The sequence below is a fragment of the Pseudomonas kitaguniensis genome (assembly GCF_049199985.1).
Classification (GTDB): Bacteria; Pseudomonadota; Gammaproteobacteria; order Pseudomonadales; family Pseudomonadaceae; genus Aquipseudomonas; species Aquipseudomonas kitaguniensis.
This window is the reverse complement of the sequence record NZ_JBLZPT010000031.1, coordinates 1-48,034: the sequence shown is the minus strand read 5'-3', so window position 1 is coordinate 48,034 and position 48,034 is coordinate 1. Positions and strand designations below refer to the sequence as shown.

General features: G+C 52.3%; 46 protein-coding genes and 1 pseudogene. 13 read left to right on the top strand and 34 right to left on the bottom strand.

Annotated features, from left to right (window positions below):
• Positions 1-230 precede the first annotated feature (230 nt).
• Entirely contained in the window at positions 231-671 is a 441-nt protein-coding gene (locus ACOZK9_RS25075; RefSeq protein WP_050587201.1) for a DUF6957 family protein, read from the bottom strand.
• 322 nt (positions 672-993) lie between these two features.
• Positions 994-1,632, bottom strand: a complete 639-nt coding sequence (locus tag ACOZK9_RS25070; protein WP_236530376.1) for an antitoxin Xre/MbcA/ParS toxin-binding domain-containing protein — start codon at positions 1,630-1,632, stop codon at positions 994-996.
• 228 nt (positions 1,633-1,860) lie between these two features.
• Between ACOZK9_RS25070 and ACOZK9_RS25065 the strand changes: the two genes are divergently transcribed.
• Positions 1,861-2,409, top strand: a complete 549-nt coding sequence (locus ACOZK9_RS25065; RefSeq protein ID WP_032901853.1) for a 3'-5' exonuclease — start codon at positions 1,861-1,863, stop codon at positions 2,407-2,409.
• Between the two features lie 28 nt (positions 2,410-2,437).
• Here the strand turns inward: ACOZK9_RS25065 and ACOZK9_RS25060 are convergent, their stop codons facing one another.
• The 12 genes from ACOZK9_RS25060 to ACOZK9_RS25005 form a co-directional block, all read right to left on the bottom strand.
• Entirely contained in the window at positions 2,438-2,920 is a 483-nt protein-coding gene (locus tag ACOZK9_RS25060) for a Mov34/MPN/PAD-1 family protein (protein WP_138725967.1), read from the bottom strand.
• The gene (locus ACOZK9_RS25055; protein ID WP_169868554.1) at positions 2,917-4,701 is read right to left on the bottom strand and encodes a ThiF family adenylyltransferase; all 1,785 of its coding nucleotides are present in this window, start codon (positions 4,699-4,701) and stop codon (positions 2,917-2,919) included. The genes ACOZK9_RS25060 and ACOZK9_RS25055 overlap by 4 nt, the downstream gene beginning before the upstream one ends.
• Positions 4,685-5,935, bottom strand: a complete 1,251-nt coding sequence (locus ACOZK9_RS25050) for a nucleotidyltransferase domain-containing protein (protein ID WP_421556820.1) — start codon at positions 5,933-5,935, stop codon at positions 4,685-4,687. Before ACOZK9_RS25050 ends, ACOZK9_RS25055 begins: the two co-directional genes overlap by 17 nt.
• Entirely contained in the window at positions 5,936-7,102 is a 1,167-nt protein-coding gene (locus ACOZK9_RS25045) for an SAVED domain-containing protein (protein WP_421556819.1), read from the bottom strand. It lies immediately after the preceding gene.
• Between the two features lie 355 nt (positions 7,103-7,457).
• The gene (locus ACOZK9_RS25040) at positions 7,458-10,601 is read right to left on the bottom strand and encodes an efflux RND transporter permease subunit (protein WP_421556818.1); all 3,144 of its coding nucleotides are present in this window, start codon (positions 10,599-10,601) and stop codon (positions 7,458-7,460) included.
• Complete coding sequence (locus ACOZK9_RS25035) at positions 10,598-12,082, bottom strand: efflux RND transporter periplasmic adaptor subunit (RefSeq protein WP_020302972.1); 1,485 nt, start codon at positions 12,080-12,082, stop codon at positions 10,598-10,600. Before ACOZK9_RS25035 ends, ACOZK9_RS25040 begins: the two co-directional genes overlap by 4 nt.
• The gene (locus ACOZK9_RS25030) at positions 12,079-13,335 is read right to left on the bottom strand and encodes a TolC family protein (RefSeq protein WP_020302971.1); all 1,257 of its coding nucleotides are present in this window, start codon (positions 13,333-13,335) and stop codon (positions 12,079-12,081) included. Before ACOZK9_RS25030 ends, ACOZK9_RS25035 begins: the two co-directional genes overlap by 4 nt.
• Before the next feature lie 99 nt (positions 13,336-13,434).
• On the bottom strand, positions 13,435-13,776 hold the full coding sequence (locus tag ACOZK9_RS25025) for a hypothetical protein (RefSeq protein ID WP_421556817.1): 342 nt from the start codon (positions 13,774-13,776) through the stop codon (positions 13,435-13,437).
• Positions 13,777-13,850: 74 nt separating this feature from the next.
• Positions 13,851-14,789: a copper homeostasis membrane protein CopD gene (gene copD, locus ACOZK9_RS25020; RefSeq protein ID WP_016963494.1), complete on the bottom strand. Its 939-nt coding sequence runs from the start codon at positions 14,787-14,789 to the stop codon at positions 13,851-13,853.
• 3 nt (positions 14,790-14,792) lie between these two features.
• Positions 14,793-15,176, bottom strand: a complete 384-nt coding sequence (gene copC, locus ACOZK9_RS25015) for a copper homeostasis periplasmic binding protein CopC (RefSeq protein WP_008437424.1) — start codon at positions 15,174-15,176, stop codon at positions 14,793-14,795.
• A gap of 359 nt (positions 15,177-15,535) precedes the next feature.
• Positions 15,536-16,924, bottom strand: a complete 1,389-nt coding sequence (copS, locus tag ACOZK9_RS25010) for a copper resistance membrane spanning protein CopS (protein ID WP_032905000.1) — start codon at positions 16,922-16,924, stop codon at positions 15,536-15,538.
• Entirely contained in the window at positions 16,921-17,616 is a 696-nt protein-coding gene (locus ACOZK9_RS25005; protein ID WP_008437429.1) for a heavy metal response regulator transcription factor, read from the bottom strand. Before ACOZK9_RS25005 ends, copS begins: the two co-directional genes overlap by 4 nt.
• Before the next feature lie 204 nt (positions 17,617-17,820).
• On the opposite strand from ACOZK9_RS25005, the gene ACOZK9_RS25000 reads away from it, so the two are divergent.
• The 5 genes from ACOZK9_RS25000 (at position 17,821) to ACOZK9_RS24980 (ending at position 21,889) form a co-directional block, all read left to right on the top strand.
• Positions 17,821-18,174 (top strand): co-regulatory protein PtrA N-terminal domain-containing protein, encoded by a 354-nt coding sequence (locus ACOZK9_RS25000; protein ID WP_016963496.1) that lies wholly within the window; start codon positions 17,821-17,823, stop codon positions 18,172-18,174.
• Positions 18,175-18,340: 166 nt separating this feature from the next.
• Complete coding sequence (locus ACOZK9_RS24995; RefSeq protein WP_016963497.1) at positions 18,341-18,877, top strand: cupredoxin domain-containing protein; 537 nt, start codon at positions 18,341-18,343, stop codon at positions 18,875-18,877.
• A 94-nt stretch (positions 18,878-18,971) separates the two neighbouring features.
• Positions 18,972-19,217, top strand: coding sequence for a DUF2933 domain-containing protein (locus ACOZK9_RS24990; protein WP_085057430.1), 246 nt, complete (start codon positions 18,972-18,974; stop codon positions 19,215-19,217).
• Between the two features lie 2 nt (positions 19,218-19,219).
• On the top strand, positions 19,220-21,577 hold the full coding sequence (locus ACOZK9_RS24985; RefSeq protein WP_421556816.1) for a heavy metal translocating P-type ATPase: 2,358 nt from the start codon (positions 19,220-19,222) through the stop codon (positions 21,575-21,577).
• Positions 21,578-21,688: 111 nt separating this feature from the next.
• Complete coding sequence (locus tag ACOZK9_RS24980; RefSeq protein WP_034139896.1) at positions 21,689-21,889, top strand: heavy-metal-associated domain-containing protein; 201 nt, start codon at positions 21,689-21,691, stop codon at positions 21,887-21,889.
• Positions 21,890-21,919: 30 nt separating this feature from the next.
• On the opposite strand, the gene flgB is transcribed toward ACOZK9_RS24980, so the two are convergent.
• Complete coding sequence (gene flgB, locus ACOZK9_RS24975; protein WP_080761504.1) at positions 21,920-22,333, bottom strand: flagellar basal body rod protein FlgB; 414 nt, start codon at positions 22,331-22,333, stop codon at positions 21,920-21,922.
• 385 nt (positions 22,334-22,718) lie between these two features.
• Here flgB and ACOZK9_RS24970 point away from each other — a divergent pair, with 385 nt between their 5' ends.
• From ACOZK9_RS24970 to ACOZK9_RS24950, 5 genes are all read left to right on the top strand, one after another.
• Complete coding sequence (locus tag ACOZK9_RS24970) at positions 22,719-22,925, top strand: co-regulatory protein PtrA N-terminal domain-containing protein (protein WP_010565102.1); 207 nt, start codon at positions 22,719-22,721, stop codon at positions 22,923-22,925.
• Positions 22,926-23,103: 178 nt separating this feature from the next.
• A complete protein-coding gene (locus tag ACOZK9_RS24965) occupies positions 23,104-25,032 on the top strand; it encodes a copper resistance system multicopper oxidase (protein WP_421556815.1) in 1,929 nt (642 codons plus the stop codon).
• Positions 25,033-25,044: 12 nt separating this feature from the next.
• The gene (locus ACOZK9_RS24960) at positions 25,045-25,290 is read left to right on the top strand and encodes a hypothetical protein (protein WP_130205476.1); all 246 of its coding nucleotides are present in this window, start codon (positions 25,045-25,047) and stop codon (positions 25,288-25,290) included.
• On the top strand, positions 25,262-26,326 hold the full coding sequence (locus tag ACOZK9_RS24955; RefSeq protein ID WP_421556814.1) for a copper resistance protein B: 1,065 nt from the start codon (positions 25,262-25,264) through the stop codon (positions 26,324-26,326). The genes ACOZK9_RS24960 and ACOZK9_RS24955 overlap by 29 nt, the downstream gene beginning before the upstream one ends.
• Positions 26,327-26,488: 162 nt before the next feature.
• Positions 26,489-26,956, top strand: coding sequence for a DUF411 domain-containing protein (locus tag ACOZK9_RS24950; protein ID WP_019334904.1), 468 nt, complete (start codon positions 26,489-26,491; stop codon positions 26,954-26,956).
• 325 nt (positions 26,957-27,281) lie between these two features.
• Here ACOZK9_RS24950 and ACOZK9_RS24945 read toward each other — a convergent pair whose 3' ends face one another.
• The 13 genes from ACOZK9_RS24945 to ACOZK9_RS24885 form a co-directional block, all read right to left on the bottom strand.
• Entirely contained in the window at positions 27,282-27,464 is a 183-nt protein-coding gene (locus ACOZK9_RS24945) for a DUF1289 domain-containing protein (RefSeq protein WP_017341650.1), read from the bottom strand.
• 43 nt (positions 27,465-27,507) lie between these two features.
• Positions 27,508-28,473, bottom strand: a complete 966-nt coding sequence (gene dmeF / locus ACOZK9_RS24940) for a CDF family Co(II)/Ni(II) efflux transporter DmeF (protein WP_034139898.1) — start codon at positions 28,471-28,473, stop codon at positions 27,508-27,510.
• A gap of 11 nt (positions 28,474-28,484) precedes the next feature.
• Complete coding sequence (locus tag ACOZK9_RS24935; RefSeq protein ID WP_421556813.1) at positions 28,485-28,760, bottom strand: metal/formaldehyde-sensitive transcriptional repressor; 276 nt, start codon at positions 28,758-28,760, stop codon at positions 28,485-28,487.
• Positions 28,761-29,053: 293 nt separating this feature from the next.
• A complete protein-coding gene (locus ACOZK9_RS24930; protein WP_034139900.1) occupies positions 29,054-30,379 on the bottom strand; it encodes an OprD family porin in 1,326 nt (441 codons plus the stop codon).
• A 216-nt stretch (positions 30,380-30,595) separates the two neighbouring features.
• Positions 30,596-30,928 (bottom strand): DUF2790 domain-containing protein, encoded by a 333-nt coding sequence (locus ACOZK9_RS24925; protein ID WP_033902856.1) that lies wholly within the window; start codon positions 30,926-30,928, stop codon positions 30,596-30,598.
• 317 nt (positions 30,929-31,245) lie between these two features.
• Positions 31,246-32,508 (bottom strand): hypothetical protein, encoded by a 1,263-nt coding sequence (locus tag ACOZK9_RS24920; protein WP_017341663.1) that lies wholly within the window; start codon positions 32,506-32,508, stop codon positions 31,246-31,248.
• Between the two features lie 2 nt (positions 32,509-32,510).
• Entirely contained in the window at positions 32,511-33,644 is a 1,134-nt protein-coding gene (locus ACOZK9_RS24915; RefSeq protein WP_032901562.1) for a nucleoid-associated protein, read from the bottom strand.
• 302 nt (positions 33,645-33,946) lie between these two features.
• Positions 33,947-34,369: an arsenate reductase (glutaredoxin) gene (gene arsC, locus ACOZK9_RS24910; protein WP_032901560.1), complete on the bottom strand. Its 423-nt coding sequence runs from the start codon at positions 34,367-34,369 to the stop codon at positions 33,947-33,949.
• A 25-nt stretch (positions 34,370-34,394) separates the two neighbouring features.
• Positions 34,395-35,108 carry an arsenical resistance protein ArsH gene (arsH, locus tag ACOZK9_RS24905; protein WP_421556812.1) on the bottom strand — a complete coding sequence of 238 codons (714 nt, stop codon included), beginning with the start codon at positions 35,106-35,108 and terminating at the stop codon, positions 34,395-34,397.
• Between the two features lie 46 nt (positions 35,109-35,154).
• Positions 35,155-35,625: an arsenate reductase ArsC gene (locus ACOZK9_RS24900; protein ID WP_032901558.1), complete on the bottom strand. Its 471-nt coding sequence runs from the start codon at positions 35,623-35,625 to the stop codon at positions 35,155-35,157.
• 16 nt (positions 35,626-35,641) lie between these two features.
• Entirely contained in the window at positions 35,642-36,925 is a 1,284-nt protein-coding gene (locus ACOZK9_RS24895; RefSeq protein WP_032901557.1) for an arsenic transporter, read from the bottom strand.
• A 25-nt stretch (positions 36,926-36,950) separates the two neighbouring features.
• Positions 36,951-37,307, bottom strand: coding sequence for a metalloregulator ArsR/SmtB family transcription factor (locus ACOZK9_RS24890; protein ID WP_032901556.1), 357 nt, complete (start codon positions 37,305-37,307; stop codon positions 36,951-36,953).
• The gene (locus tag ACOZK9_RS24885; protein ID WP_080761505.1) at positions 37,304-37,726 is read right to left on the bottom strand and encodes an arsenate reductase ArsC; all 423 of its coding nucleotides are present in this window, start codon (positions 37,724-37,726) and stop codon (positions 37,304-37,306) included. The genes ACOZK9_RS24890 and ACOZK9_RS24885 overlap by 4 nt, the downstream gene beginning before the upstream one ends.
• A 379-nt stretch (positions 37,727-38,105) precedes the next feature.
• Here ACOZK9_RS24885 and ACOZK9_RS24880 point away from each other — a divergent pair, with 379 nt between their 5' ends.
• Together ACOZK9_RS24880 and ACOZK9_RS24875 are read left to right on the top strand one after the other, a co-directional pair.
• Positions 38,106-38,603, top strand: a complete 498-nt coding sequence (locus ACOZK9_RS24880) for a MarR family winged helix-turn-helix transcriptional regulator (protein WP_032901576.1) — start codon at positions 38,106-38,108, stop codon at positions 38,601-38,603.
• 53 nt (positions 38,604-38,656) lie between these two features.
• Entirely contained in the window at positions 38,657-39,214 is a 558-nt protein-coding gene (locus tag ACOZK9_RS24875; protein WP_019334872.1) for an arsinothricin resistance N-acetyltransferase ArsN1 family A, read from the top strand.
• A 385-nt stretch (positions 39,215-39,599) separates the two neighbouring features.
• Here the strand turns inward: ACOZK9_RS24875 and ACOZK9_RS24870 are convergent, their stop codons facing one another.
• The 6 genes and pseudogenes from ACOZK9_RS24870 to ACOZK9_RS24845 form a co-directional block, all read right to left on the bottom strand.
• Positions 39,600-41,273 carry a TniQ family protein gene (locus ACOZK9_RS24870; RefSeq protein ID WP_080761506.1) on the bottom strand — a complete coding sequence of 558 codons (1,674 nt, stop codon included), beginning with the start codon at positions 41,271-41,273 and terminating at the stop codon, positions 39,600-39,602.
• A gap of 316 nt (positions 41,274-41,589) precedes the next feature.
• Positions 41,590-42,792, bottom strand: a complete 1,203-nt coding sequence (locus ACOZK9_RS24865) for a TnsD family Tn7-like transposition protein (protein WP_229999804.1) — start codon at positions 42,790-42,792, stop codon at positions 41,590-41,592.
• Between the two features lie 9 nt (positions 42,793-42,801).
• A pseudogene (locus tag ACOZK9_RS24860) lies at positions 42,802-43,275 on the bottom strand (TniQ family protein); the annotation flags it as partial.
• Between the two features lie 15 nt (positions 43,276-43,290).
• Entirely contained in the window at positions 43,291-44,760 is a 1,470-nt protein-coding gene (locus tag ACOZK9_RS24855; protein ID WP_034139926.1) for an ATP-binding protein, read from the bottom strand.
• Entirely contained in the window at positions 44,757-46,925 is a 2,169-nt protein-coding gene (locus ACOZK9_RS24850; RefSeq protein WP_421556811.1) for a Mu transposase C-terminal domain-containing protein, read from the bottom strand. The genes ACOZK9_RS24855 and ACOZK9_RS24850 overlap by 4 nt, the downstream gene beginning before the upstream one ends.
• Entirely contained in the window at positions 46,922-47,779 is an 858-nt protein-coding gene (locus ACOZK9_RS24845) for a TnsA endonuclease N-terminal domain-containing protein (protein WP_034139928.1), read from the bottom strand. Before ACOZK9_RS24845 ends, ACOZK9_RS24850 begins: the two co-directional genes overlap by 4 nt.
• Positions 47,780-48,034: the final 255 nt, after the last annotated feature.

The window sequence follows — 48,034 nt, the reverse complement described above, 5'->3', positions numbered from 1 at the left end:
CTGGTGGTTATCAACAACATAGTTTGACACAGCCCCTCCCGTAAATCGGGGTCTGTAGGATGATTCGGGGTAAAGGCAACAACAACATAGATTGACACAGATGGGTCGCACTTCAAATACGGGGCTCGATTGGTAACAACATAGATTGACACTACATCGAGAGCGTTCATTCAGGCCGAAATATTATGTGAGCGCGACCGGTAACTCACCTGTGCGGAAATAGTCTTTTTTCAGCACAGGCTCAGTGCGATGTCTAAATGCGTGCGCAACCTTCGACCGGTCCCCATCAGCACATAAACTGTGTTTTTTGTTCGAAATAAGCAGTCATGGGTGAAGGAAGCACCCAGCGTTGTTCGGACCCAATCACCAGGCAGGAAGCGGCCTTTACTGTCTTGGATAACGGTCAAAGCGTAAACGAGAGCAGGTATTAGCTGTCTATCCGTAATGGCTTTTCGCTGACGTAGTGTAATGTCGAGATCCAATATTGCCCAATCAGCAACAAGACAATAGGCACTGGAAGGAAAATGCAGACTGGCGAGGTCCACAGCATCTGAGGTGGTAAGTTGGCAACCATCTATTTTCTCACCCGCAGAAAGCACTGAAACATAATCTGCCAAATTCATTTGTACCTCCTGCCGATCAAAAAAACCGATTCGAACGAGAAGCATCATTCAGCTTAGCTCCTAGCGGATCACCAGGTTCCGATGCCGACGGATAGCAGCAGGGTGATCTCATGGCTGTTCCGTCTTCTCCCTTCATCTCACTGAACGGGATGATTTCTATCGAGCTGTCACCGGATAAAGTGGTTTGCGCCAGTACCCAGCTATGCCATTGCCGCGCGTGATCCCTACCTAGCGGTAGGTGCCAATGTGGGTGAAACCTAGTGCTTCATGGATGCCCGTGCATGCCGTATTCGGCAAGGCGACGCCGGTATTAGGCGCATGAAATCCATGTTACTCAAGGAGCGGTAGAAGCCGTTTGGCTGCGACTGAATCAAAATGACATGCCCTCAGACACTTGAATCAGCATTTCTTCGACTAGATGTGTGCCAAAGGTTGTAGTGACCATCGCCGATGGGCTTTCTCCCAAAAAACGGGCTTTGGGTTTGGAAAGCCATTGTTTGGCCTTCCCTTTGTCACCGAAGATCACCTCGGCCATGGCGGTAATATGTGCAAACCGGAACAGGCGATCGCTCTCATGCAAAGTTAAAAGCTGATTGGCTGACAGTTTTGTTTTGAGCGTTTTGGGTTGAATGATTCTGTCGCGTTCTTCGTCGCTGAGGGTTCCATCATCACAAAGCATTTTGATCAGGCTGACCGAGAAGCCAGCTACTATCATGTCGTGAATGTCCAGATCCGAAGCATTGACAGCGATATGAAGAAGCGTCTCCAGCCGCATGCGGTAAGCATGATAGGCATCCTGACGCAGGACGCCTGCAAACATGGGCCGCACTGATGTTGCGTTGCGCACGGGCGTCAGGACTAATGTGCCATTCAATACCGTTAGCTCCAGGTCGTCCCCAACACCTAACCTCATTTGGTCAAGCAACTCTTGAGGCAGATCAATGATGATGTCGCCAGTACCGTCCTCAGTTTTCTGGCATTTGACTATCCAGCGCTCAGTTTCACTCATGATCGTCCGGCCCTCATCCGCCATCAGAGAATGACACACATCATTATGCTTGGGCCCAGAGCTGACCAAAGGAACGCGCAATCCGCTGGTAGACAGGCACTGCCGCTGCTCGAACGCCGGCTAGCGAGTGAAACAGCAAAAAATGTGGCAATGGCTATACCTGCCTTTCCACCTTCACATGGTTAAGAGCCTGAGCGTGATCAGGTAACTACACGAAAAGGATATGACATGCACCCTGATGAGCTTTATGTTTCCGTCGACGTCGAGACTTCTGGGCCTATACCCGGCGAATACAGCCTGCTTTCCATTGGAGCTTGTCTTGTAGCCCAACCTGAAACGTCCATCTATCTTGAACTGCGGCCTGACAGTCCGAAACACGACCCCGAAGCGCTCGCAGTATCGGGGCTGAGTCTGGAGAAGCTGGAGAGCGAGGGCCTCGCTCCGCAACAGGCGATGCTGACATTTGATCAGTGGCTGAAATCGTCCTGCCAAACGGGGCAAAAAGTCATTTTCGTAGGACTCAATGCACCGTTTGACTGGTCATTCGTCAATTACTACTTCCACAAATACCTGGAAACCAACCCCTTTGGTTTTACAGCTATCGACATGAAGGCCTACTTCATGGGAGCTGTAGGGTGCAGCTGGCAGGAAACAAAATCATCCAAGATGACCGCTGCGCTGAAGCCACTCAGCGAACCGAACCATAACGCATTGGATGATGCCCGCTTTCAGGCAGAGCTCTTCGCACTAATGCTAGCGGGTAAAGGTAAACGCTGACCTGCGTTCCACCGCACGGACTTGAAGCTCATCTGACCCAGGTTGCCTCAACATATCTGCCGTCCCTGAACGACCACGCCTTGATACCTTCTGGTTTTTCGGACTTGCCGACAATAATGGCTATTGGGTGCGGCAGATCCTGCGTGTAACGTGCAGCAAATTTGGAGAAGCTTCCGATGTCTGCTGGAGAGATCACCGGAACGGATTGGGGGTGCGTATGCCAATAGCCCACCAGACGTAACCCTTGTTCGTTGGCAGCCTGGATTTCCTGACGGCACCGCTCCGCATCCAACTCTAGCCAAGACCAGCCTGACCGATCGGCGCGATGAGGCAACGTGGCCAAGGCCAGCAGCAACCCTTTCGGATCAACCGGGTTGACGAATAACTGTCCCCCTCGCTCCACGCCAAAAAGGCCCTGCCGATGGCTATCCAAGATGTCCGCGACAGCTTGGGACACCAACAGCTCGGAATTCACCTTCGGCCATCGCCAGCGCCATGCGATATCCGTCATACCGTTTCGTCCTTATCTTCCGGCCATCCGCGCTCGAGTAGGATCTGCTGCGCCCCCTCTGGCAGCTTGGGCCCATGGTATTGGCCTCCTAGGCTCAGCACATCTTCAGGTCTGTAAATGCTGCTGACCCAAGATGCAGTGGCGATGTTGCCGGTCAATGCGCGTACGGCCGTGTGCGACACCATGGAGGCGATATTGGTCATTCCCAGCGAGCCGCCTGGGATAAAGCTCTCGCCACACGCGGGCAGTGGAACAACACCGCCTCCCGGCCACTCTGTAAATCTATGCAGAAAATCGCCGACGTCCGTGAACAACTGACGGCCATCAAAGGTGCCGGCTGGTGCGAATAGAGCATGGCCTACCTGTGTATACGGTTCGCTCCAGGCTTGTAAAAGCCCCCAAGGAGCGCCGCTTGATTTGGCTCGCCATACAGTGACCTCCGACTGCCAGTCTGCTGTCGTGATCACCACCAGATCTGCGTTATCAAACACTTCTGGTTTGCTGCTCATCACCACTTCGGCAAAAGTCGCATAAGCGGTACATTCTGTCGTCGGAAGATCTAACAGAATCTTGTCCCTCAACGCTAAGGCTTTCGGTCTCCCTAGGCTATCCGCTCCCAGTACGTGCCTCCCCAGATTGGCTGACACCAAAGTGTCAGGATCGATGAGGGTTAGGTGGCCGACACCGGATCGTGCCAATTGTATTGCCACCGCACTGCCTAATGAGCCAACGCCAACAAAAACGACTCGAGCATTTTCAAGGTGCTGTGCAGTGCCACTTATATCGCGGGACAGAATGGACGCTCGATCAAGCACGTCCAGGGCAGTTGCTCGGACGAGCGCCGGAGGATGTGCATTTGCGATAGCTGGCCGACGGCGCGCTGTACGCAAGCCAAACTTTGCCCCCCGCTCCTGCTGTACGCCGAGCGACCGAACATTGAGGCAATATGTTGGAGCATCTGCCCCTCCTGGAAGCTCCAGAACAATCCATCGACTCGGCAACGTTCCATGCAGCTCAAACCATGCCAGCAATTGCTCGGCATCGTCTGGTTGAAGGTGTGGCGTGAGCCACAGCAATAAATCTTCGGGATCCGGGGTGCGTATGTCCGGATAAGTCTGAAGCTTGACGTAAAAACCGGGAGTTTCGGCCGCGCGAATGACAGCGGAGCGCCCGACAACCCGTCGGTAATGCCCTTTGAGTGCAGCTACGTTCGATGCTAACCAAACCGTTTCCTGACCGGATGGCACAGCTCGGCGCGGATCGCTGAGCGCAAACAACTGCGAGGCAGTCTGAGGTCGATCCAACAGTAAGAGGTTCTGAAATGACTGACCATGCTGAAACGACCAGTAGGTAGTGATCTCATTCTGAAATTCGATATCGCGCGTTGCCTTGCTTGATCCCATCTTGGACAACGAAACGATCTGGGCCAAGCGAGCAAGGCTGTCCTCTACCACGACCTCCGGGGAGCCCATGATGGGGCGTTCCTGAAAGCCATGAAGGCAAAGCCCCGACTTGGTGGCATGCGGCCAAACCAGCCATGGAGAGGGTTCGACGTTTAGGCGCAAGAGCCCACGGGGAAAGTTGGAGGGGAAACCAATACGCAGTCGCCGCTCCTGCCCCGTGTAATCGATGGGCAAGGGGAAGTGAAAGCACGCCGCTTCGTCAGCCCGCATGGGTGCGGGCTGGAGCAATGCATCGGCAGCATCCTGACCTAGGGTGTTTCGCAGTGCGGCGATTCCGCGCTGCAATGGCGTCTTAATAGGATCAGCCAAGGCGTCCAACTGGCTTTACGCTCGACTGAGAGGTTCCGCCACCGCTGGCCCCTCCGAAGAGCGAACCCATCGAAGCAGAGTTTCGAGTAGTGCCATCCGGTCGGCCGGGCATCGTCCAATTCGCAGGGATTTCATTGTTCACTGCCGTGATGAATGCCGGTGCTATACCGAAATTCTTTTTCACTGCCTCGGCAAAGGAATCATTGGATTCAAAACTTTCCAAACCTAATGACACAGACGCACTGGCGTCCGCATGCCACTTGGCGAATGCCTGACGATAGCCTTGCCCCTCGCCCGGTCGATTCCACTTCTCTGCAAAGTTTTCGCCGTTATCGGCAGGGTTGCAGACATAGCAGTCGCTACCTCTATGCGCGATGTGCTGCGGCATTCTGCGAACGATTTCCAAAATTGCATCGAGCGGTGCCAGAGGCTTCGACTGCGACTCCTTTACGACATCCAGGTATGCGTGCGTAGCTAGGGTGGTGATGACCGCAGATATCGGGCGAGTATCAGCGCTCCTTGTCTTGATGGCCCATTCATCGCGATGCCGCTTGAGCAGCTTAATGGTCGCACGCAGGGGATCTTGATCGATGTAATCCTGATAATGCGGCAAAGGATCTTGTGTCGCGGCATCAAGCATCCGCTGGCTTTTGGCAACCACCAAGCTTTCCAAAGAGATTTCCTGGGCAGAAGCAACCTGCAACCAATTCGAGTAAGGGATAGGGCTGCTTGCTTTCCACCCTGTGACCCGATCCGGAACCTCCAGCTTACCCTCGCCGTTTGCTTCGCCATTTCCGTTGATCGCGCGGGCAGGCGTGACATCAATGTGGAAACCTGGATTTTCGTCGGCATAAACGATCCGGATGCCACGACGTAATTGCTTAACTTCTTCCTGAACGCGGGAGCCTTCCCCAAAACGCTGCTCAATCGCTTCTAGAACTTCCTTCGCACCAGCGCCTTGAGCATGAGGGAGCCAGATAATCGCGTCCGCATCAATGGTGTCCAGATCCGCAGGCGCGCCGGGGATTGGCTTGATGGTCGTTTTCAGCCGCATCGAGCCTTGCACAAAGATATGGGCCTCAGCGAGCAGCGGGTTGTCGGAAGCCGAGAGGATTTTTTCCAGTTGGGAGTAGCGGTCATTAATTTTTTCGTACTGCGCTTCCGACAGCGAGATTTCCCGCGCAGCGCGAAGCAGAAAATATTCCCAACTGCTGCGCTTGGTCTGTTCGTTGCTCAACAGCATTTACCTAGCCTCCTGGGCCACCGAGCCCAATTGCAGTGTTTGCGTAAACCGATCTTGGTTTTCTTTGTCCCGATCGAAGATCAGGTACGTATGTTGATGCTGCGTTGTGAGCAACGCGCCAAACTCGATGGCCAATGCCGCAGGAATAGCGGCGAAGACGTGAATAGGGTCAGGAGTCGAAGCTTCAAGCTGGCTCAGTCGTATTTGAAGTGCGTCACGAAAGGCATGAATCACCCGACGGTTTTGTACCATCGCATAGCTTGGCTCTGGGATCGACAGCTCTGCAATACGTGCACCGGGTAGAGCGTCGGTCACGTCGCGAACTGGAACTTGCGCAGAAATGGAGAGCACCAACGCCAGTGGACCATCGCCGTTGGGTGGAGGCGTAAACAGAAAACTGGGCGGCTCAGCAGACTGATCGGGCCAGCGCAAAAGATGCTCGCGGTGAAAAGAGAAGATTAAGCGTTTGGAACGATCGCCGATGCTCTGGCCCAACATCATCAAAGCTGGGATATCGGCCAAGCCTACTACTGCTAGCGCGGGCGAGTCGCCATAGGTGCCGCCGCGACGCTTGAGTTGCTGCTCCAGCTCATACTGGATGCTGTCTTTGACGTTCTGCCAATAGGTAGTGTCGCGGCCGCGTGGTCCGGGCGCAGGGAAAGTGATTTTGATGCCTTGATCGAAGGCGGTTAATCCCTCGGCGGACATCGCAGTCAACAGATCGCGAACGGGAATATCGTTGATCGTCTGGAAATGCTGACTCTGGACAATGAGAGGAATCGCTCTGCCACCATCAGGGGTCGTTGCGGCGATTCGGATGCGCTCTAGGTATGCTTGGTGTAAACCACTCAAATCATTTTCAGGATAACCGTCTGCGTCACGATCAATTTTGTCATGACAGCCTGGGCACAGGAGCATCAGGTTAGCAGTATCGTTCGTGTGCGCCTCAGCATCATGATCCGCGCGTCCCCGAGGGCCTTTGGGACTGGCGGGCAGGATATGCGCCACTTCGCCCCATTTCATTGGCTTGCCGGCACGATAATCGAACGTCAGATCCGTGCCGCACAGTTCACAATGACCAGCGGTCTGTGTCCATACGATCCGCTTCGTCTCATCATTTGTGTTGAAACGCCCGCTTGCGGGTTTAGCGTCTTCTTGTTCTGCCATTCCGACCGACCCCAGAGAAACATCCATGATTGAAAATGATGATGGCAAGATAAAATCATATTAAGGTCATTCGCCTCGATTTCAAGAGTGATCTGAGGGTGACGAATGCTGAGTCGGCTTTGAGCAGGATGCTGTTTTTGGCTCATCGAAACGCAGTGGCGGCAGCGTTCGTTTTTCTGGCAAGTGCAGGTGGGTAACGGCACTGACCACAGCGTATGTATCGAAATTAGCGAGTTTATGCAAAAGACATAAACTTGCTAATTTCGATACATACCGCGCGTAGGACCGATGAAAACGGGCTGTGCAGCTCAAACGAGGCTGCAAGCGCAGCCCCTTTTGTATGCATTTTTACGCGTCAGTGCTTGCCAGACTCAACGGACAAGTGTCGACGACGCATGAGGTGATAGGCCGCCGGGATCACAAACAGCGATAGCAAGGGCGCCGTAACCATACCTCCAATCATCGGGGCGGCAATGCGGCTCATCACCTCGCTGCCGGTACCGCTTCCCAAAAGTACTGGTAACAAACCAGCGATAACCACCGCAACGGTCATGGCCTTGGGTCGAACGCGCTGCACAGCGCCTTCACGAATCGCGGCCATCAACCCGCGTTCTGTGTTGTCACCGAGGTCTTGACGCTCGGCCCAGGCATTTTTCAGGTAGAGCAGCATGATCACGCCAAATTCGGCAGAAACACCGGCCAAGGCGATGAAGCCGACCCCGGTGGCGACCGACAGGTTGAACCCCAACAGATAGAGGAACCATGCCCCGCCAGTCAGGGCGAATGGCAGAGTGGCCATGATCAGCAGGGCCTCATCGAAGCGGGCAAAAGTCAGGTAGAGCAGCACGAAGATGATCAACAGCGTGGCAGGCACCACCAATTTGAGTCGTGCGTTGGCCCTTTCGAGAAACTCGAACTGCCCTGAGTAACTCAGGCTCATGCCGGGCTGCAACTTGACCTGTTCACTGACGACCCGACGCAGGTCGGCGACTACCGAGGCAATGTCCCGGCCACGCACGTCGATGTATACCCAACCGGAGGGCCGTGCATTCTCGCTCTTGAGCATCGGTGGGCCGTCGCTGACCTTGACCTTCGCCACAGTGCCGAGGGTGATCTGGCTCCCTAGCGGGGTGTAGATCGGCAACTGCTCCAGGGCGCCGAGCGAGTCACGCCACTCCCGAGGGTAACGCACGTTGATCGGGAAACGTGCGAGCCCTTCAATGGTCTCCCCGACGTTCTCACCGCCGATAGCACCGGCCACGATGGATTGCACATCGGCGATATTCAGTCCGTAGCGGGCGGCGGCTTTGCGGTCGATATCCACATCGATATAGCGACCACCGGTCAGTCGCTCGGCCAGAGCCGAACTGACACCGGGTACGCCCTTAGCCACTCGCTCGACCGCCTGAGTCGCGGCATCGATCTCCGTCAGGTTGGTGCCGGCAACTTTCACCCCAATAGGACTCTTGATCCCCGTAGCCAGCATGTCGATTCGGTTGCGAATCGGTGGTATCCAGATATTGGTCAGCCCAGGAACTCGCACCACTCGATCCAGCTCTTCCACTAGCTTTTCTTGGGTCATGCCTGGGCGCCACTGTTCGTGTGGTTTGAATTGGATGGTGGTCTCGAACATTTCCAAAGGTGCGGGGTCAGTCGCGGTTTCAGCGCGGCCGGCTTTTCCGAAAACGTGTTCGACCTCTGGAACTGTCTTTATCAGACGGTCAGTCTGTTGAAGCAGTTGCGCGGCCTTCTGCGCCGATAATCCAGGCAGAGCTGATGGCATATAGAGCAGGTCGCCTTCGTCCAGCGGGGGAAGAAACTCACCACCCAGACGAGAGATCGGCCACAACGCGCTGACAAAGACTAGCAACGCAACCAGCAGTGTTATTTTAGGTCGACGTAATACGGCGTCCAGAGCGGGCTCGTAGATCCGGATCAACCAGCGATTTAACGGATTCTGTTGCTCATTGGGAATTCGTCCACGGATCCAATACCCCATCAACACCGGTACGAGAGTTACCGACAGTCCAGCCGCTGCGGCCATAGCGTAGGTTTTGGTAAACGCTAACGGGCCGAATAGACGTCCTTCCTGGGCCTCCAGCGTGAACACCGGAATGAACGACAGGGTGATGATCAGCAGACAGAAGAACAATGCAGGTCCTACCTCGGCAGCCGCTTCAGTCATCACGTGCCAATGACGTTCACCTTTCAGTTCCTCCCCAGGATTGGCCACGTGCCAAGCCTCGACCTTCTTGTGGGCATTTTCAATCATCACCACGGCAGCGTCGACCATAGCGCCGATGGCGATGGCAATCCCGCCAAGGGACATGATGTTGGCGTTGATACCCTGATAGCGCATCACGATGAAGGCGATCAGCACCCCAACCGGCAGGGAAATGATTGCCACCAGAGATGAACGCAGGTGCCAGAGAAAGATTCCGCAAACCAACGCGACGATGATGAACTCTTCGATCAGCTTGTGGCTGAGGTTTTCCACGGCACGATCAATCAACTTGCTGCGGTCGTAGGTGGTGACGATTTCAACCCCCGCCGGCAGACTGCTTTTCAGCTCGTCGAGTTTGGTCTTGACCGCCGCAATGGTTTCACGAGCATTCTTCCCGCTGCGCAGAATCACCACGCCGCCGACGGTCTCACCTTCACCGTCGAGTTCGGTAATGCCTCGACGCATCTCAGGCCCTAACTGAATCGTGGCAACATCGCCCAACGTGACCGGCACACTGCCCGTGCCCAGTTTGAGCGGGATAGCGCGAAAGTCATTGAGCGTCTTTAGGTAGCCGGAAGCTCGTACGATGAACTCTGTCTCCGCCATTTCCAGCACGGCTCCACCGGTTTCCTGATTGGCTTTGCCGATCGCCTCGGTCACCTCAGACTGCGTGATACCCAAGTTCGCCAACTTTAGCGGATCGAGCTGGACCTGATACTGTTTGACCATGCCACCTACGGTGGCCACTTCCGCAACGTTCGGCAGCGTCTTGAGCTCGAATTTGAGAAACCAGTCCTGTAGGGCTCGCAGTTGCGCCAGATCGTGCCCACCGCTGCGATCAACCAACGCGTACTGGAAAATCCAGCCAACGCCAGTGGCATCAGGTCCTAAGGCTGGCTTAGCACTGGCTGGTAGGCGGCTTTGTATCTGGCTCAGGTATTCCAACACCCGCGAGCGGGCCCAGTACAAGTCAGTTCCGTCTTCGAACAGCACATAAACGAAGCTTTCGCCAAAGAAGGAGTAACCGCGCATAGTCTTGGCCCCAGGTACTGAGAGCATGGTGGTTGCCAGTGGATAGGTCACCTGGTTTTCGACGATCTGTGGGGCTTGGCCTGGGTAAGGTGTACGGATAATTACCTGAACATCCGACAGGTCTGGCAATGCATCGATGGGCGTACTTTGAACCGCCCAGATCCCCCATGCCGTGACGAACAGCGTCGCCAGCAACACAAGAAAGCGGTTGGCCACCGACCAGCGAATAAGGGCCGCAATCATGGCTGGCCCCCAGAGCGTTCCAGACGTTCAACACGCAGACCATCATCCGTCTGGCTAACAGCGATCCGAACCTTGTCGCCCGTTTTTAGGCCTTTCATCAGAGCTGGCGTGGCGAGAGGGAAAGTCATCGTCATGCCTGGCATACCCAATGTCTTGAAGGGACCGTGGGCGAGCGTGACTTCTTTGTCGTTGATCTCAACGATCTGACCATCGGCCTCATGCAAAGCGCCAACGGGCATAGTAGATGGCGAAACGTCCAATGAGCTTGCGACAACGCCCTTGAGACTGGCCTCCGAGTCGAGCAGGAACTGGCCAGAGGTCACCACTTTCTGCCCCTCTTCCAAGCCTTTCAATATCGCCGTCTTGCCATCGTTATCCTGGCCTAGCTGCACCTCCACCGGGCGATATCGACCAGCGTCTTCAGAGAGCATGACCAACGCACGTCGACCGGTACGAATGACGGCCTCGCTCGGCACCCACAGAACACTTTGCTCCGTTGAACGATTGAGGCTTACCTGTGCGGTCAAACCTGGTCTGAGTCGGCCATCTGGATTGGGTAACTCAACTCGAACGCGAAGTGTGCGACTGTCCGAACTGGTTTCCGGAAGAATCGCACTGACGACGCCCTTGAGCACAACTCCAGGGAATGCGGATAAACGCGCTTCAGCTGCTTGCCCTACTACGATTGACCCAGCTTCCGCCTCTGGTACAGCCACGGCCAGCCAGACACTGCTCAAACCATTAACACGAGCCAACGTCTCGCCTGCGGCCACCGTCATACCTTCACGCACACTCAGCTCTTGAAGCACACCACCAATAGGGCTGGTCAGCGTCAGGTTCGATTGAACTTTGCCAGTGCGCTCAACTTGAGCAATTAACGTAGGTGGCATTCCGGTTAGCCGCAATCGCTGCCGGGCCGCTGTCAGCAAGCCAGCATCGCCACTACGCTTGAGGGCGAGAAATTCCTCCTGAGCAGCTGCCCACTCCGGCACCAAGATGTCTGCCAAGGCGGCATTCGCTTTCAGTACATCACCAGGTGCATGGGCATACACACGCTCGACAAAACCCGCCGTACGGGCCTGAATGACTGCAACGTCCCGTTCGTTGAAGGCCAGCACACCTACCACGTTCAGTGTCGAGGCAAATACGCCTCGACTGACACTAGCCAGTCGCACACCAAGGTTCTGAGTCAGGCTTGGATCAATTCGAATGGCAGCGCTGTCCCCCTTGGTATCTGCGTATTGAGGGATCATCTGCATGTCCATGAAGGGTGACTTACCCGGTTTATCGAATTTCTGTTGTGGGTACATGGGGTCATACCAATACAGAACTTTTCGATCGGCAGAGGCTTTGGGTTCATGATCCGGTACGACACCAGCTACTCCGCTCATTCGCGGTTGGGCTAACCAGTAACCCCCGGCAACACCCAAGGCAATCGAGATGCCGATGATTAAAGTCCCTTTCCATAATTTAAAAATCATTGAGCGGACTCCCCGTAAGAGAAATACAGGCGAGCGCTGGTCAGGGCACGTTGCTCTTCAACGTCAACCTGCTTGAGACGGGCTTCGATAAGTTCGCGTCGGGCGGCAACAACCGAGTTCAAGTCACCCTTGCCGGAGCGGTAGCTGGCCATCGTGAGTTCGACCTTTTCTTTGGCCAACGGCAACAAGCTTTCCTGATTACGGTTGACTGCACGATTGAGGCGCTCGTAGTCAGCCAACTCATCCTCCAATAGCTGGGTATGCTCGCGTGACAGGGCTTCGCGCTCAGCCTCAAGCTGGTTTAGTTCGGCGTGCTTGGCCGCAATCTTGGGGTTTTGCCGAGAGTTAGGGAACAGCGGGAGATCCCATGAAAACTGCACGCTGACCATGTCACCGAATTGTTGGCCTCGATGCTGATAATCGAATTCCCAGCTCCAGTCAGATTGCTTTTCCGCCTCAGCTTCACGGATCTTGGCTTGTGCTTCACGGGTCATCGGCACAAAAGCCGCTAATTCGGGGTGATGTTGCAGCTTATGGGAGTAACCTGAGGTCTCAATAGGCCAATCAGGCAAGTTGCCTACCGGTTTGTCATCGGCGGCAGGGCCAATCCAGCGCTTGAGGGCGGCCCGGGCCTGTGCACGTTGGCGAACTAAATCATCCTGCTGCTCAGCCAGTTGAGCAGCTTCCTGTTTAGGTGTGACCGCATCGGCGGGTTGGGCTCGGCCACCCGCAACCTGAGCTCTGACGGTATCGGTCAGAAGACGGTTTTCTTTGTAGAAGTCCTGGAACAACGCATCTTTACGCTCAACCGAGTAGCTTCTGATCCAGGCTAATGCCGTGGACTGTCGGACGTTCAGACGCGCCACTCGACGCTCGGCGGACGCTCGATCAACAGCCGCATCCGCGACCTCAATACGTGCTTTGCGCTTGTCGCTGTTGGGCATCTCCTGCCTAATCCCGACCACTTGCATGGTCATGAAATCTTGGTCGATGCTCCATCTGTCGGGACCACCAATGGGGTAGTTCTGCACGCCCAGCAGTAGCTTGGGATCGGGTAGTTCGCCGGCGGGAATGGCCGCGCTAGTGGCTGCTTGAATTTTGGCGTCTTGTGCGGTCAACGATGGTGCATTGTTTTCGGCCAGCCGCAGCGCTTCATCGAATGTCAATGCGCTAGCGAAGCTCGGCAATGCCAGTACGCTTGCCGCCAGGCCGGCCAGGAAGGACCAACCTGTGCAACAGCACTTGGAGTTCATGTTCACGATTCCTGTGATGATCCACCGCGCGCTTCATAAGACATGCGCGCAGATATGCCATCCCGCTAACGCGGAATGAGGCTCAGTGTGGTACAGGAATCAAGTACGTGGGGGTCGCCATACCCCTGAAGAGGTTTGTACGAGCGGGAGATGGCTGGAGAATGATAGAGCGAGAGGACTGGACAGGGTGATAGGAGGCTTGATGATCGATACTTGCAGCATGCCGCCAGTTTTGCATTCCTGACCCGGCTTACAAGGTTTGCCATACTCGGTGGGACTTTTCATGTCGTGGCAGCAGTCTTGCCCCATACCATCCATCATCGCCATGCCCATGGTTTTCATCGGGCATGGTTCAGTCGATGCCTGAACACCCGCCATCCCGCTGAGGGGAAGCGCCAAGCTAATCAGGAAAATTAGGCAAAACCGCAGGTAGCGTTTCATGAGCTGGAGTGTAGACGGTGCAAATGGCCCTTACAATTCACCCTTGAGACTCCTTTGTCGGCTGTCACCAACCGCTATGCCGCGCTCATTTCCATGACCGGGCTTAAAGTACCTAACCATGCGACTAGACAAACAATGATGACTGCCATCGAAAATTCGAGCTTCATGCTACGGCGCAAGGCATTGACCGCGACAGCATAGTCTCCATTTCGAACAGAACGTTCCAAGAGCGGGCTTAGGTGAAACCGGTTTAGCGTCGCTAATACGATCATCCCGGCAAATAACAGGACCTTTAAAAATAGCAACTCGCCATAAGTGCTGAGCATCACCTCATCGAGGTTTGGCCCAACGATAAATAGGTAGTTCGCCACTCCCGTAATGCTGATGATCACTACAATCACCGCGCCGGCCGATTCAAACCCTGTCAGTACCCGAGCAAGAATTCGTGCTTCCTGATCACCTTTTAGTGATTTTAAACGCAGAAGCAGGGCAAATGCCGCTAGCGCACCCAACCAACCGCCTGCGGCCAAAAGATGGAAGATATCGCTAGTAAAATGCCAGTAGCGACGGCTACCCTCGTCCATTGCTCCGTGCCCTGTCCATGCCAAGGTTGCTAGCGCAATCGCGCCACACACGGTGACAATCCACAGACTGAGTGTCGGAAAGCGCTTGTTTAGGGAAACGCCAATAATGGCCGTCACCAACGCCCCTATTCGGACCATCCAGGTCAAACCGACGTCAGTCCCCATGAGAACCATTTGAAAAATATGGTGATGTAGCTCCATGAAACCCGACACGCCACTCATTGCTTTCGCAAGCAACAACATCGCGGCAAGGGACAGAGCTACGCCTACAGCAGAAGTACTGTAAAGAAGCGACTCAAAATTCAAAACTGTTCCCGATATTCTTTCTTTTCCCCTGAGGCTATAAAGACCAAAAATTGCCAGTCCAAATAACAGCATCAGGTCGAAATAAAGAGCAAAGCGAACAACGATATTTATTGAGTCGCTCATGAATCATTTCACTTTAAAAGAAAAGTTGCCGGTAATCGGGTGAGTGTCCGAGGAAACGGCACGCCATTCGACTTTGTAAGTACCCGTGGTCAATGGCGATGCGGGTGTAATAACCATCGTTTTCGGATCACCGCCACCTGCAACGTTAGCTTTTACGCCCATAGGTGAATTCGGCATACCAGGCATATCGGTCATGATCAGTTTTGCACCAGAGAACTGAGTCGTTAGATTCTCAGAAAAGTGCAGTTCAATTTTAGACGGAGCCGCCGCATCCGATCCTTCAGCGGGAGTAGAAGAAACCAGCTTTGGATGCGCCTGAGCAACTGCACTCAGAAGCAAACCCGCAGTCAGCGCAACAGCTACGGTGGTAGTTTTAAGGAATGACATGCAAGACTCCTGACAGCAAAAGCTGTTGGTTCTAGGTTTTTAGGGAATATCTAGTTTTTTACTTTTTGACGCTCGTTAAAACCACTGACGAATACCTAGCAAATTCCGTGTCCTAGGGCCGGCTGGACAGGGAGGAATCACAAGATTTCCAACGTCACAGTGCGAGTACACGATGCCACATGAACGCAAACTGTTCGATTACATTTCAGTCAGCTTGGGGCGGGTTTTTGGCACTGATCTGCCCGGATACGGCGCCAAATACGCGACTCTCTTTGGAACGCTCCAAGAGTTTTCTTTCATCCAAAAACGATCCTATTGAGCTAACCACATGTTGCCTGCATACATATGAACAAGGTGTCTTAGGCCTTTCTTGCATCAGCACATGGGAGTTCAATATGAAAGGCTGTTTTTCCGTTTAACGACGTACACCATATTTTTCCGTCATGCGCTTCAATAATTGATCGAGTAATCGATAAACCTAGCCCTGCATTACTTGGACTTCCTTCTCTGCGAGCTGGGTCCACGCGATAAAATCGATCAAACAGCTTTTCAAGATGCTCGGGCGCAATGGGCTCTCCCGGGTTCTCCACAGACACTGATATTGAAGTTCCTTTCTGCCGTATATCGACAGTAATACACTTTCCTTCGGGGGTGTACCGGAGCGCATTTGAGAGCAGATTAGAGATGGCCCTGTCGAGCATAAGTACGTCACCTCGGACGCTACCCCTGCCTGTAACCTTGAGGTCGATCCCTCGCTCATCAGCCAGCAAACGGTAGTACTCGAGTAATTTCTCTACTACTGCTACCAGGTCTATCGGTTTGTTTTCATGTGTAATTAGACCGTTATCTGATTTCGCTAGAAAAAGCATTTCATCAATCATACGCCCCATACGTTTCAAGTCATCAAGATTTGAGTACAGATTGTCCTCGTAGTCCTCAATATTTCTTTTTCTAGATAAAACCACTTCAGTGTGAGTCATCAAATTGCTAACGGGTGTCCGTAATTCGTGAGCAATGTCCGCAGAGAAGTTCGATAAACGAACAAACGCATCGTCCAGTCTAGATAACATTGCGTTGAACGAGAGCACCATCTGCTGTAGCTCTTGGGGAACGGGACCTAATGGAATACGCTCTTTGAGCGATTTAGCTGACATTGAAGCTGCTACCTGAGTGACGAGGCGAATAGGTCGCAGTCCACTACGCGCTACCATCCAGCCCAGTGCAGCACTGACCAGCGCGCTTATCACCAGCCCTATCCAAAACCATCGTTCAAGTGTCTCGAAGAAGGCCATATGTTGAGTGACATCAAAGATCAACATCACTGTCAATGGTTTATCCTGCCCCGTCACAATGGCTTGCGCCGTCACGCCTCGAAATATCTGCTCCTGGTCTCGCCACTCCCAGACATTGCTGTTTGTGATTGTTCGGAAGTCTTCAGGAACCACGATTGGACCTGGGTCAGCAAACAGGAGCTTACCGTCACCATCGATGATAAGGGCTGTCAAATCACGATGAGCACCAAGCAGTGCCTCCAGCTCAGGCTTAACATCACTGAACTGATCAATGCTGTTCAACCCAGTCAAAATTCTTTGCGTCGAGTGAAGCTTTTCGTTCAGCGCCTGCTGATCCAGCATCTTGAAATGATGCCGGCTGAGGTTGTTAAAACTGAGTCCAGCGACGGTGAGCACAGCCGTTACAGCTAGCATGAACATCAGGCTCATGCGCGTAGTCAGGGACATTCGCTTCATTCCGACCCCGTCCCCGAATCCGGCGCATCCAGCATGTACCCCATGCCTCGAGAGGTGTGGATAAGCTTGACCTCAAAATCATCATCAATCTTTGCTCTGAGCCTCCTGACAGCAACCTCGATGACGTTAGTATCGCTGTCAAAGTTCATGTCCCAGACCTGGGAAGCAATAAGCGACTTGGGCAGAACCTCACCTCGACGACGGAGCAGCAATTCGAGCAACGCAAACTCTTTGGCCGTTAGATCTATACGTTTGCCTGCGCGGATAACCCTGCGCTTGAGGAGGTCCACCTCCAGATCAGCCAATTTCATATGGGTTTGGGAGGGTGCAGTGGTGCCTCTACGCAGCAGCGTTCTGACGCGAGCCAGCAGTTCAGAAAATGCGAAGGGTTTGATCAGGTAATCGTCTGCGCCCAGCTCAAGTCCTTTTACTCGATCCTCAACGCGGTCTCGCGCCGTGAGGAAAAGCACTGGTACATTTTTTCCGGATGCTCTCACTTTTTGAAGTACTTCCCAGCCATCCAGCCCAGGCATCATCACATCGAGAATCAGCAGGTCATACGCCTCGCTCAATGCGTGCTGAAGCGCGTCTTTGCCATTGGTAAAGCGATCAACATTGAACCCCGCCTCAGTGAGTCCTTGCTGCAAATAAATACCTATTTTGGGTTCGTCTTCCGCAACCAGAAGTCTCATGAGGATGGCTCTCGAATAATTGTGAGGCTGAGTCTGCAATGAAATGCCTCTGCCAACCAGCAGCTGACAGAAAAGTAATATTGGCTTCAGGTAGATGTCAGCGAGTGCTGTCTAGGGTTCGAGCATGAGTACTTCCTGGTGCTCGACCGACTCTTCAGCATGAAACCTAGAGGAGCCGGAGAACAAATCAAAAGGAGCTGCCTCATGAACCGTTTAAAAGCCCTATTCTTTGTTAGTTCGATACTCATCTCTGCGTCTGCGTTGGCTGAAGGTGGTGCAGATCGGATTCTGGAGCGCATGGAAAGTCTGCGCGACAAAGCCGAAGCGACCTTGGTACAAGCTGAAAAAGCTCCTGAAGGGCAACGCCATGTGCACATGGCCGAGCATATGAAAATACTGGGCGAGATCATGGACCAGCTTCATCTAGATCATCCAAAAGCATCAATGTCACCTCAGGAACATCTCGCCTGGATGGAAAAACACGACGCCATGGTTGATGACGTTTTGAACCAAATGCAGCGCGAGCACAAACTGATGCTTTCTGAGAACCATCAGTAACCGAATAACTCCCACGGGGCTCTTTGAACCGCCCTGCTAGACACGGCGTCATCTGGGCGCCGTGTTTTCTCAGGAAAACTGACAGAAATGTAGTGTTCAAGTCAGTTAACGGGCAGCTCTATCCCTTTAGCATAGCTAGTGTTTTCCACTTGCTCTCGAGGTCACCATGAAAACTAAGCTCATTACCCCAGTTATTGCGGCAATCACCCTACTCCTCGGCGCTACGGCGATGGCCAGCGTAGGTCATGGGAAAGAGGATATCGGTCAGCCTGGAGTCGCCTCAGAGGTCACTCGCACGGTTGATGTGGAGATGGGCGATATTTTCTTCAAAACTAAAAGCGTCGACGTAAAGCCCGGTGAAACAGTTCGCTTTGTACTTCACAACAAAGGGGCGTTGCTCCACGAGTTCAATATCGGCCAAGCCGCTGCTCACGCGGCGCACCAAAAAGAAATGGCGAGCATGTTCCAGAATGGAACGCTTACACCCACCGGAACTGGAAAAATGTCGGGCAACATGGGCCATAGCATGGGAGGCATGAAGATGGTTGGAATGGAACACAACGACCCGAATAGCGTGCTGATCGAGCCAGGGGCAACCAAGGAGTTGATCTGGACCTTCAACAACACAACTGGACTCCAATTTGCCTGCAACGTGCCAGGTCATTACCAGTCGGGGATGGTCGGTCAATTTGACTTGAAGTAAGCCTGAACCGCCCGCAAAAACCGCGTCGACGCAAGAGTTCGCTATGCTCTGAGGCAGAGATCAGAGCAACACGCTCACACACTGGGTCTAGATCATGGATAACCATCAGCATCCGGCTGGAAGCACCTCCCCACCATTTTGGAGGCGCAAAACAGGCGTTGTACTGATCATGCTCGTTGCGATCGGTGCCTTTTACGGGGTGCGGGAACATTTCACCCACGTTTATCCGTATTTGCCCTATCTCATCCTGTTGATCTGTCCATTGATGCATTTTTTTGGGCATGGACATGGCGGACATGCCCATGGCGATCAGGCAGGAACCAACGAGGAAGAGAAATAGCTATGCCCACTACACCGAGCCACCACGATCACGGTCCCGCCCACGCTGCCTCGCCCCATGACGGTGATCTACGTGACCCGGTGTGCGGTATGGCGGTTACACCTCCAAGTAAATTTGGCGAGTCTTACCAAGGACAGACGTATCAATTTTGTAGCCAGAAATGCCAAGAGAAATTTCGGGCAGATCCAGAACGCTACATTGGTAATCATCCCAGCGCTGAACCCAGCAGCGCCGCTATAGAGCCCGCGCTACAGGTAGCCACTGAGTTTACCTGTCCTATGCACCCGGAAATAAGACAGCCAGGGCCCGGCAATTGCCCTAAATGTGGCATGACATTAGAGCCGGTCATGCCCGCGCTTGATGACGATGACAAAACCGAGCTCCGTGATTTCACGCGCCGCTTTTGGTGGTCGCTGCCTTTAACCGTGATGGTGGCCCTTCTAGCCATGGCGGGTCACTCATTACAACTCTTCCATGGTTCGGTTCAAAACTGGATCGAGTTCGCTCTTGCCACTCCGGTCACCTTATGGGCAGGTTGGCCCTTTTTTGTAAAAGGCATAGCATCTGTTAGAAATCGCAGTCCAAACATGTGGACTCTGATTGGTTTAGGTACTGCCGCAGCCTATCTTTACAGCGTCGCGGCAACCCTATTTCCCCAAAGTTTTCCCACCACCTTCATGCAAGATGGACGCATCGGCGTCTACTTCGAAGCCGCTGCGGTCATCATCTCGCTCACCTTGCTTGGGCAAATTCTTGAGCTCAAAGCACGGTCACAAACCTCCGCCGCCATTAAGTCCCTTCTAGGCCTGTCTCCCAAAACTGCACGCAAGATCAACGCTGATGGTCAGGAGGAAGACATTCCTCTTACCCATGTTCACTTGGGAGACCATTTGCGGGTCAGACCTGGTGAAAAAGTGCCAGTTGATGGCTCTGTACTCGAGGGAGAAAGTGCGGTGGATGAATCCATGCTCACTGGTGAACCTGTGCCGGTCATGAAAAGAGCAGGGGATAGTCTGATCGGTGCCACGCTTAATACTCATGGAAGCTTGGTGATGGAGGCGCGAAAGGTCGGCGCTGACACTATGCTGTCGCAGATAGTACAAATGGTCGCACTAGCCCAACGCTCCAAAGCGCCCATGCAACGAATGGCCGACTCAATCGCAGGCTACTTTGTGATGGCGGTTATCGCGATTGCGTTGCTGACCCTCTTAGGCTGGGGACTGTTCGGCCCTGAACCCAGCTGGGTCTTCGGCCTGATCAACGCTGTCGCCGTACTTATCATCGCTTGCCCCTGTGCACTGGGTCTGGCAACGCCCATGTCGATCATGGTTTCGACGGGTAAAGCCGCCAGTATGGGTGTGCTGTTCAGGGATGCCAGTGCCATCGAAAATCTCTGCAAGATCGACACACTGATTGTCGATAAAACGGGGACCCTGACAGAGGGACGGCCGGTATTTCACAGTGTGGAGGCCACACCAGATTTCAACCCACACGATGTGCTTCAACTGGCCGCTAGCCTTGATCAAGGCAGCGAACATCCTTTGGCTCATGCCATCGTCGATCACGCCCGAACTGAAAATGTTGCGCTCACCAAGCCTGAATCGTTTGAGTCCGGATCAGGGATTGGAGTCAGTGGCCTCGTTGGTGGCAAGAAAGTACAGCTGGGCAACACTGCACTTATGGAAGCTGCCGGCGTGAGCACTAAGGTCTTACAAGACCGTGCAGAGTTGTTGCGCTTTGAAGGCATCAGCATCATCTATCTAGCAGTTGACGGGGTCTTGGCGGGGTTACTGGCGGTCTCAGACCCGATAAAACCAACCTCTAAAGAAGCAGTCACCAAGCTTAAGGCTGATAACGTAAAAATCATCATGGCCACCGGAGACGGGATCACCACCGCACGTGCTGTCGCCAGGGAGATGGGTATTGAAGAGGTTCATGGTGAAGTGAAACCTCAGGACAAGGAGCGTCTGGTAGCCGACCTCCAGCAATACGGTCGAAAGGTTGCCATGGCCGGCGACGGTATCAACGACGCACCGGCCTTGGCGCGAGCTGATGTGGGCATTGCCATGGGGACAGGGACTGACGTCGCGATGAATAGCGCGCAGCTCACGCTGGTAAAAGGCGACCTGATGGGGATTTTACGGGCACGGGCACTTTCGGTTGCAACGGTAAAAAACATGCGGCAAAACTTAGGTTTCGCCTTCCTTTACAACTCAATGGGTATTCCCCTCGCCGCAGGCCTGCTCTATCCACTGACGGGACACCTTCTGTCGCCAATGATCGCTGCGTTAGCCATGAGCGTCAGTTCTGCATCTGTAGTTTTCAATGCTTTGAGATTGAGGAATACCCGAATAGATTGAGAGTAACCGATGCTCGCAGCCCGCAATATATAACTCTTGACCTTACCGTGGTGTCAACGTTGATGCTGTTGTTGCGGTGAAAAGAGACCGCCCAGCACAAGAGGAATAACCATGTTCGTCTTAAACGTATCAGGCATTGGTTGCGGTAGCTGCGTCAGCAAAATCATCAAAGCGATCCAGTCACTGGACAGCGAGGCTACGGTTTCCGTAGATCGCGCTGCCGGTAAAGTGAGCGTCGAAAGTAGCGAAAACCCAGAGCAGGTCCGTAAAACTGTCGAAGCACTCGGGTTCCCTTCCCAAATCAGCGCCTGAGGCGCTGATTCCCTAGCTGGGTAAAGTTTATTATTCACCTCGCAGAGCTTTAAGTAGCCCCTTAAATGCTCCATTTAATCTAGTAAAGGCGGTTTCGAAATGAATTTCATTTTCCGTATACTTTGCGACCTCGACCTGTTGATCCACAGTATTTTGATCAATGGAAGGTTGGTTCGGCGTACTGTAAAGCAAAGCACCGCTGTGAATATCACTTGCTAATTCGTTTACGGCAATATGTCTCGGGTTTGTTGTTTTTAAAGAGAACGGAGTAGCCAAACCTCCCTCTGTTTGGCTAGCCAGTACAGCAGAAAAGTCCAAGTCTCTGGCCTTAAAGTTAGGAGTGTCGGCATTAGCGATATTATTGCTAAGTACCTCAGCTCGTTGGCTGCGAAAAAGTAATGCTCTTTCTGCGGAGCCAAGCGCTTTTTCAAAATTAATACTCACCGGTGGCCACCTTTAGTTACGCTGCCATTTAATTCCCACCTATCGAACACTCAAGTGCTTAACGTAGTGCGTCCGAGCCGATGTATGATTTCAGCGAAACCTCAAAAACGCCACGCCATCGTGCAGTGACCGGAAACTTACAACACCGCACAGGTAAATTTTAGATGGTGGATGGCGGTTATGTGTCGTTGGATAGCTTAGACCTTACGGACTAATCACCCTGTATCTCAAGAGAAATATCGCAACCTGACACAACTGTAATATTGGCCTAAGCTTCCTGACAGGGGATGAGTCTTATAGTCCTATTGAGCCTCAAGCTCACCCCCCAAGAGTCAACGATTGATGTGGATTCAGGGGTTACCAATAATCATCCGAGGACCCCCAAATGAACCCTATCAAAACCTTGTTCGTCATCGCGGCTCTGACCGTCTCTTCTTTGGCTATGGCTGAAGGCGGTGGTGACCGGACTTTCGCACGCATGGAAGTGGCCAGGAATAATTCGATGGAATCGTACCGAGTAGCTCAAACGCAAAATGCCCAACCTCCCGTCGCTGAAAGCAAAGCCAAGGCGATGGATCACAAAAATTGCTAAATAGCTGGGTCCTCCAAGCTGACAGAAATGTAATCACTGCGGTGGTTTAAATGTGGCAATTTCTGAGCTCGCTTGCCGTAAGAGTTTGTCTTTTGTGACGGTGGGCAAAGCTGATCCGGGCAACTCATGATCGGTTGTTTCGCACGGCTTCCCTTTTGACTGATTGGAAATAAACGGCATGCATTCCAAAACCTCTAGACGGACATTCGTAAAAGGCTTGGCCGCTGGTGGCATTCTCGGCGGCTTTGGCCTTTGGCGCACTCCTGTATGGGCGGTGACAAGTCCAGGTCTGCCGAGCGTACTCACTGGCAATGAATTTGATCTGTTTATTGGTGAAACCCCTGTAAACATTACCGGCTCGGCGCGAACAGCCATGACCATCAATGGATCATTGCCAGGGCCTTTGCTGCGTTGGCGCGAAGGAGAGACAGTCACCCTGCGTGTAAAAAACCGCTTGGACCAAGACACCTCAATCCATTGGCACGGGATCATTCTGCCGGCCAATATGGACGGTGTACCTGGCTTGAGTTTCCATGGCATCGCACCCGACGGCATGTACGAGTACAAGTTCAAGGTTCATCAGAATGGTACGTACTGGTACCACAGCCACTCGGGCTTACAGGAGCAGGCAGGGGTTTACGGGCCAATCGTTATCGACTCGAAAGAGCCTGAACCTTTTCAATACAACCGCGACTACGTGGTGATGTTGACTGACTGGACCGATGAAGATCCTAGTCGCGTCATGGCCAAGCTTAAGAAACAGTCGGGCTACTACAACCATCACAAGCGCACCGTCGGAGACTTCATAGACGATGTCAGCAGCAAAGGTTGGTCTTCGACGGTAGCAGATCGAAAGATGTGGGCTGAGATGAACATGAGTCCTACTGACCTCGGCGATGTCAGCGCGGATACCTATACCTATCTCATGAATGGCCAGGCACCCAACGGTAACTGGACTGGTATTTTCAAACCGGGCGAGAAACTCCGTCTGCGCTTTATCAACGGCTCGGCCATGAGCTATTTCGACGTCCGCATTCCTGGGTTGAAGATGACCGTGGTTGCCGCAGACGGTCAACATGTCAAGCCGGTGAGCGTCGACGAGTTTCGTATTGCGGTAGCTGAAACATATGACGTTATTGTGGAGACTGCTACTGATGAGGCGTACACCATCTTCGCTCAGTCTATGGATCGCACAGGTTACGCTAGCGGAACACTTGCAGTGCGTGACGGCCTAAAGGCACCGATACCTGCAATTGACCCACGTCCTATAGTAACTATGGATGACATGGGGATGGGCGGTATGGCTGGTATGGACCATGGCAGCTCGGGTGGAATGGGCGGCGGCGACATGGCCGGCATGGACCACAGCAAGATGGCAGGGATGAACCAAGGTGACATGACCGGGATGACCGGCATGGACAGCGGTGACATGACTAACATGGCTAGTATGGATCACAGCAAGATGGCTGGCATGGACAAAGGCGACATGTCCAACATGGCTGGCATGGACCACAGCAAGATGGCAGGAATGGGCAGTGGTGATATGTCAGGGATGGCTGGCATGGGAGGTATGGGTGGAGGAATGCAGACTCACCCAGCCTCTGAAACCAACAATCCCTTGGTTGACATGCAAGCCATGAGTCCAACGCCAAAGCTGAACGATCCTGGCATAGGCTTGCGGAACAATGGTCGTCGAGTGCTCACTTACTCCGACTTGAAAAGCACTTTCCAAGATCCTGACGGCCGCGAGCCAAATCGCACCATCGAGCTTCACCTGACCGGTCACATGGAGAAGTTTTCGTGGTCGTTCAACGGCATCAAATTCTCTGACGCCGAACCACTGCGCCTGAAGTATGGCGAGCGTCTGCGCATCACTTTGGTGAACGACACCATGATGACCCACCCCATCCACCTTCACGGCATGTGGAGTGACCTCGAGGATGAGAACGGCAAGTTCATGGTGCGCAAGCACACGATTGATATGCCACCAGGTACCAAACGCAGCTATCGAGTCACCGCTGATGCCTTAGGCCGCTGGGCATATCACTGCCACCTGCTTTTCCATATGGAAATGGGCATGTTCCGTGAAGTACGGGTTGATGAGTAAAGGAGACGATCTGTGAGCACATACCTAAATCGTAATTCCCTCGTGGATTGCCTCTTTGCCGCTGTCCTGCTGAGTGGACTCTCGTCCACGGTGCTGGCAGAGGAAAATGGCAGCGATCATTCAACCACTGTTCCTGCTACAGCAACGGACAAGCCAGCAGCGGCAAACGATTCGAAGCTAGATCACGGGTCAATGGACCATAGCAAGATGAGCCATGAGTCGATGGATCATGACCAAAAAACCAAAAAGGCAGATTGAGATCATGACCAGTAAGTTTTTACGCCCAACGCTGATGGCACTTGCAGTCTCCACCGGTCCAGCATTCTTTTTTATGGCTCAAGCCGCTGAAGAGATGGATCCGTCGATGGCGATGCCATCAAGTGCGGACGCAAAGCCATCAATTGCACAAAAATCCAAACCAGCCAAAGCGAAAGATGCCGCGATGGATCACTCCAAGATGGACCACGGCTCAATGGGAGCCATGGACCATAGCAAGATGGGGGCGATGGATCACAGCAAGATGAGCATGGATAACGGGCAAATGGACGGTATGGAAAGCATGGATGGAGGGGCGACTACCACAAGCCGAACCCCGATCCCCGTACTTACCGACGCTGACCGGGCCGCCGCTTTTCCAGACGTACCAGGCCATGGTGTGCACGATAAGAAAATTAACTCGTTCATCCTCCTGGATAAATTTGAGTACCAAGACGCTGACAACGGCAGTGCGCTGGCTTGGGATGCAAAAGGGTGGATCGGCGGTGACGTCGACCGCCTCTGGTTGCGTTCGGAAGGCGAACGTACAAATGGCGTAACCGAAAACGCTGAACTTCAGGCTCTGTGGGGACACGCCATCGGTCCATGGTGGGATGTCGTCACCGGTATTCGACAAGATTTCAAACCCGGGTCACCTCAAACCTGGGGAGCGCTCGGTATTCAGGGCATGGCCCTCTATAACTTTGAAGCTGAAGCGACTGCTTATATTGGTGAGAACGGTCAAACCGCTGCTCGATTTGAAGGCGATTACGACATCCTGTTGACCAATCGCCTGATCTTGCAGCCGACCGCCGAAGTAAACTTGTACGGGAAAAATGATCCTCAGCGCGGCATAGGATCTGGATTGGCCAACACTGAACTAGGCCTGCGGTTGCGCTACGAAATTACTCGTCAATTCGCACCCTACATTGGTGTTAGCTGGAATCGCTCATATGGTAAGACGGCTGACCTGGCCAGCGATGAAGGGGAAAAGACAAACGACGCCCGGTTTGTAGCTGGTATTCGGATGTGGTTCTGAGCGATTTGAGCACTAGCCCTACGAATTCAAATGATCGGGGAGTTGGCTCCCCGACTCTAAAGTAGATCCTTCAATGTAACCTTTGCAGCGGCATGAACGCTTGAGTGGGGTTCTATTGCTTCGTAGAACATCTCGCCGTCTCCAAGGGAAAAGGAAATATTCATGACAGGTAGCTTCCGACTTTCAAGTCGATTTCTGCGTATCACAACATTCACCGCGCTGTTCATTGGCTCAACGGCTCAAGCGGCGCAGACCCTGACCATCGATGTGCATCGAGATGCAAACTGCGGATGTTGCAAAAAATGGATTCAGCATCTTGAGGCCAATGGCTTCACCGTCATTGATCATGTAGAAACCAACATGAGTGCTGTCAAACAAGATCTAGGTGTCGCTCCACGACTCTCGTCTTGTCACACTGCGATGATCAACGGGAAGTTTGTTGAAGGTCATGTGCCAGTTGAGCAAATAATTGCGATGAGTAAGCGTGACGACCTTCTCGGGATCGCTGCTCCTGGCATGCCAGCAGGTTCTCCAGGAATGGAAGTCGACGGAGTGCATGAGGCCTACCAGATAATCGGCCTGACCAAAGCTGGCACAGATCAGGTGATTGCTGAATACCCCGAAAACTAATCCCACCCCGTCCATCCCGTCACAGCATGGTCACCGTTCATGGCCATGCAGCGGGACATGCTCTGTCGATTTCATTCTCAAACCATTCGCTAAGGACATCAGCAACAATTGTAAAGGCGCTCTTGCACCGAATTTGATAACCCCGTACTGCTGTCCTCAATAACAATTTGAGATGATGCCATGCTCCGTATACTGCCACGCATTGGGCAGCAGATTGCTGATCGGGATAGTGCTAAGTTTGGGAACGGCGTTGCCTCTCAGCTTGCCCTTTCGAATTAGGGCATCTGTCTCGGCTGAAAAAGTAGAAAAGGTAAATGACTGTGGTTTAAGAGTTCTTTTTTTGCAGGCTTTTCAGACGCAGGGTGGCGCGTTGTACAGCGGCCATTTTTTCTGGACGTTTCATTCGTTTCCATTTTCTGATGTCTTCCTTGGTACGACCGCAGCTGACGCATAGTTCGCTGTTCAGCTGGCAAACAGAAATACAGGGATTTTCGATGTCCTTGGCCATTGTTCAATTCCTCGTCGAACTTATGCGTGCTACGGGTTCATTGCTAAGCCAGAACGGCGACCTGATCGGGTGAGTCAGCGCCCAACTTCGTGCGGTACTCAACTGTCAGATGAGTGATCTCATGAACCGTCGCCAGCCGTTCTCGTATGTTTTCTGCATTCACTGCTGGGCTGCCCAGAACACTCACAATCGCGGCGCGGGCTTGCGGCCCCACCTGCCAGACATGAAGATCAATGATCGAAGCATCTCCCGGTCGCTCAACCAGTTCACGAATCTCTTCAGCGACATGATCATCTGTCTGGTCGAGCAATACACCCGAAGTCACCCGCATCAACGACCAAGCCCAGCGTGCAATCACAACGGCACCCACAATCCCCATTGCAGGGTCGAGCCATACCCAACCAAGGTATCGACCAGCAAGAAGGGCTGCGATGGCCAGAACCGAAGTCAGTGCATCTGCAATGACGTGAACGTATGCAGAGCGCAAATTATTGTCGTGACCATGCGCATGGTGAGACTCATCGTGGCCGTGGTCATGCCCATGGTGATGATCATGACCGCCAGACAGCAAAAGCGCGCTCACCACATTCACTGCTAGTCCGACAATTGCGATTAGAGTCGCTGTCCCGAATTGCATTTGAGTCGGTTGAAAGAGACGAAACAGCGACTCTCCAGCAATTCCCAAGGAAACCAGTCCCAAAATCAGAGCAGAAGCGAAGCCACCCAAGTCTCCCACCTTGCCAGTTCCAAAACTGTAGCGAGCACTTGAGGCATGTCTTTTCGCGTAACCGTAAGCAGCTGCGGCTATGCCCAGTGCACCTGCATGCGTTGCCATGTGAAAACCATCGGCAAGCAACGCCATTGAGCCAGTGAGATAACCTGCGGTGATTTCAGCAACCATCATTACGACGGTCAGGGCCACCACCCACAAGGTACGCTTGGCGTTTTCTTCATGTGATTTCCCAAGGAACATATGGTCGTGGGAATAGTCGGTGTACGAATTACTCATCTGGGCAAATCCTATTTGGAATAGCGGCGAATGGCTTCGAGAAGCTCATCGACGCCTTTCGCTCTTTCTTCGTTGCTGAGTGTTGGATTCGCGACGTGTTCACGAGCGTGGTCTTCGATGATTTCATCCATGAGCCCATTGATCGCGCCACGAGTCGAAGCGACCAAAAGCAAGGTTTTCGAGCAGTCATCATCAGAGTCGAGTGCTCGCTCAATCGCCTGGATTTGCCCAGCGATCCGCTTTACGCGCTTAAGAAGATTGTCTTTGCTCGATCTCGTATGCCCCATACCATACCCCCCCTACCTATAGTTGAAGTATAATCACACGTTCCACCTAGCCATACAACCCAGGACGGAAATACACCTGCTCGTGCAGAACCTGTGTACGCAATAGATTGTGCGAGAGCTCATGAGGGGCAGCATCAGCACTGGAATGACGGCCGGGGATATACCGATAGTTATGTCAATATCCATAAAAAAAGGCGCCACTAGGGCGCCTAAGCCGTCTCCAAAACCAAAGGAGAAAAAAGAGACGGGGTGTATCTGGCAATCGGACGCTTGATGCCTACGGCCAGCGTCCGTTAAAGCATTTGCAGTGGATACTCGACAATCAGTCGGACCTCGTCCAAATCAGATTCGAAATCCGTGGCTCGTGTCGTTGCCTGGCGAACACGTAAAGACATGTCCTTCAGAGAACCTGACTGGATGACGTACTTAGCCTCGATGTCTCGTTCCCAACGCTTTTGATTCTGCAATGGGGCGCCATCCGCTCCACGACGCATGTACACGCTGTTCGCGTTGGAATAGTCCGCATCCCAACCCTTAGCGTAGCGGGTCATGAAGCTGAGACCGGGGATGCCGAAGGCCTGCATATCTAGATCGTAGCGCAGCTGCAAGGATTGCTCTTTCGGTGAGTTGAAATCGCTGTACTGAATAGAGTTATCCAAGAAAATTGAGTCGGATTGGCGAAGGTAGTCAAAGTCGTCGTTACCATTATTGCGCTGGTACCCAACGGTCACGACGTGCGCTCCGAATTTGACCCCGGTCTTGCCGCTCCAGATGTTGTTATCGAAGCTTCCCAGAAGTTTTTTACCCTCATCCACCGCTCGGTAGTAATTAAAACCACCGATTAGCGATACGCTATCTGAGAGCGGATAGCTCAATGTGGTGCCTGCGTAATACTGGTTCCACACATCCTTGAATTGGCTGGTGTAAAGACTCACACCTACGTGCTCATTGACTGTGTAATCGCCCCCTAGATAAGCGATCCACGGAGCATCTACCGCACCAGCGTAGAAAGTCGAAAAGCCGTCACGCATGCCACTGGAATTGGGTTGGCTCATCGCATGCAGCCGACCACCCTGAAGGGTAAGGTCTTTGATGCTGGTATTGGTAAACGTTGCACCACGAAAACTCTCAGGGAGGAGTCGGGAATCCCCATAGGCCACGACAGGCGTCGATGGAAATACGTCCCCTACCTTGACGACTGTATCCAGGAAACGCACTTTTGCGGCTCCGCCTACTTTTGAGTAGGAGTCTTCAGGTTGGCCTTTGCTATTGTGCGGCAAGACATCGACTGAGCTACGAGCTCCCGAGCGACCATCACCTGAATCGAGCTTGAGGCCTTCCATTGCAAACGCATCAATGCCGAAGCCTACTGTACCTTGAGTAAAGCCTGATTCGAATCGGCCAATGATGCCATGAGCCCATTCGGCTGAGTAACCATTGCCCGTGGGGCTTGACTGGCCCTTTCGATAATCACGATTGAGATAGAGATTCCGATTGAGAATACTAAAGGTGCTCCCCTCAATGAATCCTTCAGGTCTTTGCTCAACAGCCACTGCAACTTGCCCCATGCTCATGCTAAGGGCAATGAGAGAAAGACCATAAATGCTTTTATTGTTCATTTAACACTCCAGGCTTTAGCTTGGCAGAGTTTCTTTATGAAATTTTTTATAATTATAAAAAGCCACCAGCACGTGAGGATTTATCCTACGTGCCGGCAGACATAATTTCATACAATAGATAACTCCAGCGTGACCTGAAAATTACTTCTATGTCAGCGAACAGTAAGCAGGCTCAAAAAATACCGAACAACCTTGCGCAGTTAGGGCCAACGCTAACTAGCTTCCGTGAGGGCAGTTAGTACCCATAACCTTGTATTCCAGGGTGTTGAGCTTGCCCGCCGAATCTTCATAGGTCATGCGCGAAGGGGCTACGCCACAGGTTTTATTGGCTTGAGTGGTACTGATTACCTTTTGGACATCGAGGTTCATTCCATATTCATAATGAACAACTTCAGGTGTCGTCTTTCCGTTTTCTAAGGCGTACTGCTCCATCGCCTTCTGGTTCTCTTGCATCATTCGACCATAAACGCGGTCACCACCTCCTTCAGCCATGGCCAAAGAAGACATGGTCAAGATGGTAACGGCAAAAAAAACTTTTAGTGATTTCATGATTTTCTCCTAGTGTTCACTTACTTCTGACTAGAGGATAACCAGTGATGCCTTTCAGAAAGCTGCCGCGAATATTACATATGCGTAAGGTGTTCCACAGTACACGTGAGCTCGACTATTAGAAATTTAACTTATTGGCGGAGTAGGCTGAATACGTCAGATAAGGCATTAGGGACCAACTCGAGCTCCTCATGAAGCACCCAAGATTTTTATTAAAGATACATCTCCTCTATATCATTGACAGCTGCTTGGACTGCTCCAGATGGATGAGTCGTTTGAGCGCAGTAAGATGAGACGAAGAACGTGTTAAAAAAGCCTCATGGGCTGAGAATATTAGGGGCTACGTTGAGTACCGAAAACACCATCGCTAGGATAGCCTTTAACAGCCATAAGAAATCGTCCCAGTATTTTATCGCGGCTAGCAGCAAAGCACCGACGATTGGAAGCAGGGACAACCCCTTCAGCAACCGAAAGGTCCTGGTGAGGGTTCGGCCTTGCTTGTCGACTTGATCGATGGTGATCCTGAGCAGCCCCTGAAGTTTAGGGGGATATGTTTTTATCTTGTCCTTGAAATCATCGAAAATGACATTGAAGCTGTGTAGGAGGCGCTCCGTTTGCAGCATTTGGTTGTGAAGGATTGCAAGCAGAACCACAGAAACCACTGCCAACCCAAGGACAAGGATAAAACCTTCGAATCTTGAGGTTGTTTTCTCCAGCACGACCAAACCCGCTAGCGATATCGGCAGGGCGAGCATCTTGCCGGCGATGTCGCCCAGCACCCCGCTAAGCTTGGTGCCATAGTCGATTTCAGCTTGGGCCACCTCGCGCCGGGCCCGCTCAAACGAGAAGCTATAGACGTAGGTTTGCAGATTCGCGCGGTATGTGGCGAGGACCTCCCGCCACTCCCGCACGATCACCAAGAACAGATTGGGCTCGCTCTCAAACTTCTCTATGACGCTAGCCACCGCCATCCGAATCATTAATTTTCGTTCGGAGAGGTGTGCCTTATTTTCGTTTTTTCGATTGAGTATTTCTTCCAACAAGCTCAGGTGATTGAGCTCATAGTCAAGTACCTTGGCGTCAACCTGAGTAGGCAACAGAAATGTTCTCGGCGGCTTAGCCCCATCAGGAGGCAAGGCAAAGAAAAGATTAAAACCATCTTGGCTGCTGTCTTTGTCGACACCGATCGCTAGCAGTGCAAGCAGCTCGATCAACCGACATACGCGCCTGAGCGCCTTAATCGTCGGAGGTTCGGTGTCATCACTATCTGCCCAACAGAGCTCAACAATGTACACGTTGCTCGGAAATTGGCCCTTGCCCAATGAGCCATTGCGAGCGACAAACTCGCCTAGGTTCGCGTAGAAACGGCCAGACTCGTTCGATGGCAAGCGAAACTCAATATCGAGAGAGTCTGCTTCTTCAGAGCAATGCTCGAACTTGCCATAGGCTGCGGGCAGGCCATCGCACATTCGCAACGTACCGATAATGTCGGGCGTTGGCATCCCCTCATAGCGGATGACTCCGTCCTCAATGGGGGGCGCTCCAATGGCGCGGTAGAGAGCTACCACATTAGAAAACATTCTTAGCCGACCCTGGCCAGCAGTTCTTTCTCGATCACACCAACCAGTTCGGCAGTCAGATTGGACAGTGTCAAATTTTTCCGTCCCTCATCATAATAAACGTCTGCGGCCGGATCCTTACCTAACGCTCCACGCTCGAATTGCAACGACCAGTTAGCCGCGTCCCCCTTGATACGGGTCTTCTCTTTCAGCGATTTCGCATTGACCGTAAAGTCGTCTGGCACCTTATGTTTCTCACTATTCAAATAGTCTTTCAGTCCAACAATTTCATCCACTAAGTCAGCGGGTACGTGTGCGACAGCGACGTGGCAGATAGCGTCCAAGCGCGCAGACTTGCCTGCTGCCAACTGTTCCTCCAGATACTTGATAACCGCCTCTTTGGCCTTATAACCAAAGCCTTTTAACGTTTTGTTGTCGCGAAAAAACCGTGCAACGTTATCAATGGCATTTTTGGTAGCGCGTCCGGAAGCTACTCCTTTCGCGCATCCCAGTGCAGAGATGAAATAGTCGGATGCCTGACTATCACGGCCCCGGCTGATGAAGCACAGGTAGGTTGAATCCACTTCATCCTCCGCGTCATCCTCATCCTGCTCAGGCGCAGCAGCGGCCGCGGCAGCCATAGCCTTTATGGCCACGAAGCTCGCTAAATTGATCCTGGCGGCCTGCTGAACCTTGTTGAGATCGACCTCTTGAATTTCCTTGGGCACATAGTTCTCGTCCAGCTGTATACCGCCGCGTTCCTTCATGCTGGCGACCAGGAAAAAGTCGGTTGCACCTGCGGTGTACTGAGCGCAAAGGATGTGTCCACCGGTCGATAAGACTTGATTACCTGCTTGCTCCACCAACTGGTCCATTGCCAAGTGGGTCAAGTCGATAAATCGCGCTTCATCATCTTGTACTTCTACGAACGCGGTGAAGCGCTCTGGAAACGGTCCCTGACGGTCATCATCGGCAAACTGGCCGTAGACCACGCTGTTGCCTTCTTTGCCGATGAGGCCGTGGATACCATTGACCAGAAAATGCAACGCGGGATTTTCAGTATCGAGCGCCACATCCTTCTTGACCACCTCGGAGATAAAGCTGGTCTTGGCCAGCTTCTTGAAGCTGTGAATAATGGCAGTTTTCAGCGTAATCATAGGTCGAATTCCGTTCCGATAGTATCAATATGGAATCACTGAAAATAGCACCTTACCCAGCAAACTTCAGGGCTTATCTCGATATCAGATATCACCGAAGGGCTCCAATACCTACCGATCAGTAAGGCTGCACGAACCCAACAACTGTATATGTATACAGCATCATAATCTATGCCATTCATCAGCACGAGGAGCGGAGGGTTGAAGCGCGGATTGGCCGCCGCCAATAACCACGACATCAAATTTCGGATTTTGACTCACCACCATCCCCCCTACGTTTGCTGCGCATCGCTTGCGTGGGTTCAGACTTTACGGCCCAGATCATCAATTACGACCTGTCCGTCCTCTTTGACGAAACTGCCGCGCTGCTCTTGTGAAAGCAGGTCGAGGACAGCCTCTGACGGGCGACAAAGGCGCGCCCCTAAGGGTGTAACGACGATGGGACGATTGATCAGGATGGGATGAGTCATCATGGCGTCAATGAGCTGGTCATCTGCAAGTGACAGATCACCTAACCCAAGCACTTCGTACGGCGTGCCTTTGATACGGAGCAGTGCCCGCACCTCTATACCCATATCCTTGATCAGTCTGATTAGCGTTGTACGATCAGGTGGGGTTTTCAGATACTCAATTACCGTTGGCTCTTCACCGCTGTTGCGGATCAATGCCAAGGTATTACGGGAAGTGCCACATTCCGGGTTGTGATAAATCGTGATCTGACTCATATCGGATGTCTCGCTGTCGAGAGGCTCAAATGGATCGCTGGTTGACGCGTGTGGATAGCTCCTCAGCGGACTCTTTACGCTCGGAGTAACGACCAACCAGGTAATCCTGGCGATCACGCAACAGCAGCGTGAACTTCATTAGTTCTTCCATCACGTCGACCAGGCGGTCGTAGTACGAGGACGGCTTCATCCGGCCCGCCTCATCGAATTCGGTGAATGCCTTAGCTACTGAGGATTGATTTGGGATGGTGAACATCCGCATCCAACGCCCCAGTACCCGCAACTGATTAACTACGTTGAAGGACTGCGAGCCGCCGCAGACTTGCATCACCGCAAGGGTCTTTCCTTGTGTAGGTCGTACAGCACCTATCGCCAGTGGAACCCAATCAATTTGAGCCTTGAAAACCGCACTCATGGAGCCGTGTCGCTCAGGAGAGCACCACACCTGGCCTTCCGACCATTGCATCAGCTTGCGAAGCTCCGCGACTTTGGGGTGCGTCTCGGGTGCATCATCCGACAGCGGAAGGCCTGATGGGTCGAATATCTTTGTTTCAGCGCCAAACCGTTCCAGAAGACGGGCGGCCTCCTGGGTCACCAACCGGCTGAAGGATCGCTCTCGTGTCGATCCATACAAAAGAAGGATTCGAGGTTTATGGAGTGAAGACGTGCGAGGCGTCAGTTGCTCCAGGGTGGGAATGTCAAGCAGTTCGGCTTGGACATTCGGCAGCGTATCTTGCATACAAACTCCTAGGGATGCGCCAAGCAGGCACAACTTCCATTGCGCTTCAAAGCGAACCGATACGGTTCAGTTCTGCTTTGAGTTGGTCAGGGCTCATGGTTTTCAGCGGCAGCGCAAGAAACGCGCTCACCCGTTCGCGAATTTTGGCGAGAGTGGCTTCAAACGCTGTTGTGATCTCGATCTCCGACCCGATGGCTTCCGACGGATCGGCTAAACCCCAATGGGCCTTCAAGGCTGGCCCGAAAAAGATGGGGCATGCCTCACCCGCGGCCCGGTCACATACGGTTATCACGATGTCTGGTGGAGAGCGTTCGAAAGCATCCGAAGCTTTGCTGCTCAAGCCCGCCGTGGAAATGCCCGCAGCCTCCAGCGTTTGCAATGCCCGTTGGTTCACGCGGCCGCTGGGAAAGCTTCCTGAGCTGATCGCTTCCACACCCTCTGGCGCTAGGTCGTTGAACAGTGCCTCGGAGAGGATGCTGCGGCAGCTGTTGTGGGTACACATGAACAAGACTTTCATCAGTAGATTCCTTGATTCAGAAGCTGAGGCGCAATGCCAAGGCACAGAGGGTGGCGATAAGGATGGGCAAGGTCAGCACGATCCCGGTCTTGAAGTAGTAACCCCAACTGATCGTGATGTCCTTTTTGGCCAGCACGTGAAGCCACAAGAGCGTGGCCAGGCTACCGATGGGGGTGATTTTCGGCCCCAGGTCGCAGCCAATGATGTTGGCGTACACCATTGCTTGATGGATGACGCCATCGACTTCGGCAGCATGAATGGACAAGGCACCGATCAGGACGGTGGGCATGTTGTTCATGATTGAAGACAGAAAGGCTGTGAGCAGCCCCGTACCCAAGGACGCGCCCCAGACACCGTAGTCGGCAAATACATTCAGGATCTGGGCGATATGGTTGGTCAAACCGGCGTTCTTGAGGCCGTAGACGACCAGATACATGCCCAGGGAAAAGATCACCACCTGCCATGGCGCGCCCTTGAGCACCTTGCCGGTGTCGATGGCGTGTCCACGGGCCGCGATGACGTAAAGAATGAATGCGCAGGCAGCCGCAATGGCACTGATCGGCACGCCCAGAGGCTCGACGACAAAGAAACCGACCAGCAGCAGAGCTAGAACCCACCAGCCTGCTATGAACGTCGGGCGATCACGTATCGCCTCTTTAGGATGATGCAACTGAGCAAGTTCGTAAGTCTTGGGCAATTCCTTGCGGAAGAACCACATCAGCATCACCAGCGTAGCCGCAACGCTGACCAGATTCACCGGCACCATGACGGATGCGTATTCGCTGAACCCAATCTTGAAGTAATCCGCAGAGACAATGTTGACCAGATTCGAAACTACCAGAGGCAAACTCGCGGTATCAGCGATAAAACCGGCCGCCATGACGAATGCGAGGGTGGCAGCGGGCGAAAAGCGCAATGCAAATAGCATTGCGATCACGATGGGCGTGAGAATCAATGCCGCACCATCATTAGCAAATAATGCTGATACCGCAGCACCCAGTAGGATGATGAAAGCAAATAGCTTACGAGTGCTGCCTCCGCCCCAGCGTGCGACATGCAATGCTGCCCATTCGAAAAAGCCGGCTTCATCGAGCAGAAGACTGATGATAATCACCGCGATGAACGTTGCGGTGGCATTCCAAACGATGTGCCACACCTCGGGGATATCCCCAAGAGTGACCACTCCAGTCAAGAGCGCGAGTACAGCGCCAAAGGTTGCACTCCAGCCAACACCCAGCCCTTTGGGCTGCCAGATCACCAGGACGATGGTGGCAATAAAGATCAGTACGGCAATCAACATTTCAATCACTCGATTTGGAAGCAGATCAGCCACATACGAGCTGGTTGATAGGACGAGCATTCATGTCGCTTAGCCGTTTGGCTTCGGTATCTAGCCAATCCTGATTCGCATCCACGACGTCCTTCAGAATTGCACTCACCCAACTAGGAAGGCCGGGATTCAGGCGGTAGTAAACCCACTGGCCTTGACGACGATCCATCAGCAGTCCCGCTGAACGAAGCAGCGCCAAGTGGCGAGAAATCTTGGGCTGGCTCTGGTCGAGCGCAGCGGTAAGCTCGCATACGCACAGCTCTCCTTCGCTCACGATGAGCAGTGTGATTTTGGTTCGAGTGTCATCTGCCAAGCACTTGAATAGTGCCGTGGGATTCATGGGCTCTGTCATAGATCCTCCAAGTGTTTTGTCTTGACCAAGACGAAGAGCTTAATGCGCTCATGGATGTCATGAAGTGTGTGGCGAAACGCGTCGGGATGATCGCTGGTGACCGGATCTGCGAAATCCCAAGTGATGACTTCGCCAGCGACGGGCATCCATGCACATTCCCGTGCGGACTTGTCACACAGCGTGATGACGTAATCGAATTTTTCGTCGCGAAGCTCATCAATGGATTTGCTATGCAGTCCGGATGCATCTACGTCGACATTGGCCAGAGCAGCTACAGTACGCGGGTCGACGCTGGTTGGCTCCAAGCCCGCACTGTAAGCGGCAAAACGCGGATCTGTGTGCCGAAGCAATGCTTCTGCTAAATGGGAGCGGGCAGAGTTGGCAACGCAGATGAAAAGCACTTTGATTGGGGCAGACATGGCAACCTCGACACATACGTTGAATCGAATATATGATTTATCGCATATTCGGTAAAGCGTATATTTTTGCGTCGCCGGTCACCAGCGGGTAAGGGCAGCGCTCGTCAGATCGTCGGACGACTTTTCGTCGGAAGACGAGCTGATCACAACGCAAATCAGCTGTAACCAGTACAGCAAGTTCAACAGCAGCATTGGGCCGAATTTTCCAACACTAAGAGGTACCAGGATTGGGCCACAAAGCTCACTTGCTGAATTCTTTTTTGGCTGTTGGGCACAACATGCTAGTGCGACAGATTTCCTGTCGTCAACCAGCGCAGGCTTGTTGACGGTCAGCATCCCCAAGATTATTGTTGCAGCTAACAACGAATTTGTGACGATTATGCCGAAGCGGAAAAAAGACCAGTTGTCCCAGGATGCCGAGGATCTGTACGAGGCGTTGAATCAGCTCGTCCGTGTCTACCAGTTTCGAGATAGAGATCGGATTTGCTGCTACGACGTTTCAGTCACCCAGTGCTACGCGGTCGAAACGCTGGTCAAGAAAGGAGCCATGCGGCTTCAGGTCTTGGCTGAAGAGATGTTTTTAGACAAAAGCACGGCAAGCCGCGTAATCGATGCGCTCGAACGCAAGGGGTATGTGTCACGCGCTGAGGATAACGAAGACCGCCGTGCCGTGAAGATCCAGGCCACGGACGCGGGCAGGGAACTCTACGAAAAAATCAGGGGCGATCTCATTGCCGAAGAGATAACAATGATCGAGAACCTTTCAGCCGAAGCCAGGCAAGGAGCATTAACCTTGCTCAGGCAGATTACACGAGCTACCGAAAAACGCTGCGGCCTCACAAATGAGCGTGGCTCAGATCCAACGCAAGCCTATTGAATCTCCATTTTTTGATTCAAATGTTGTTACTACCAACATAATGGAACCCGATCATGCGTATCCGTCCTGCTGAGCCAGTTGATGCAACCTCGATAGCCACTATTTATAACCAAGGGATTGCGGAACGAAGTTCCACGTTCGAGACCACTCCGCGTAACCCTGATGACATGCTAGAGCGACTTGAGGCTCATGATCGTTATCCCGTTCTGGTGATGCTTGATGAGCACGATAAGGTCATCGGATGGGCGAGCCTTAGTGACTACCGCAATCGCGCGTGCTATGACGGCATCGCTGACTTTTCGATTTACATGAGCCGTGAGGTGCGAGGCCAGGGGCTGGGTAAGAATCTCCTTCAGGCGCTGCTTAAAGAGGCAGAAGCTCGCGGATTTTGGAAAGTCCTTTCTCGCGTGTTCACCTCTAACCGCGCCAGTCTCGCCCTGTGCGAAGCTTGCGGATTCCGCCAAGTCGGGGTTTACGAGAAACATGCATGCCTTGACGGTCGTTGGATCGACTGCGCAATTGTCGAGCGACTCATTCCTACGAATCAAATGCCGTGGCTAACACCAATGGCTGCAACCAAGACTGAATCAAATGGATTAAGCGGCTGTTAGGGTTCTCTATCACACTTAAAACCTTGTCAGTCAGGCTACGTACAGCGAAACAATCAATCACGGCCTAACTGGTCAAGTCGAATGCAAATATGTGGTCAAGTCTATGTAATTACGCAGCCCACTGGAGTGGATTGCGCTAGCGACGTAATTCCCCTGCTCATGCTTGAATCGACGTTGAGATAGATACCGATGTCTGCGGACATTGAATACGCGAAATCGACGTATGCGGTATAAGCCCGTGTCTGCGGAAGTCGCTGATATCGTTGCACGTCCAATGCCCGATCAATACGCAATAGGCGTCGGTATTAATAGTGACATCCAACGCGCAGCAATAAGCCTCAGAAATCACCGGATCCAGAGCAACTGCGCCACGCCATAAAAATATCTACTGGAGCTTTGAATTGGACGCGATCATCTCCATGTATGCATTGCCACCCATGGGAATATCATAACCTGGTGGCCCTTCCCATTGCCGCGAGACACCGGTATTTCTAAGCATAACGTCAACCTTAATGCCGTCCTTAACCATGCTGTCTAAATCCCACTCGAAGTGATTTATGAGAGCCTGGCAGGCCACATGAGGCACTGTTGTCAATAATCTCAAGCTGGAGTTGTTTGGGGGTAACTTAAGCCTCGCGATCTCCGACATCGTCCATATAAATCTCCGTAACCTAAAATGCCAAAGAGACTCAAGATGAAGTTCAAGTTGAGCTGACAGCAATGGGAAAGACTTACGAGTCGCACGCTCCCTACTTACTTTTCGCGGCAAAATTGCAAGCATGTTACTGATATTTACTCGCACCTGTTTTTGGGTGATGCGGTACAAGTTCTCAACGCCCTCTATAAGAATAGTTGCGTATTTTTCGTCCTCATCGTTTACCACCGGCTCAACACTACTCTTCTGCATTAAGTTCCCTGTAATTTTACTCAACAACCAGTCCTTATCGTTTTCGTTGAGCCAACGGGTTACTTGATAAGCACTTACCCAAAGATAGTCCATACCAATGCCTGGCTTCACTTCAAGTAGCATTGAGATTTTTTCTCGATAAGCCTTTTTCTTATGTTCTGGCAAAGTTTTCTCTTTAAGACGGACCGTCGGGTTTGCCGAGCTAGCAAGTAGAGACTCTTCTGCCAAGCATTTCTCAAACTTTTCTGCACATCCAAAAAGATGGAGAGATATTAAAAGATGCCTTGCCAACGGCATATCAATTTGACCTCTTGTTGTCGATAGCCTAATCCATTGACTTCGAATTCCAGCTGCGTATGCCAAATCAATTTTCGAAATAATTTCATCGCTGAACTTATCACGAATACTGCTAAATAATTTAGCTGTGCCAATTAGGTTCCCATGAACAAACCCTTGCTTCTTTGCTTGACGCCGATAACAAGCAGCCAAAACCGTATAATCTATCGATGGCAGATTGCGTTGCAGAATATCATTTACAAAAACTGCAAACTCGCGCTCTTCATTTGAGGCGGGTGAGCGGTTCGCAGGTTTAACAGCGTTCCACCCGCAAGCACAATCATCGGTCAACCCCGGTAACAATCGGTTTTTACGATAGAAAGGGTGAGAGCAATTAGGGCAAGATTGAAGAAGTTCTTCACCGTGTCGCCAGCACGCTGTAACGCCCGGTACATGATGAGCTCGGTGCCAATATGCGTAGCCACACTCTATGAGGTCGGCCTGCACACAGGCCAAGCAAATTTTAGCTCTGCTATTCCTCGTACCTTCTCTCCTAGGCACTCGAGCGACATCAGATAAAACCTTGTCTAATTCCCTAGAGGGTTCTTTTGATAGTCCTATAAAAGGTTTGTAGGCTGGGAACGTAGTGTTAATCTCAAGCAACTCAGCCAAGTTGCTTTCTTTAACTCCCGGCAATCGAGAAGCAAGGTTTTCTAATTGCTTTGGTATGATAGATAGTTGGAATGGTGCAACGCCAAAAAGATCACGAAAAGTTTCTGCCTCGGTTTTGTTTCCGGACAAAAAATGGTATCTCGTAATACGAGATAATAGTGTCTCGTCTGGCATTGACATTGGAAAAAACAGAATACTGGACATGAGTAGCCGACTTTCTAGCGTGGGTTCTGGTAGGACGCGAGTCCTGTGGATGGTGTTCTTTTATCACATACCGCCGTGTACCCGGGTAAGGATTTTTGAAGATGAACGCCATACAGTAGCGAACAGCCAGCAACTATTTTATAAGAAAACAGCCGTTTTCACGCCATAGTCAAAATGCGATACACCACACATATAAATACGTTAACTGCACGCCTCGTCAAAATTCACACATCGAATCTACGTACAGCTCAAATATGGAGGCTTGTGTCGACGGCGTTACAGAGCAATATTCATACGCGGATCAGGGTGCATTCACTCATATTTGGAATTTTCTGAGACACGCTGTTCGATACAGCGCTGATTGAGTAATTGGTTTGCCGTCAAGTTTTAGCTTCCACTCGGCCCAGCTCAGGCGCCGCCGATGGAATGCATCAAGGGTTTCGCATTCGGCTGCCAGTGCAACCGCACAGTGCGGCAGCTTGTTGAGCTGCTTTTCAAACCTAGATAACACATGAAGCTCTCTGCCTATTTTTGTCCGAGAGATACGGACAGGTTTACCTGGAAGCGCTCGTAACATTTCAGCGCATTGAACCACTTCGTTGGCAAGGTTGAGGTCCAGGTCTTTGAATCTTTCTGCTTGCTGTCCGCGCAGTCTGTGGGCTTTACCTGGCTGTTGTGTACGCTCGGACAGCCATTGCCGATCGTTTCGATGAAGCCACACATAATCTCGACACTCATGAGCTAGGTGAGCTCTGTAATCCCCCTCAAATCGATTCCTCCTATCACCCAGCTGTTTCGAAAGCCTCGCCTCTTTCCATCGGTCAGGTCCATCGGAAATCGCGCGTATCATTCGGTAGACGCATGTAACCGAGTTCCTTGTTACTGACGCCATGGTCTTCGCGTCAGCCCCCGAGAGCGCCAGCCTCCAGATCGTTTCAGATGCCTCACTCATATACTCATTGGTGCTTGAGCGACTGGTTGGAGATCCGTTGGCAGCTTGTTCACCAGGTGTTTCGGTATTGGCTGTTCGATTCAACGACTCGGTAATAGGCGCGTTCTGCCGAAGTATCCTTTCCATGTCGACCTTCAGCGCGCAGGCCAGCAGGATGAACTTCAGCGGATGATGGGTGCCCCTCGGCTTACGCAAAAGCTTCACAACCCAGGCCGCCGGTATATCCGCAGACGATTTGCTCAGTATCGAGTACTCCCCTGAGGAGGGGAGAACCTCAAAGAACGCAGACATGTGCCGCGCCAATCTACCTAAGTGCAGCCGACCAGTGTCGGAAGCCATTTCCAAGGCGGTAGCACCATCCAAAAACACCGAGCGAATCGCATCAGGACATAAAGGAGGAACATCGACCTCAAGCACCTGCATCGAACGCTGCGCTATTTCGTGCAGAGCACTTTGTAGATTTTGAGGGATGTCTAACGGAATGGAGTGAGACTGAACGTCCTCATCGTCCGGCAAGTGCATTCTTCGAGAATTTCGACTCAACCAGCGGTAATCAAGGTACTTCAACGGGGTTCCATGGTGGGGACAGATCAAAACGCCTGGCAGCTGATGCACACGGTGCCAGTACGCTGCTCCCATACGGGCTCTATCCTGTTCGATACAGTCGAAGCAAAATCGGACTCTCGAAGCGAACTCGAGTCGACTCGCGATCAACCCCAACCTGAGCATCAACCCCTTTCCGTTTCCCGCCATCAAGATATGAGCGTCGTCCACCTGTTGCTGGGTCAAAAATGGTTCGTAGTAGGGCAGCTGCGTATGACGCTTTATAACTGCGGCTAGCGATAAGCCTGTGTCATAAGGCAGCGCCTCGGCAAGCTCGGCTAGTCGACATGGAAAAGCCACGTTCTGCGAGAAGAAGTTCGCGGACTGCGCTCCATCGAAAACGGCTCCACAGCTACGTACGCCACAGAGCCGGGCGTATCTTGAAAGGACGCTGTGAAGCGTCTCATCGGGAAAAACAGCCGGAAAGAAATGGAATTTAAGCGCCATTTCGTCACCCTTTATTCACCCCCTCCGATACAAAGGAGAGAACTCGAATAGATCACTGTTTATCCAACCGGCGCTCTTCAGCGCCTCAATGGAGTCTTCACTTTCACTTAGCGCCTGTGCCTCTGAGGTCTCAACCGCCACCGCCGCAGGTGACTGCGATTTGACTTGGTTAACGGCCGCCACATTAGGTTTGGTAGCACTATTGTCGCTGCGACTGATGACACTGCGCAGCAACGCCAGTCGCTCCGGCCGAGCCACACCATCGAGCGCCATCATGTCGCTTAGTTGGTCTTCAATCGGAAGCAAATCATCGAACTGCCGCATCCGTTTCGGATCTCGGCTTCGCAGAGCGGACAAAGCTGGCTTCAATATCTGCATCTTGGTGTTGCTCACCAACGCAATTGTCTCGGCGGTAACGCATTCCGAACCACTCTGGATCGCATACCTTTGACTGAGCACCAAAAGCTTCACCAAAAAGTCGGTGACCCCTTGTGTATGCTCATACAGCGCATCAAACACATCCTCTGTCAGTTCGACCGGCTGCTGGTACCACTGATAGCTCCAGAGGTTTTCAACAAGCATGCGCCACTCGTCATCGTCCTTCTCAAAACGTTTAAATTCGAGTACCCCGACGCCGCAGCAACGCCTTGCGTTGCGCATGACGTCAGAAAATAGGCTGATCATCGAATTGGTCCCGATGAACACCACAGGAATGCCGATGTTGTTCACTAGATGGAGGAAGAAATTCAGCATGTTGTCCTTGCCCCCAGTTTTTGCAAGGTGCAGGTTCTGAAGTTCGTCGATCAGCAAAGCTCCGATGAAAAATGTACTCGCAACCTGTTCCATTTGTTGCAACGAGTCATTGATGTTCCGAGCCCGATACCGCTTGTAGTAATCCTCATCACCTAAAGCTCGCCCGACCGCATAGAAAAATTGCTGACAGAAGCCTGCCAGCGACCCATCTCGGGGACAGTCAAGCTTGAGCCAGGTGATCTGGGTATGAACGAACTGCTTTCCTTCATAACGCTCGTGGCGAATCGTTTGAGGGTAGAGACTCAAAATGGCTTCGAGTGCGGTGGACTTTCCAATGCCACTAAGGCCAACCAGACTGAACGTTTCGGCAGTGGACTTGAATCCATCGTGGTAGCGCTGTGCGCCCGAAAGTGAGTGAAGATGTCTGACAGTGTCTGGAGAGGTCGGGTTGCGTCCGACGTACCCACGTCGTACCAGCAATGAAAATACGGACTCCAGATCCATGTGGACCAACAAAGGCTGGACCACCGTTCTCAACCGGTCGATGCAGTGAACCCGAGTCGATCGGTCGAGGGTCAGCTCTTCTGGATCAACAGGACGGGGGAAGTTCGAGATTAGTTGCATTGCCACCTCTTCTGAGAAGATCGGTGGCAGCGCTTCGATGAGTGGATTTCCCGCGTAGTCCGCTATCGCCTGCTTCGTGTAGCTTGCGAAAACTTGGGCGCCTTTCATGAGTTTTGTCCTGGGCGGAGGCGTTTGAGCATATCGATAACCTGAGCGCTGCGAGGACCGGCAAAGTTTTCTGAGCGATCTTGGGAGATCTCTGTCTTGAGCACAGGCGATTCAATCCTCACACCCTCTGGCACATGGGCGGTCTCACGCTCCTTGAGGCGCTCAACGGCGCGATTCTCACGAATATTTCCAATCATCTCAGCTTTGGTCGCAGGCGCTGGCTCATCATTTCGCTCAGCGATCGCACCGCTGACGACTTGATTAACTTCCTCTAGAAGCGAAATCCGACTCTCCAACTCAGCGCGTTTATGAGTCGGTGGAGTCTGGCGGTAAGCTTCGAGCAGGTCGAAAATCTCATCGGACCGATAACCAGCATACTTGCTATCAGACTTAAGCAAATCGCAACGGATAAACTGTTTGGTGTCTCCCCGGATCCAAATATGTGCTGAGGAATTTGGGTCATACCAACACTCTATCGACCAAACCCCGCGGCTACGGGCTTTCGCAAACCAGTTGTTCTCGATCGCCACATCACAGACATAATGCATTCCTCGGAATAGCACACCACCCTTTTGGACCGTTGCTTGCTCACGCGGAAGCAAATGGAGATAGACCAGTTCATCGGGATGATTGTTTGGTTCGACATGGCCATTTTCCAATGCCCAAGTCCAAATACCTACCGGCGTCGGATCGACACCGTCGTTCATCATCTCTTGAGTGAGCCTGTCGGGCTGCCGGTTGAAGCGGTTATAGTGAAGGACGCACTGGATGATGATCTTAGTGAACTCTTTCATGCTCAGCGTCGCGTCAAGTCGGTAATCTCGCTCCCCACGCTCCTTCTCCCTAGCCGCTACGCCACCAGGAAGCCACCTGATGCCAGTCAGGTTGTTCAGGATACCGAACCGGCTCTCAACCATCGACTTCCAGTCAGGGCGGTAGGGCGGAGCAATTCCCAGCTCGATATTCAGGCCAGTGGCAAGACCTTCAGCTGCTTTCCCCAACATCTCGCCTCGATCAGCGTAGATGTGATGTGGGAGGTGATGACAGTCCCATTCCTCTGAATCGATTGTGACCCCATTGGTAGCGCAAAACTCAACCTTCGAAGTGAAAGCGTTGAAAAGCGCTTGCCTGGCTCCGTTCCAACTCGGGCCCTCTAATCCGATGTAGAGACCGACGATCATGCCGGAAAAGCTATCAATGACGACGTACACAACCGGCCGTCCAATGAGCATTCGCCTGGAGTATCCATTCACGAGATAAATGTCCGCAATGGTGGCATCGATCTCAAACTGATGGCAGGGGCCACGAAGCCAGTCACGGACGGTTCCAGAAAGGGGGCGGCAATCTTTTAGCCACTTACGCATTCCCTTACGGCCACGTTCAGTTTCAACCTCGTCGAAATATTGCTTTCCCCAATAATCGAACTGTCTAAAGGAAGGAATTTCCGATTCGGGTAGCAAACGACCGCCTGATTCTGGATTTTTCGACAGGTCTTTCGCGGTATAGAACCTCCTGAGCATCTCAACATAGGCGTTGGTTATCGTAGAAGTCTTATCCCCGACAAATAACGAGTAGCCGATACGGATACAGCGCTTATCCACGGCATCGATAACCTTGGTCGGTGAAACGGCAATACCTTGATACCTTGGCTTCCTACCTGGGGGCTTTGCGGGATCATACTTGCGCTCAGGAACTCCGACGCTCGCATAGTTTTTCAAGAGCGCATTTCGAACTTGGCCATTGATCCAGTAACGGTACAGAAGTCGATAGATGCTCTTGCGCTGTATACCGAGCTCAACAGCTCTAGCGCCGACCATTTGACCCATCTCACCAGGAGCGAATATCTGACCTGGATAATCTGAGTCGATCAGGGGTGCGATGATGTTCCACTTTTCATCCCTTTCCCGCTTCTTTTTCTCATCCAAGTCATCCTCTAACACTAAGAGAAACTCAGGCGTAACGACCTTGGCTAGCTTCGTATCACCTGCAATGACGGATCCGCGAAGCTCCTCCAGGCCTAAACCAATCGGTTGGCGGGGCGGATCCGTTAATTGGATCAAAACGACCGCATCGTATCGCTCATTGAGGTACAATACCCTAACGAAGCCCGGCACGACGGAAAACTCAGTAAGCGGTTCGAAACAATCATTGACTTGGACTTTCATGATAGGCCCTCCGCCGTCAGTGAAATTTTCATTGGTTTCTCAATGATTTCAAATGTTGGTAGTGGTGCAGTCATTTGAATGGGAGTACCAACCAAATCTACCTTGATCGACTTAGCCCATATCAGGTGATGATATAAAGCCCGAGAGTCTTGATAGGAGATAAATAAACGTGCGGCAATCTTTCGCAGAGATTCAGCAGTACTCCACGGGTAGGGACGACAGCTCGCTAAGTGCCCCAGAAAATCTGTGTGTAATGATGGCTCTGCCAAGGCGCGCGGCAGTTGAGCGAACTTCCTGAGTAAGCCTAAATTCTTGATCAAATCGGGGCTGAACATTTCTTCAGTGACAATAGCCCAGTCAACGTGTTGGCCAGCCCAGAATCGCTTTTCGATCTCAAATTTTTCCAACGTTCTCCTGGCTTGTTTGCCTTCGAGGTCGCCGCGGTATTTGATTGTTCTGGCTACAGACTTAAAGCTGCCGTCGGGCTTTTTTATCGTTAATAAAAAATCCGTGGTCATAACGTAAGGAAGCACTGTCTTCGGATACTTTGGGTATCGCACTCCCATAGAGCTCGCGATTGCTTGAGCACTTTCTCGCGGTAGCAATGGATACTGCTCGCGTATATCCACAACATTTTCCGAAAATTCACATACCAAAAAATAGGCGCGTTCTAGGTCAGAAAAGAGGTGGTGGAGACGATCGATCTTCACACCTTGGATCTTGTGGGAGCGTCCTCTGGAGGGCACATCTTGGACGCGCAGCCACGGCAGATAACTGGCACCAGCTCCGCTACCGAATCCATTCGAAATATGCCGCTGAATATCTGTCTCAGACGAAAACCTACGACCGCGCAATGCTACCTCCTTCGTCCGCCGGGACCGCCTCTCCTCGCCCTGAAAAATAGTTATAGGAAAAAATCGCCCACCACCTGTTCATGGTACAGCCCTCTTTAGCCTACTCCCGGAGCGGAACGAAGCGGAGAATCTAGACCGATGGCTCAGCCCAAAAATGGAAACCCCCGTAGATACGGGGGTTTCGGCCTTGTGTCAATCTATGTTGTGTCGTGTCAATCTTTATTGTTTTGTGTCAATCTTTATTGTTAGAAACCA

What these genes read in the sequence shown, in the direction of transcription:
- ACOZK9_RS25075 (WP_050587201.1), bottom strand. Translation starts at nt 671, where the DNA reads ATGATGCTTCTCGTTCGAATCGGTTTTTTTGATCGGCAGGAGGTACAA.
- ACOZK9_RS25070 (WP_236530376.1), bottom strand. Translation starts at nt 1,632, where the DNA reads ATGAGTGAAACTGAGCGCTGGATAGTCAAATGCCAGAAAACTGAGGAC.
- ACOZK9_RS25065 (WP_032901853.1), top strand. Translation starts at nt 1,861, where the DNA reads ATGCACCCTGATGAGCTTTATGTTTCCGTCGACGTCGAGACTTCTGGG.
- ACOZK9_RS25060 (WP_138725967.1), bottom strand. Translation starts at nt 2,920, where the DNA reads ATGACGGATATCGCATGGCGCTGGCGATGGCCGAAGGTGAATTCCGAG.
- ACOZK9_RS25050 (WP_421556820.1), bottom strand. Translation starts at nt 5,935, where the DNA reads ATGCTGTTGAGCAACGAACAGACCAAGCGCAGCAGTTGGGAATATTTT.
- ACOZK9_RS25045 (WP_421556819.1), bottom strand. Translation starts at nt 7,102, where the DNA reads ATGGCAGAACAAGAAGACGCTAAACCCGCAAGCGGGCGTTTCAACACA.
- ACOZK9_RS25040 (WP_421556818.1), bottom strand. Translation starts at nt 10,601, where the DNA reads ATGATTGCGGCCCTTATTCGCTGGTCGGTGGCCAACCGCTTTCTTGTG.
- ACOZK9_RS25035 (WP_020302972.1), bottom strand. Translation starts at nt 12,082, where the DNA reads ATGATTTTTAAATTATGGAAAGGGACTTTAATCATCGGCATCTCGATT.
- ACOZK9_RS25030 (WP_020302971.1), bottom strand. Translation starts at nt 13,335, where the DNA reads ATGAACTCCAAGTGCTGTTGCACAGGTTGGTCCTTCCTGGCCGGCCTG.
- ACOZK9_RS25025 (WP_421556817.1), bottom strand. Translation starts at nt 13,776, where the DNA reads ATGAAACGCTACCTGCGGTTTTGCCTAATTTTCCTGATTAGCTTGGCG.
- copD (WP_016963494.1), bottom strand. Translation starts at nt 14,789, where the DNA reads ATGAGCGACTCAATAAATATCGTTGTTCGCTTTGCTCTTTATTTCGAC.
- copC (WP_008437424.1), bottom strand. Translation starts at nt 15,176, where the DNA reads ATGTCATTCCTTAAAACTACCACCGTAGCTGTTGCGCTGACTGCGGGT.
- copS (WP_032905000.1), bottom strand. Translation starts at nt 16,924, where the DNA reads ATGAAGCGAATGTCCCTGACTACGCGCATGAGCCTGATGTTCATGCTA.
- ACOZK9_RS25005 (WP_008437429.1), bottom strand. Translation starts at nt 17,616, where the DNA reads ATGAGACTTCTGGTTGCGGAAGACGAACCCAAAATAGGTATTTATTTG.
- ACOZK9_RS25000 (WP_016963496.1), top strand. Translation starts at nt 17,821, where the DNA reads ATGAACCGTTTAAAAGCCCTATTCTTTGTTAGTTCGATACTCATCTCT.
- ACOZK9_RS24995 (WP_016963497.1), top strand. Translation starts at nt 18,341, where the DNA reads ATGAAAACTAAGCTCATTACCCCAGTTATTGCGGCAATCACCCTACTC.
- ACOZK9_RS24990 (WP_085057430.1), top strand. Translation starts at nt 18,972, where the DNA reads ATGGATAACCATCAGCATCCGGCTGGAAGCACCTCCCCACCATTTTGG.
- ACOZK9_RS24985 (WP_421556816.1), top strand. Translation starts at nt 19,220, where the DNA reads ATGCCCACTACACCGAGCCACCACGATCACGGTCCCGCCCACGCTGCC.
- ACOZK9_RS24980 (WP_034139896.1), top strand. Translation starts at nt 21,689, where the DNA reads ATGTTCGTCTTAAACGTATCAGGCATTGGTTGCGGTAGCTGCGTCAGC.
- ACOZK9_RS24970 (WP_010565102.1), top strand. Translation starts at nt 22,719, where the DNA reads ATGAACCCTATCAAAACCTTGTTCGTCATCGCGGCTCTGACCGTCTCT.
- ACOZK9_RS24965 (WP_421556815.1), top strand. Translation starts at nt 23,104, where the DNA reads ATGCATTCCAAAACCTCTAGACGGACATTCGTAAAAGGCTTGGCCGCT.
- ACOZK9_RS24955 (WP_421556814.1), top strand. Translation starts at nt 25,262, where the DNA reads ATGACCAAAAAACCAAAAAGGCAGATTGAGATCATGACCAGTAAGTTT.
- ACOZK9_RS24950 (WP_019334904.1), top strand. Translation starts at nt 26,489, where the DNA reads ATGACAGGTAGCTTCCGACTTTCAAGTCGATTTCTGCGTATCACAACA.
- ACOZK9_RS24945 (WP_017341650.1), bottom strand. Translation starts at nt 27,464, where the DNA reads ATGGCCAAGGACATCGAAAATCCCTGTATTTCTGTTTGCCAGCTGAAC.
- dmeF (WP_034139898.1), bottom strand. Translation starts at nt 28,473, where the DNA reads ATGAGTAATTCGTACACCGACTATTCCCACGACCATATGTTCCTTGGG.
- ACOZK9_RS24935 (WP_421556813.1), bottom strand. Translation starts at nt 28,760, where the DNA reads ATGGGGCATACGAGATCGAGCAAAGACAATCTTCTTAAGCGCGTAAAG.
- ACOZK9_RS24930 (WP_034139900.1), bottom strand. Translation starts at nt 30,379, where the DNA reads ATGAACAATAAAAGCATTTATGGTCTTTCTCTCATTGCCCTTAGCATG.
- ACOZK9_RS24925 (WP_033902856.1), bottom strand. Translation starts at nt 30,928, where the DNA reads ATGAAATCACTAAAAGTTTTTTTTGCCGTTACCATCTTGACCATGTCT.
- ACOZK9_RS24920 (WP_017341663.1), bottom strand. Translation starts at nt 32,508, where the DNA reads ATGTTTTCTAATGTGGTAGCTCTCTACCGCGCCATTGGAGCGCCCCCC.
- ACOZK9_RS24915 (WP_032901562.1), bottom strand. Translation starts at nt 33,644, where the DNA reads ATGATTACGCTGAAAACTGCCATTATTCACAGCTTCAAGAAGCTGGCC.
- arsC (WP_032901560.1), bottom strand. Translation starts at nt 34,369, where the DNA reads ATGAGTCAGATCACGATTTATCACAACCCGGAATGTGGCACTTCCCGT.
- arsH (WP_421556812.1), bottom strand. Translation starts at nt 35,108, where the DNA reads ATGCAAGATACGCTGCCGAATGTCCAAGCCGAACTGCTTGACATTCCC.
- ACOZK9_RS24900 (WP_032901558.1), bottom strand. Translation starts at nt 35,625, where the DNA reads ATGAAAGTCTTGTTCATGTGTACCCACAACAGCTGCCGCAGCATCCTC.
- ACOZK9_RS24895 (WP_032901557.1), bottom strand. Translation starts at nt 36,925, where the DNA reads ATGTTGATTGCCGTACTGATCTTTATTGCCACCATCGTCCTGGTGATC.
- ACOZK9_RS24890 (WP_032901556.1), bottom strand. Translation starts at nt 37,307, where the DNA reads ATGACAGAGCCCATGAATCCCACGGCACTATTCAAGTGCTTGGCAGAT.
- ACOZK9_RS24885 (WP_080761505.1), bottom strand. Translation starts at nt 37,726, where the DNA reads ATGTCTGCCCCAATCAAAGTGCTTTTCATCTGCGTTGCCAACTCTGCC.
- ACOZK9_RS24880 (WP_032901576.1), top strand. Translation starts at nt 38,106, where the DNA reads ATGCCGAAGCGGAAAAAAGACCAGTTGTCCCAGGATGCCGAGGATCTG.
- ACOZK9_RS24875 (WP_019334872.1), top strand. Translation starts at nt 38,657, where the DNA reads ATGCGTATCCGTCCTGCTGAGCCAGTTGATGCAACCTCGATAGCCACT.
- ACOZK9_RS24870 (WP_080761506.1), bottom strand. Translation starts at nt 41,273, where the DNA reads ATGTCCAGTATTCTGTTTTTTCCAATGTCAATGCCAGACGAGACACTA.
- ACOZK9_RS24855 (WP_034139926.1), bottom strand. Translation starts at nt 44,760, where the DNA reads ATGAAAGGCGCCCAAGTTTTCGCAAGCTACACGAAGCAGGCGATAGCG.
- ACOZK9_RS24850 (WP_421556811.1), bottom strand. Translation starts at nt 46,925, where the DNA reads ATGAAAGTCCAAGTCAATGATTGTTTCGAACCGCTTACTGAGTTTTCC.